54 protein-coding genes, 1 pseudogene and 2 riboswitches (1 of these 57 only partly in view) are annotated in these 56,343 nt (G+C 55.4%); of the genes and pseudogenes, 16 read left to right on the top strand and 39 right to left on the bottom strand.

Annotated elements, in window-relative coordinates; translation table 11 throughout:
• Positions 1–768 precede the first annotated feature (768 nt).
• From glmS to DW089_RS05490, 12 genes are all read right to left on the bottom strand, one after another.
• Positions 769–2,598, bottom strand: a complete 1,830-nt coding sequence (gene glmS, locus DW089_RS05435) for a glutamine--fructose-6-phosphate transaminase (isomerizing) (RefSeq protein ID WP_118286909.1) — start codon at positions 2,596–2,598, stop codon at positions 769–771.
• 794 nt (positions 2,599–3,392) lie between these two features.
• A complete protein-coding gene (gene glmM, locus DW089_RS05440; RefSeq protein ID WP_105327397.1) occupies positions 3,393–4,736 on the bottom strand; it encodes a phosphoglucosamine mutase in 1,344 nt (447 codons plus the stop codon).
• Positions 4,737–4,765: 29 nt separating this feature from the next.
• The gene (gene hisIE, locus DW089_RS05445; protein ID WP_105327396.1) at positions 4,766–5,398 is read right to left on the bottom strand and encodes a bifunctional phosphoribosyl-AMP cyclohydrolase/phosphoribosyl-ATP diphosphatase HisIE; all 633 of its coding nucleotides are present in this window, start codon (positions 5,396–5,398) and stop codon (positions 4,766–4,768) included.
• Positions 5,395–6,153 carry an imidazole glycerol phosphate synthase subunit HisF gene (hisF, locus tag DW089_RS05450; RefSeq protein ID WP_105327395.1) on the bottom strand — a complete coding sequence of 253 codons (759 nt, stop codon included), beginning with the start codon at positions 6,151–6,153 and terminating at the stop codon, positions 5,395–5,397. Before hisF ends, hisIE begins: the two co-directional genes overlap by 4 nt.
• Positions 6,154–6,155: 2 nt before the next feature.
• Entirely contained in the window at positions 6,156–6,884 is a 729-nt protein-coding gene (gene hisA, locus DW089_RS05455; protein ID WP_105327394.1) for a 1-(5-phosphoribosyl)-5-[(5-phosphoribosylamino)methylideneamino]imidazole-4-carboxamide isomerase, read from the bottom strand.
• Complete coding sequence (gene hisH / locus DW089_RS05460; RefSeq protein WP_233547563.1) at positions 6,881–7,492, bottom strand: imidazole glycerol phosphate synthase subunit HisH; 612 nt, start codon at positions 7,490–7,492, stop codon at positions 6,881–6,883. The genes hisA and hisH overlap by 4 nt, the downstream gene beginning before the upstream one ends.
• Complete coding sequence (hisB, locus tag DW089_RS05465; RefSeq protein ID WP_353937266.1) at positions 7,489–8,076, bottom strand: imidazoleglycerol-phosphate dehydratase HisB; 588 nt, start codon at positions 8,074–8,076, stop codon at positions 7,489–7,491. The genes hisH and hisB overlap by 4 nt, the downstream gene beginning before the upstream one ends.
• On the bottom strand, positions 8,077–9,240 hold the full coding sequence (locus DW089_RS05470) for a histidinol-phosphate transaminase (protein ID WP_118286911.1): 1,164 nt from the start codon (positions 9,238–9,240) through the stop codon (positions 8,077–8,079).
• A 42-nt stretch (positions 9,241–9,282) separates the two neighbouring features.
• Positions 9,283–10,632 (bottom strand): histidinol dehydrogenase, encoded by a 1,350-nt coding sequence (gene hisD / locus DW089_RS05475; RefSeq protein ID WP_105327390.1) that lies wholly within the window; start codon positions 10,630–10,632, stop codon positions 9,283–9,285.
• Positions 10,633–11,277, bottom strand: coding sequence for an ATP phosphoribosyltransferase (gene hisG / locus DW089_RS05480; RefSeq protein ID WP_105327389.1), 645 nt, complete (start codon positions 11,275–11,277; stop codon positions 10,633–10,635).
• A 12-nt stretch (positions 11,278–11,289) separates the two neighbouring features.
• On the bottom strand, positions 11,290–12,462 hold the full coding sequence (hisZ, locus tag DW089_RS05485) for an ATP phosphoribosyltransferase regulatory subunit (protein ID WP_118286912.1): 1,173 nt from the start codon (positions 12,460–12,462) through the stop codon (positions 11,290–11,292).
• On the bottom strand, positions 12,459–12,767 hold the full coding sequence (locus DW089_RS05490) for a YerC/YecD family TrpR-related protein (protein WP_255668088.1): 309 nt from the start codon (positions 12,765–12,767) through the stop codon (positions 12,459–12,461). The genes hisZ and DW089_RS05490 overlap by 4 nt, the downstream gene beginning before the upstream one ends.
• Positions 12,768–12,990: 223 nt before the next feature.
• Positions 12,991–13,091: riboswitch (SAM riboswitch) on the top strand.
• A gap of 73 nt (positions 13,092–13,164) precedes the next feature.
• Here DW089_RS05490 and DW089_RS05495 point away from each other — a divergent pair.
• The 5 genes from DW089_RS05495 to DW089_RS05515 all read left to right on the top strand — a co-directional run bounded on the left by DW089_RS05495 (position 13,165) and on the right by DW089_RS05515 (position 17,514).
• A complete protein-coding gene (locus tag DW089_RS05495) occupies positions 13,165–14,205 on the top strand; it encodes a methionine ABC transporter ATP-binding protein (RefSeq protein WP_118286913.1) in 1,041 nt (346 codons plus the stop codon).
• Positions 14,195–14,857 (top strand): methionine ABC transporter permease, encoded by a 663-nt coding sequence (locus tag DW089_RS05500; RefSeq protein WP_105327386.1) that lies wholly within the window; start codon positions 14,195–14,197, stop codon positions 14,855–14,857. Before DW089_RS05495 ends, DW089_RS05500 begins: the two co-directional genes overlap by 11 nt.
• Positions 14,858–15,014: 157 nt before the next feature.
• The gene (locus DW089_RS05505) at positions 15,015–15,467 is read left to right on the top strand and encodes a hypothetical protein (protein WP_105327385.1); all 453 of its coding nucleotides are present in this window, start codon (positions 15,015–15,017) and stop codon (positions 15,465–15,467) included.
• 92 nt (positions 15,468–15,559) lie between these two features.
• Positions 15,560–16,651 carry a hypothetical protein gene (locus tag DW089_RS05510; RefSeq protein ID WP_231086155.1) on the top strand — a complete coding sequence of 364 codons (1,092 nt, stop codon included), beginning with the start codon at positions 15,560–15,562 and terminating at the stop codon, positions 16,649–16,651.
• Between the two features lie 266 nt (positions 16,652–16,917).
• Positions 16,918–17,514: a hypothetical protein gene (locus tag DW089_RS05515; RefSeq protein WP_105327384.1), complete on the top strand. Its 597-nt coding sequence runs from the start codon at positions 16,918–16,920 to the stop codon at positions 17,512–17,514.
• Positions 17,515–17,809: 295 nt separating this feature from the next.
• Here DW089_RS05515 and mgtA read toward each other — a convergent pair whose 3' ends face one another.
• Positions 17,810–20,563 (bottom strand): magnesium-translocating P-type ATPase, encoded by a 2,754-nt coding sequence (gene mgtA / locus DW089_RS05520; protein ID WP_105327383.1) that lies wholly within the window; start codon positions 20,561–20,563, stop codon positions 17,810–17,812.
• 73 nt (positions 20,564–20,636) lie between these two features.
• Positions 20,637–20,798, bottom strand: a riboswitch (M-box (ykoK) riboswitch).
• Positions 20,799–20,845: 47 nt separating this feature from the next.
• The gene (locus tag DW089_RS05525; protein ID WP_105327382.1) at positions 20,846–22,189 is read right to left on the bottom strand and encodes an MATE family efflux transporter; all 1,344 of its coding nucleotides are present in this window, start codon (positions 22,187–22,189) and stop codon (positions 20,846–20,848) included.
• 430 nt (positions 22,190–22,619) lie between these two features.
• On the opposite strand from DW089_RS05525, the gene DW089_RS05530 reads away from it, so the two are divergent.
• From DW089_RS05530 to DW089_RS05545, 4 genes are all read left to right on the top strand, one after another.
• Positions 22,620–22,874, top strand: coding sequence for a TM1266 family iron-only hydrogenase system putative regulator (locus DW089_RS05530; RefSeq protein WP_105327381.1), 255 nt, complete (start codon positions 22,620–22,622; stop codon positions 22,872–22,874).
• Entirely contained in the window at positions 22,871–23,623 is a 753-nt protein-coding gene (locus DW089_RS05535) for an ABC transporter permease (protein WP_105327380.1), read from the top strand. Before DW089_RS05530 ends, DW089_RS05535 begins: the two co-directional genes overlap by 4 nt.
• Complete coding sequence (locus tag DW089_RS05540) at positions 23,620–24,312, top strand: ABC transporter ATP-binding protein (protein WP_118286914.1); 693 nt, start codon at positions 23,620–23,622, stop codon at positions 24,310–24,312. The genes DW089_RS05535 and DW089_RS05540 overlap by 4 nt, the downstream gene beginning before the upstream one ends.
• 86 nt (positions 24,313–24,398) lie before the next feature.
• The gene (locus DW089_RS05545) at positions 24,399–25,310 is read left to right on the top strand and encodes an ABC transporter substrate-binding protein (RefSeq protein WP_370450905.1); all 912 of its coding nucleotides are present in this window, start codon (positions 24,399–24,401) and stop codon (positions 25,308–25,310) included.
• Between the two features lie 76 nt (positions 25,311–25,386).
• On the opposite strand, the gene DW089_RS05550 is transcribed toward DW089_RS05545, so the two are convergent.
• The 15 genes from DW089_RS05550 to DW089_RS05620 all read right to left on the bottom strand — a co-directional run bounded on the left by DW089_RS05550 (position 25,387) and on the right by DW089_RS05620 (position 37,372).
• Complete coding sequence (locus tag DW089_RS05550; protein WP_071142732.1) at positions 25,387–25,647, bottom strand: stage V sporulation protein S; 261 nt, start codon at positions 25,645–25,647, stop codon at positions 25,387–25,389.
• 129 nt (positions 25,648–25,776) lie between these two features.
• Positions 25,777–26,334: an NUDIX domain-containing protein gene (locus DW089_RS05555; RefSeq protein WP_199614613.1), complete on the bottom strand. Its 558-nt coding sequence runs from the start codon at positions 26,332–26,334 to the stop codon at positions 25,777–25,779.
• The gene (gene recN, locus DW089_RS05560) at positions 26,331–28,043 is read right to left on the bottom strand and encodes a DNA repair protein RecN (protein WP_118286915.1); all 1,713 of its coding nucleotides are present in this window, start codon (positions 28,041–28,043) and stop codon (positions 26,331–26,333) included. Before recN ends, DW089_RS05555 begins: the two co-directional genes overlap by 4 nt.
• Before the next feature lie 4 nt (positions 28,044–28,047).
• Positions 28,048–28,500 (bottom strand): arginine repressor, encoded by a 453-nt coding sequence (gene argR, locus DW089_RS05565; protein WP_105327377.1) that lies wholly within the window; start codon positions 28,498–28,500, stop codon positions 28,048–28,050.
• 14 nt (positions 28,501–28,514) lie between these two features.
• Positions 28,515–29,390, bottom strand: a complete 876-nt coding sequence (locus DW089_RS05570) for an NAD(+)/NADH kinase (RefSeq protein WP_105327376.1) — start codon at positions 29,388–29,390, stop codon at positions 28,515–28,517.
• Positions 29,391–29,402: 12 nt separating this feature from the next.
• On the bottom strand, positions 29,403–30,206 hold the full coding sequence (locus tag DW089_RS05575) for a TlyA family RNA methyltransferase (RefSeq protein ID WP_105327375.1): 804 nt from the start codon (positions 30,204–30,206) through the stop codon (positions 29,403–29,405).
• Complete coding sequence (gene dxs, locus DW089_RS05580) at positions 30,203–32,104, bottom strand: 1-deoxy-D-xylulose-5-phosphate synthase (RefSeq protein ID WP_105327374.1); 1,902 nt, start codon at positions 32,102–32,104, stop codon at positions 30,203–30,205. The genes DW089_RS05575 and dxs overlap by 4 nt, the downstream gene beginning before the upstream one ends.
• Positions 32,105–32,124: 20 nt before the next feature.
• Positions 32,125–33,000 carry a polyprenyl synthetase family protein gene (locus DW089_RS05585; protein ID WP_105327373.1) on the bottom strand — a complete coding sequence of 292 codons (876 nt, stop codon included), beginning with the start codon at positions 32,998–33,000 and terminating at the stop codon, positions 32,125–32,127.
• Entirely contained in the window at positions 33,000–33,245 is a 246-nt protein-coding gene (xseB, locus tag DW089_RS05590; protein ID WP_105327372.1) for an exodeoxyribonuclease VII small subunit, read from the bottom strand. The genes DW089_RS05585 and xseB overlap by 1 nt, the downstream gene beginning before the upstream one ends.
• 3 nt (positions 33,246–33,248) lie before the next feature.
• Positions 33,249–34,607: an exodeoxyribonuclease VII large subunit gene (xseA, locus tag DW089_RS05595; protein ID WP_105327371.1), complete on the bottom strand. Its 1,359-nt coding sequence runs from the start codon at positions 34,605–34,607 to the stop codon at positions 33,249–33,251.
• Positions 34,604–35,542, bottom strand: a complete 939-nt coding sequence (locus tag DW089_RS05600) for an O-sialoglycoprotein endopeptidase (protein WP_233547565.1) — start codon at positions 35,540–35,542, stop codon at positions 34,604–34,606. Before DW089_RS05600 ends, xseA begins: the two co-directional genes overlap by 4 nt.
• Before the next feature lie 7 nt (positions 35,543–35,549).
• Entirely contained in the window at positions 35,550–35,978 is a 429-nt protein-coding gene (gene nusB, locus DW089_RS05605) for a transcription antitermination factor NusB (protein WP_105327369.1), read from the bottom strand.
• A gap of 26 nt (positions 35,979–36,004) precedes the next feature.
• A complete protein-coding gene (locus tag DW089_RS05610; protein WP_105327368.1) occupies positions 36,005–36,229 on the bottom strand; it encodes a DUF2273 domain-containing protein in 225 nt (74 codons plus the stop codon).
• A 10-nt stretch (positions 36,230–36,239) separates the two neighbouring features.
• The gene (gene amaP, locus DW089_RS05615; RefSeq protein ID WP_105327367.1) at positions 36,240–36,761 is read right to left on the bottom strand and encodes an alkaline shock response membrane anchor protein AmaP; all 522 of its coding nucleotides are present in this window, start codon (positions 36,759–36,761) and stop codon (positions 36,240–36,242) included.
• Positions 36,758–37,372, bottom strand: coding sequence for an Asp23/Gls24 family envelope stress response protein (locus DW089_RS05620; RefSeq protein ID WP_105327366.1), 615 nt, complete (start codon positions 37,370–37,372; stop codon positions 36,758–36,760). Before DW089_RS05620 ends, amaP begins: the two co-directional genes overlap by 4 nt.
• 543 nt (positions 37,373–37,915) lie before the next feature.
• Between DW089_RS05620 and DW089_RS05625 the strand changes: the two genes are divergently transcribed.
• Both DW089_RS05625 and DW089_RS05630 read left to right on the top strand, forming a co-directional pair.
• Positions 37,916–38,716 (top strand): MoxR family ATPase, encoded by an 801-nt coding sequence (locus tag DW089_RS05625; protein WP_105327365.1) that lies wholly within the window; start codon positions 37,916–37,918, stop codon positions 38,714–38,716.
• A gap of 1 nt (position 38,717) precedes the next feature.
• Positions 38,718–39,917 carry a VWA domain-containing protein gene (locus tag DW089_RS05630; protein ID WP_105327364.1) on the top strand — a complete coding sequence of 400 codons (1,200 nt, stop codon included), beginning with the start codon at positions 38,718–38,720 and terminating at the stop codon, positions 39,915–39,917.
• A gap of 95 nt (positions 39,918–40,012) precedes the next feature.
• On the opposite strand, the gene DW089_RS05635 is transcribed toward DW089_RS05630, so the two are convergent.
• The 9 genes from DW089_RS05635 to DW089_RS05675 all read right to left on the bottom strand — a co-directional run bounded on the left by DW089_RS05635 (position 40,013) and on the right by DW089_RS05675 (position 49,719).
• The gene (locus DW089_RS05635) at positions 40,013–40,729 is read right to left on the bottom strand and encodes a TetR/AcrR family transcriptional regulator (protein ID WP_118286916.1); all 717 of its coding nucleotides are present in this window, start codon (positions 40,727–40,729) and stop codon (positions 40,013–40,015) included.
• Between the two features lie 32 nt (positions 40,730–40,761).
• On the bottom strand, positions 40,762–41,706 hold the full coding sequence (locus DW089_RS05640) for an AEC family transporter (protein WP_105327362.1): 945 nt from the start codon (positions 41,704–41,706) through the stop codon (positions 40,762–40,764).
• 243 nt (positions 41,707–41,949) lie between these two features.
• Positions 41,950–42,894 (bottom strand): AEC family transporter, encoded by a 945-nt coding sequence (locus DW089_RS05645; RefSeq protein ID WP_118286917.1) that lies wholly within the window; start codon positions 42,892–42,894, stop codon positions 41,950–41,952.
• 201 nt (positions 42,895–43,095) lie between these two features.
• Positions 43,096–43,644 carry an NADH peroxidase gene (locus DW089_RS05650; RefSeq protein WP_105327360.1) on the bottom strand — a complete coding sequence of 183 codons (549 nt, stop codon included), beginning with the start codon at positions 43,642–43,644 and terminating at the stop codon, positions 43,096–43,098.
• A gap of 296 nt (positions 43,645–43,940) precedes the next feature.
• The gene (gene argC, locus DW089_RS05655; RefSeq protein WP_105327359.1) at positions 43,941–44,864 is read right to left on the bottom strand and encodes an N-acetyl-gamma-glutamyl-phosphate reductase; all 924 of its coding nucleotides are present in this window, start codon (positions 44,862–44,864) and stop codon (positions 43,941–43,943) included.
• A 248-nt stretch (positions 44,865–45,112) separates the two neighbouring features.
• On the bottom strand, positions 45,113–47,026 hold the full coding sequence (locus DW089_RS05660; protein WP_118286918.1) for a heavy metal translocating P-type ATPase: 1,914 nt from the start codon (positions 47,024–47,026) through the stop codon (positions 45,113–45,115).
• Positions 47,027–47,068: 42 nt separating this feature from the next.
• A complete protein-coding gene (locus tag DW089_RS05665) occupies positions 47,069–47,287 on the bottom strand; it encodes a cation transporter (protein WP_105327357.1) in 219 nt (72 codons plus the stop codon).
• A gap of 151 nt (positions 47,288–47,438) precedes the next feature.
• On the bottom strand, positions 47,439–49,490 hold the full coding sequence (gene feoB / locus DW089_RS05670; protein WP_118286919.1) for a ferrous iron transport protein B: 2,052 nt from the start codon (positions 49,488–49,490) through the stop codon (positions 47,439–47,441).
• The gene (locus DW089_RS05675) at positions 49,483–49,719 is read right to left on the bottom strand and encodes a FeoA family protein (protein WP_105327355.1); all 237 of its coding nucleotides are present in this window, start codon (positions 49,717–49,719) and stop codon (positions 49,483–49,485) included. Before DW089_RS05675 ends, feoB begins: the two co-directional genes overlap by 8 nt.
• Positions 49,720–49,941: 222 nt before the next feature.
• Between DW089_RS05675 and DW089_RS05680 the strand changes: the two genes are divergently transcribed.
• Positions 49,942–50,334: a metalloregulator ArsR/SmtB family transcription factor gene (locus DW089_RS05680; RefSeq protein ID WP_118286920.1), complete on the top strand. Its 393-nt coding sequence runs from the start codon at positions 49,942–49,944 to the stop codon at positions 50,332–50,334.
• Positions 50,335–50,404: 70 nt separating this feature from the next.
• Here DW089_RS05680 and DW089_RS05685 read toward each other — a convergent pair whose 3' ends face one another.
• Positions 50,405–51,871, bottom strand: a complete 1,467-nt coding sequence (locus DW089_RS05685) for a C69 family dipeptidase (protein WP_105327353.1) — start codon at positions 51,869–51,871, stop codon at positions 50,405–50,407.
• A 345-nt stretch (positions 51,872–52,216) separates the two neighbouring features.
• Here DW089_RS05685 and DW089_RS05690 point away from each other — a divergent pair, with 345 nt between their 5' ends.
• The 4 genes and pseudogenes from DW089_RS05690 to DW089_RS05705 form a co-directional block, all read left to right on the top strand.
• Positions 52,217–53,512: an ABC transporter substrate-binding protein gene (locus DW089_RS05690; protein WP_105327352.1), complete on the top strand. Its 1,296-nt coding sequence runs from the start codon at positions 52,217–52,219 to the stop codon at positions 53,510–53,512.
• An 81-nt stretch (positions 53,513–53,593) separates the two neighbouring features.
• Positions 53,594–54,499 carry a carbohydrate ABC transporter permease gene (locus tag DW089_RS05695; RefSeq protein WP_105327351.1) on the top strand — a complete coding sequence of 302 codons (906 nt, stop codon included), beginning with the start codon at positions 53,594–53,596 and terminating at the stop codon, positions 54,497–54,499.
• Positions 54,500–54,511: 12 nt separating this feature from the next.
• Positions 54,512–55,342, top strand: a pseudogene (locus tag DW089_RS05700) (carbohydrate ABC transporter permease).
• Positions 55,343–55,356: 14 nt separating this feature from the next.
• On the top strand, positions 55,357–56,343 hold the 5' portion of the coding sequence (locus tag DW089_RS05705) for an ABC transporter ATP-binding protein (protein WP_105327349.1). Its footprint extends 78 nt past the window's final position; 987 of the gene's 1,065 nt are visible here — the first part of the coding sequence; the start codon lies at positions 55,357–55,359; its stop codon lies beyond the right edge, outside the window.

Genomic DNA, 56,343 nt, shown 5'->3' on the forward strand with positions numbered 1-56,343 from the left:
AATGGTTCGTGCGATCCACGGGAATGGGAGGAGGCCGGGCCCGCAAAGCGGGCGGGAACCATATTGCCCCTATCGGCACCTACGGTGCCGCTTTCCCCAAGGGGAAAGGTCTGTCCCCTTTTGGGGCTAGTGCAAGAAGGACGGTAGCTCAACGTAGGTTGGTGCGGTCAGCGAACCTGAAGTGATGTGGTGCCGGGAATCCACTCTCCTGCATCACTACCTTATGCAAAGGTAGTGATGCTTTCCTCTCCCCTAGAGGCGAGAGGTTATAATGGTTCGTGCGATCCACGGGAATGGGAGGAGGCCGGGCCCGCAAAGCGGGCAGGACCATATTGCCCCCATCGGCACCTACGGTGCCGCTTCCCCCAAGGGGAAAGGCCTGTCTCCATTTGGGGCTAGTGCAGGAAGGACGGTAGCTCAACGACGGAAAAGTTGCCCAAGGGCAACTTTTAGCTGGAGAAAACTCGTATTAGTTGGTGCGGTCTACGGGGTGTAGTGTGGGGCGGCGTGGTTTGAGCGCCCTCCGTCGCCTTTCGGCGACACCCCCCACACGTTTGTTGGGGGCATTCCAACCGCTGCTGGTCATATGCTAAATAAAGGCTAGTACAAGGAGTTTGGTAGTTTTGCCATTTTCCCCTATTGCCGCCTTGCGGTATTTTCCCAATGGTGATTTTGTTGGTGCGGTCTGCGGGGTGTATAGTGCGGGCCGCCCTAATAAGGTTAAAGGAGGCTGCCAAGGCAGCCTCCTTACGGTACTTCTTTCCTATTTTATTCTACGGTTACGGATTTGGCCAGGTTGCGGGGTTTATCTACGTCGCAGCCGCGAACCAGGGCGGCGTAATAGGCCAGCAGCTGGAGGGGAATGACGGCCAAGATGGGTGCCAGGTCTTCATCGGCTTTGGGAATGATGATAACGGAGTTGGCGTGTTTGGCCAGCTCGGTATCGCCTTCCATGCCGATGCCGATAACGATGGCGCCGCGGGTCTTGACTTCCTGCAAGTTGCTGATGGTTTTGTCATAGATGGAGGACTGGGTGGCAAGTACGATGACGGATACGCCTTCCTCAATCAGGGCCAGGGTGCCGTGTTTCAGTTCGCCGGCAGCATAGGCTTCTGCGTGGATGTAGGAGATTTCCTTCAGTTTCAGGGCGCCTTCCAGGGCTACGGCGTAGTCCAGGGAGCGACCCAGGAAGAAGGCGTCTTCACAATCGCCGTAATTGGCGGCAAAGGCTTTAATCTGGTCCACATGGTCCAGGATATCATGCATTTGTTCCGGCACGGCCAGAACGCCTTGAATCAGCTGGTGGAGCCGTTCCTGGTCCAGGGTCCCCTTCAGGGAGGAGATGTACATGGCCAGCAGCAGCATAACAATCAGCTGGGTGGTGTAGGCTTTGGTGGAGGCTACGGCGATTTCGGGGCCAGCGTAGGTGTACACGGTCTGCTCGGCTTCCCGGGAAATGGAGGAGCCCACCACGTTGGTAACGGCCAGGGTTTTGGCGCCGCGGCGTTTGGCTTCTTTCAGGGCTTCCAGGGTATCGCTGGTTTCGCCGGACTGGCTGACCACGATGCACAGGCAGTGTTCATCGATGATGGGGTTCCGGTAGCGGAATTCGCTGGCAATATCGACTTCTACGGGAATCCGGGCCATTTTTTCAATATAGTACTTGCCCACAATGCCGGCGTGATAGGCGGTGCCGCAGGCTACGATAAAGATCTTGTTGATGTCCTTCAGGGTTTCTGGGGTCCATTGGAGTTCGTTAAAGGTAACGGTGTCGCTGTCCTTGCTGACCCGGCTGCGGAGGGTATCCCGGACGGCTTTGGGCTGTTCGTAGATTTCCTTCAGCATGAAGTGTTCAAAGCCGCCTTTTTCGGCTGCTTCGGCATCCCAGGTTACCCGGAAGACTTTCTTGTCGATGGGGTTGCCTTCCAGATCCTTGACTGCTACGGAATCCGGGGTGATGACGGCCATTTCGCCGTCACTTAAAATATAGGTATCCCGGGTCTTGCTGATGATGGCGGGGATATCGGAGGCGATGTAGTTTTCGCCTTTGCCCAGACCGATGACCAGGGGATTGTTCTTCTTGGCGCAGATGAGCTTGCTGGGGTCCTTGGTGGTCATGAATACCAGGGAATAGGAGCCTTGGATTACGTGCAGCACTTTGCGCACGGTTTCTTCAAAGTCCCCGGTGTACAGGTCGGCCATCAAATGTGCCACCACTTCGGTATCCGTATCGGAACGGAAGTGGTAGCCCTTTTTCAGCAGGCTTTGCTTTAAGGGCATGTAGTTTTCGATGATGCCGTTATGGACCACGGCAAATTCGTTCTTTTCATCCGTATGGGGATGGGCGTTTACGTCACTGGGTTTCCCATGGGTAGCCCAGCGGGTATGGCCAATGCCCAGGGTACCCACGGGTTCTTTGCCTACGATTTTTTGACGCAGGGCGTCCAAACGGCCCACGCATTTTTCTACGGTAATTTTTCCGTCATTGTATACTGCGATGCCGGCAGAGTCATAGCCTCTGTATTCCAGTTTGCTCAGGCCCTCCATCAAAAATGGGGTTGCCTGTTTTCTGCCGATATATCCTACGATTCCGCACATAGTTGTGCCCTCCTGAATTTGTACTTACCGTCTGCCGCAGGCCCTTCTGTGTTCCTTTGTTACCAAAGGGGTTTGTAGGTCTGCTTACGGTTTGCAGCTTACCGAGAGGCATCCGCTGACGTTTCGATAAACCTCTTCCTCGTCTGCCGGGAATCCCGGCACGTGCGCTGATCCACTACGCAAATCTCTTTGCAAAGGTCCCCCTCAAGCCCTTTGCTGACCGGCCAGACCGGTATACCCGGGCGGCATGTTTTTGTAGCGTGTCTATCATACTATTTTTTGGCAGGTTGGTCAACTACGAAGGGGGCTGGAGACGTTTTTGTCCCAGGGAGAGGGGGTGGTAGTTTGTTGGTGCGGTCCGCGAACATCCTGGATTTGAACCCCCATCCTTGTTCCGCTGAATGGAAACTCTTTCCGTCCTGCCTTACGGCAGGCCACCTTCCTCACGCTTGATGAAGGTAAATAAGGAAAAAGGGCGGAACATTCCTTCCCCTTACCAGTGCATGCCAAGCAGTGCACTGGTAAGAAGAAGGCATACGGTCTGTGGGCCGGGTTATACGATTCTCAACTAGGTATTCTGCGACCAACTGCCGCTTGCCTTCTCCTCCCCTCGTCATCTCCATTTTGCCGTAAACCCAACTGAAATGGGGAAAATGCGCCTATTCCAAATCTACTGGAGGCACAGAGGGGGCGCAGAAAGCGGGGAAGGCATAGGATATATGAAAAAAATGACTTGTGAGCGTTCTCGTTCACAAGTCATTTTTAGCTTACCTTGATTCCCCTACACCCTGCGCTTACGCCAGTTCTTTGCGTACCACTTCGGCAATGGCGTCGGTGATGGCGTCCAGTTCGGCCTGGTTGGGGCCCTGGGCCATGATGCGGATCAGGGGTTCGGTACCGGAGGCGCGGACCAGTACTTGGCCATCGTCACCCAGTTCCTCAGTATATTTCTTGACTACTTCGGCGATGGCCTGGTTTTCTTCCCAGCCGTTTTTGTCCTTGACGCGGACGTTCAGCAGGGTCTGGGGATACTTGACCATCAGGCTGCCCAGCTGGGACAGGGTCTGGTTATGGCGGACCAGGGAGCTCAGAAGCTTCACGGCGGTCATCATGCCGTCGCCGGTCCGGGCCAGGTCGCCAAAGATGATGTGGCCGGATTGTTCGCCGCCCAGTTTGTAGTCGTGTTTCAGCATTTCTTCCAGGACGTAGCGGTCGCCTACTCCGGTTTTCACGGTGCTGCCGCCATGTTCTTTCATGGCTTTTTGCAGGCCTACGTTGCTCATGACGGTGGTTACCAGGACGTTGTCCTTGAGTTTGCCGCGCTTGAGCAGGTCCAGGGCACAGATCAGCATAATCTGGTCGCCGTCCAGTACCTGGCCGTTTTCGTCCACTGCCAGGCAGCGATCTGCGTCACCGTCGTTGGCAATGCCCACGTCGGCGCCTTCTTCCAAGACTTTTTGCTGGAGGGCTTCCAGATGGGTGGAGCCGCAGCCGTTATTGATGTTGATGCCGTTGGGGTTATTGAAGATGGGAATAACCTGGGCGCCCAACAGGCGCAGGATCATAGGAGCGATTTCGCTGTTGGCGCCGTTGGCGCAGTCCATGACCACTTTCAGGCCGTTGAGCTTGCAGTCGGCGCTTTTTACCACGTGCTGCACGTACAGGTTACTCTTGTCTTCTTCGGTGTACACTCTGCCCAGGGAGGACCCGGTCAGGGTATTGTCGTAGTCGATGGGACGGTTGACAATGGCTTCGATTTCATCTTCTACTGCATCGGGCAGCTTGAAGCCGCTGTGGGCAAAGAATTTGATGCCGTTGTCCTCAAAGGGGTTGTGGGAGGCGGAGATGACTACGCCTGCGTTGGCCCCCAGGGGTTCCGTCAGGAAGGAAACAGCCGGGGTGGGAATCACGCCCAAAAGGTGGGCGTTGCCCCCTGCGGAGCAGATGCCTGCTGCCAGGGCAGCTTCCAGCATGGTGCCGGACAGGCGGGTATCTCGTCCGATGATAATTTTGGGGCTTTTTACTTCCCGCCCGAAATATTGTGCAGCTGCACGTCCTAATTTATATGCCAGTTCTGCGTTCAGGACCTTGCCATTGGCAACGCCGCGGACGCCGTCCGTACCAAACAATCTAGCCATTTAACAGCCTCCAGCCTAGAGATTTGCTGTTATTCCTTTTTCCCGCCCATTTCCGCCAGCATTTGTTCCGAGGTAATGTTGTGGAAGGCCAACAGCACTAAGCAATGATACCATAAATCGCCCATCTCGTAAACAACCTGGTCACGGCTGTCGTTTTTGGAGGCTAGGAGGGTCCGGGTGCATTCTTCACCCAGTTTCTTCAGAATCCAGTCCTGCTGGCCCTGGGCCGGTTTGTCCGGGGTCCGGGCCAGTTGTTTTTGCTGAATCAGGGCATACATCTGGTCCAGCACCTGGGGCAGGTTCTTTTCGGTGACCGGCAGGCTTTCGCCGGAGCCGCTGTTCCACAGGGGGTTAAAGAAGCAGGAGTAGCTGCCGGTATGGCAGGCGGCGCCCTTTTGCTCCACCTTCACCAGCAGGGTATCCCCGTCGCAGTCGTAGGTAATGCTGAGCACCCGCTGTGTATGACCGCTAGTGGCGCCCTTGTTCCACAGTTCCTGCCGGCTGCGGCTCCAGAACCAGGTATAGCCGGTTTCTACGGTCCGGGCCAGGGATTCTCCGTTCATATAGGCCAGCATCAGCACCTGGTTGGTCTTGTAGTCCTGAACAATGGCAGGAATCAGTCCCCGGTCGTCAAACTTCAAATGACTTACATCAATTTTCATAGTCTAACTTCCACTCCTTTGCTGCGCAAATATTCCTTCACCTGCCGCACCGTAAAGGTCCCGTAATGGAACACGGAGGCAGCCAGGGCAGCGTCAGCACCGCCGGCAGTGAGCACCTTGTAAAAGTCGTCCAGGGAGCCGGCCCCGCCGGAAGCAATTACCGGGACGGGAACGGCGTCGGCCACGGCCCGGGTCAGGGGGATATCAAAGCCGTCCTTGGTGCCGTCGGCGTCCATGCTGGTGAGAAGTATCTCCCCAGCGCCCAGGTCCACTGCCCGTTTCACCCATTCCAGCACGTCCAGGCCCGTAGGGGTATGGCCCCCATGGATGTAGACTTCCCAGGAGTTTTCGCCGCGTTTTTTGGCATCTACGGCCAGTACCACGCATTGGTTGCCGAAGGCTTCGGCCCCCTGCCGGATTAGGTCCGGATTTTTGACCGCAGCGCTGTTCAGGGAAGTTTTGTCCGCACCGGCCATGAGTACGGCCCGCATATCCTCAATAGAGGTAATGCCGCCGCCAACGGTCAGGGGCATGAACACTTCCCGGGCAGTGCGCTCGATGACGTCCACCATGGATTTGCGTTTTTCCAGGGAGGCGGTGATATCCAAAAATACCAGCTCGTCCGCCTGTTCCTTTTCGTACAGGGAAGCCAGTTCCACCGGGTCCCCTGCGTCTCTGAGACTAACAAAATTTGTGCCCTTTACCACCCTGCCGTCTTTTACGTCCAGGCAGGGAATGATCCGTTTCGTATGCATGCTCAGGCCTCCTTTGCGATTGCCACAGCCTGGCGAAGGTCAATGGCGCCAGTATATAACGCCTTACCTATAATACACCCTTCTATGCCTGCTGCTTCTCTTTTTTTTAGTTCCCGCAAATCTTCCAGGCTGCCCACCCCGCCGGAAGCGGTAACAGGCAGGCCGGATGCCTTAGCAATCTGCACGGTGGCTTCCACGTTGACGCCGGTAAGCATGCCGTCCCGGGCAATGTCCGTAAAGATGATGCGGCTGACGCCGGCGTCTGCCATGGCCTTGGCCAGGTCTTCGGCCCGCATATGGCCGCTGGCTTCCCAGCCTTCCACGGCTACGATGCCGGCCTTGGCGTCAATACCGGCCACAATCCGGCCGGGATACTTGGCGCAGGCTTCCTTTACAAGGGCCGGGTTCTTGACGGCCACGGAGCCCAGGATCACCTGGTGAACGCCCCGGGAGAGCAGTCGGTCAATATGTTCCAGGGTGCGGATGCCGCCGCCCACCTCAATGGGAATCTTCCCCTGGGCGATAATGGCGTCGATGGAGGCCAGGTTCTTGCTTTCTCCGGCCAGGGCGCCGTCCAGATCCACCACGTGGATGCAGGAGGCTCCCAGCTTGGCCCATTTGGCGGCCATTTCACCGGGGTTATTGCTGTAGATGGTTTCCTTGGAAAAATCGCCCTTTACCAGGCGGACGCAGTTGCCGCCCCTTAGGTCGATGGCAGGATAAATGTTCATAATTTCCACTCCTTAAAGGCTTTCAGCATGGCAAGACCCGCAAAAGAAGATTTTTCCGGGTGGAACTGGAAGGCCTGGACACTGCCCTTCCCTACAGAAGCCGTAATCTGGGCGCCGTAATCGCACACGGCGGTAATGATGCTGGGGTCCTCGGGCACTGCATGGTAGCTGTGGACGAAGTACACGTACTGGCCGTCTGCTTCCGTCAGGAGAGGAGAAGGATTCACTACCTGAATCTGGTTCCAGCCCATGTGGGGAATCTTAAAGGGGGTGACGATTTTCTTCACCTGGCCCTTGAAAAAGCCCAGGCCCTTGACGCCGGGGGCTTCCTCGCTGCCTTCAAACAGCAGCTGCTCGCCCAGGCAGATGCCCAAAAAGGGCTTGCCGCTGTGGAGGGCTTCCTGGATCACCGGCACCAGACCCCGGTTTTCCAGGGTGTGCATGCAGTCCCCAAAGGAGCCTACGCCCGGGAGGATTACCCGCTGGGCGTCCGCAATGATCTTGGGGTCCGAAGAAATCACGGGTTTTGCGCCGACCTTTACCAGGCCGTTATATACTGAGTGCAGGTTGCCCCTGCCGTAATCGATGATGACCACTTGCTCGCTCATAATGCCCCCTTGCTGCTCATGACCCCGTGGACCCGGGGATCCTTGGCCACGGCTTCTGCCACGGCCCGAGCAAATCCTTTAAAAATGGCTTCCAGCATATGGTGGGTGTTCTTGCCGTAGGGCACGTTCACGTGGAGGGTCAGGCCGCTTTCCACGGCTACGGCCCGGAAGAACTCCTCTCCCATTTCGGTATCGAAATTGCCCAGCTTGACCCGGGGAATCTCGGCGTTCCACACCAGGAACGGGCGGCCGCTGAAGTCCAGGGCTACCTGGGCCAGGGTTTCGTCCATGGGCAGCAGGCAGCTGCCGTAGCGGTGGATGCCCGCCTTGTCCCCCAGGGCCTGGCGCAGGGCCTTGCCCAGGGAGAGGCCTACGTCCTCCACGGTGTGGTGGGAATCTACTTCCAGGTCCCCGTGGGCCTCAATGCGCAGGTCCATAAAGGAATGGACCGCCAAAAGGGTCAGCATATGGTCAAAAAAGCCAATGCCTGTAGAAATATCTGCTTTCCCGGAGCCGTCCAGGTTCACCTGGACCTTCACCTGGGTTTCTTTGGTACTGCGTTCCACCAAACCTTCCCGCATGATTTATGCCTCCCCTTGGGCCAAAATGGCTTTGACGCCTGCAATAATTTCCGGATTTTCCTGGGCGGTGCCAATGGAAATCCGCAGGCCTCCCGGCAGCTGGTCCTTTTGGGAGAAGTCCCGGATGAGGATTTTCCGTTTCAATAACTGCTTGAACAGGTAGGAGCCAGCGGCCTTGGCTTTGGCAGCGGGTTCTGCACCGCTTTTGCCAGCCTGGGCAGCCAGGTTGTCCAGTACCTTGCCCTGGGGCAGCACCAGAATGAAGTTGGTGGCAGAGGGCAGGACCTTAAAGCCCAGGGCGGTAAACTGCTCCCGCAGGTATTCCCGGCCCTTGACCACGGCCCGCACCCGCTGGGCCAGCACTTCCGGCTTGGCATAGACCAGGCCGGCGGTCAGGATGGACACGCCGTTTACCGTATAGGGCAGCAGCACTTTCTTGAGTACCCGCATCACTGCCGGGCTCCCAATGCCGTAGCCAATCCGCAGGTTGGCCAGGCCGTAGGCTTTGGAGAAGGTGCGCAGCACCAGCAGGTTGTCCACTTTCTTGGTGAGCTCCAAGGTGGAGTTGGCCAGCACCTGGCCGTCTTCCTTGGAAAATTCCAGGTAGGCTTCGTCCATAATCACCAGGCAGTCCACATTGCGGATGATTTTTTCCATGTCGCTGCGGGGGTTAAAGTTCCCGGTGGGGTTATTGGGGTTGCAGATGATCAGCGCATTGGGCTTTTCCTTTTGGCAGAAGGCGATGACCGCGTCCGGGTCAATGAAGCCTTCCGGGGTCAGGGCAAAGGCGATGGGCTCTGCGTCCCCCAGTACGGCGTAGGTTTCGTACATGGAAAAGGACGGGGACGGATAGGCAATTTTCGTGCCGGCACCGCCAAAGGCAAAGCAGGCTTTTTCCAACAGTTCGCTGGAACCGTTGCCAATGACCACCGTGGCCGGGTCTACGCCCAGGGCCTTGGCAATCTGCTCAGACAATTCTTCCCCGTGCATGGTAGGGTACCGGTTAAAGGCGTTTTCGCTGATCCGGGTCTGGAGCTCTACCCGGAGCTCCGGGGTCAGGTCCCAGTTGGTTTCGTTGGCGTTTACGATAATATCTGCATCAGGTACCGTTTCTACCTGATAATCTTCAAATTTGGACAAGCATGCCCGTGCCTTGATTTCCGTCATAATACTTCCTCCCAATATTTCTAAACTTTTTGAGCCAGGTTCTTACAGTTGTTTTTCCTTTCTGATGCGGATGGCATTGGCGTGTGCCTGGAGCCCTTCGGCTTCGGCCATGGCAATAATGTCATCGGCGGCTTCAGAAAGCGCTTCCTTGGTATAGGAAATGATGCTGGTCTTTTTCATGAAGGTTTCCACATTCAGTACCGAATAGAATCTGGCAGTGCCGCCGGTGGGCAGAATGTGGTTGGGGCCGGCATAGTAGTCGCCCAGGGGTTCCGGAGAGTAGGCTCCCAGGAAGATGGCGCCGGCGTTGCGGATATAGGGTACCAGGGCAAAGGGTTCCTTGGTGTTGATTTCCATGTGTTCCGGGGCGGACAGGTTAGCCATTTCCACCACGGTTTCCATATCCTTGGCCAGGATGATCTTGCCTTGGGCGGCCAGGGACTGGGCGGCAATTTCCCGCCGGGGCAGCCGGGCCAGCTGGACTTCCACTTCTTCGGCTACCTGATTAGCCAGCTTTTCATCGTCGGTAATCAGGATGGCGCAGGCCAGGGGGTCGTGTTCGGCCTGGCTCAGCAGGTCCGCAGCCAGGTATTGGTAGTCGGCGGTTTTGTCGGCTACAATCAGGATTTCACTGGGGCCAGCCAGCATGTCGATATCCACGTGGCCGTAGACGGCTTTCTTGGCCAGGGTCACGAAGATGTTCCCAGGGCCGGTAATTTTTTCCACCTTGGGCACGGTTTCCGTCCCAAAGGCCAGGGCCGCTACTGCCTGGGCGCCGCCCATTTTGTAGATTTCGGTGATGCCGATGGCTTTGGCGGTGGCCAGTACGTAGGGGTTCATTTTCCCATCCCGGCCAGCCGGGGCTGCCATGACAATCCGGGGCACGCCGGCTACCTTGGCAGGAACGGCGTTCATAATCACGGAGGAAGGATAGGCTGCGGTGCCGCCGGGCACGTAGATGCCCACGGAGTCCACCGGGGTCATTTTCTGGCCCAGGAAGGAGCCATAGGCCCGGGGGGTCAGCCAGGTTTTGGGCAGCTGTTCTTCGTGGAACTTGCGCACGTTGGCAATGGCCCGGTTGATGGCACCCATGGTCTTGGGGTCCACGGCCTTTTCGGCTTCGGCAAATTCGGCTTCGCTGACCTTGATTGTCTCAGGATTCAAGTCCGCCCCATCCAGCATTTTGGTGTAGGCGAACAGCTTGGCGTCCCCTTCCTTGCGGATGTCGTTTACGATCATATCCACTTCTTCTGCCGCCGTAAGAGGCCGGCCAAAGAGTTTTTCTACGGCAGCCTTGACTTTCGGGGACAGTTCTACTTCATCAAAGGATTTCTTTTCCAGTAAACGGCTGATCTCGGCCGCAGTGCTTTTTCTTTCATCCAATACTTTCATTTATTCTTCCTCCTTGAGTACGGTTTCCAGGTCTTCCACCAGTTTCTTGATCCGGTCATACTGCATTTTGAAGCTGACCTTATTGGCAATGAGCCGGGCGGAGCTGGGGTACACGGTAGCAATTTCCTTCAGTTTGTTTTCCCGGAGGGTGCGGCCGGTTTCGACAATATCCACAATCAGTTCGCTAAGGCCCACAATGGGGGCCAGCTCGATGGAGCCGTTGAGCTTGACGATTTCCATCTGCATGCCCAGCTTTTCGAAAAACTCGGAGGCAGAATGGGGGTATTTGGTGGCCACCCGCATATGGGCGTAGTCGGTCAGGTTGGGCAGCTGCTTGGCTTCGGGCACGGCCATCATCAAATGGCAGGCGCCGTAGCCCATATCCAGCAGTTCGTAGATATCTTTTTGTTCTTCCCGCAGCACGTCCTTGCCGATGATGCCGATATCGGCGGCCCCGTATTCCACGTAGGTGGGCAAGTCCACGGTTTTCACGATGATGAATTTTACTTTGGTTTCTTCATTGGTAATCACCAGTTTCCGGGAATTTTCCACCACGTTTTCGGCGGCGTAGCCTACCTTGGCCAGCAAGTCCACGGATTTGGCAAACAGTTTGCCCTTGGGCAATGCAATCGTTAAATAGTCCATTTCACAGCTCTCCTATCGTACGTATGCTACAGCTTCGCAGCGGTTAGCTGCACAGGCCTTGTCCGCTTCTTCCGGGGTCAGGGCGTCGGTGGCAACCTTCACGTTCTTGCCGTCTGCGCGCAGGGACATGGCTTTGGCAATGGCCTGCTGCTGATGACCGGGGGCCCAGGCTACGTAAATATCCCATTTGGATTCCTGGTTGAACTTGCCTTCCCGCTGGAGGCTGAGGATGATCCGGTCGATGCCCATGGCAAAGCCCGTGGCCGGTGCCGGAGCCCCGAAGTTCTCCATCATCTTGTCGTAGCGGCCGCCGCCGCAGATATTGAAACCGATATGGGGCGCATAAGCCTCAAACACCATGCCGGTATAGTAATCAAAGTCACGAATCAGGGACAGGTCAAAGGACAGGTAGTCCCCTACGCCGTAGGCGGAAGCCAGTTGGTAGATGGCTTTCAGGTTCCGCAGGGCTTCCTTGCTCTTTTCATTGGAAACCTGGCGTTCCAGCTGGTCCAAAAGGTCCACGCCGCCCTGGAGGTAGAGCAGCTCCCGGAACAGTTCCTTCACGGGCTTGCGGATGTAGGAATCCGCAGCTTCCTTCAGGCCCACGGCGTTGTGGCTCAGCACCATGTGCTTGACAAATTCGGCCCGGGTGCCGGTAAGCTCCGCTTCTTCCATGAGCCCTGCCAAAAAGCCGCTGTGGCCGACGCTCAGGAGAAAATCCGTCAGGCCGGCGGCCCTCAGGCTGCTGACGGCCAGGGCCAGGACTTCGGCGTCCGCCGTGGGAGCCGCTGCCCCGATGAGCTCGATGCCTGCCTGGCTGAATTCGCATTGGCGGCCGGCCTGGGTCTGTTCGTGGCGGAACACGTTGGCAATGTAGAACAGCCGTTTGATGCCCTTGTCAGCCTTGAGCCGGGTGGCTACCATCCGGGCCAGCGGGGTGGTCATTTCCGTGCGCAGGATCATGGTGCGGCTTTCCCGGTCCATGAACTTCATGCTTTCTTCCGTAATGCCGGCGCCGCTTAGGGCAAAGGTGTCTGCGTATTCAAAGGTGGGGGTAATGGCTTCGTCATAGCCCCAGGACAGAAAATTGTCTGCAATCTGGTCCTCCATTTTCCGCTTCAGCCGGGCTTCTCCCGGCAGGATATCTTTGGTTCCATAGGGAATTCTCAAAATGTTGGTACTCATGCGTTTTCTTCTCCTTTGGTAATACGGGGAATGACGGTTTGGTAGCCGCCTGCCCCATAGTTTAAACAGCGATTAACCCGGGAAACGGTGGTGCTGCTGGCGCCCGTATCCTTGACAATCTTGGCATAATTTTCGCCGCGATGAAGACGCACCGCCACTTCCAGCCGCTGGCCCAGGGCCTTGAGCTCGTTGGGGGTGCAGATGTCTTCCAGGAAGGCCAGGCACATTTCCTTGTTCTCCAGGGTGAGGAACGCGTCAGCCAGCTGCAGAAGTTCTTTTTTGTTGTAACCTGCTTGAATAATCATGTTGGTACCCCTTTCTAGGTGTTTCCAGGTTTGGTTTATGAAATGGACCGAATGCCGATCTCGCTTTACCTCTTTACTGATTTAGTACTTTACTCCGATGAAGTAATAAAGTCAAGTATTTTTTCTAGTTTTTACCAAACTTTGACATTTTTCCACTTTGGAGGCTTTTTTTGCCAAAACACATTGACAAACTGTACATAACAGAGTATCATTTATCCACACGGATTCATCAAGAGTAACGGAGGGACTGGCCCGATGATGTTACGGCAACCATCACTTTGTGAACGGTGCTAAGTCCATCAGGTGCAGCCTGAAAGATGAAGATGATTAAGCCAAACGCATTCCTCTTCATATTGAGTGAAGAGGTTTTTTTATTGTATGGAGGTGGACATATTTTATGATAGAGCTGCAGCACATTGACAAGATCTATCACACGAGCTCCGGGGACCTGCACGCCCTGAAAGATATCAACTTGTCTATTAATGAAGGTGAAATTTTCGGCATCATCGGTTTGTCCGGGGCCGGCAAAAGCACCCTGGTCCGCTGCATCAACCGGCTGGAGAAACCCACCAGCGGCAAGGTGATTGTGGACGGCCAGGACATTACGGCCATGAGCCCGGTGGAACTGCGGAAAGCCCGGCAGAACATCGGCATGATTTTCCAGCATTTTAACCTGCTGAGCAGCCGGACCGTTTACGGCAACATTGCCTTCCCCCTGGAAATCCAAGGGCTGGACAAGGCTGCCATCAAAAAGAAGGTGGATCCCCTGCTGGAACTGGTGGGCCTCACCGACCGGGCGGACCATTATCCGTCCCAGCTGTCCGGCGGCCAGAAGCAGCGGGTAGGCATTGCCCGGGCCCTGTCTTCCGACCCTACGGTGCTGCTGTGCGATGAAGCCACCTCCGCCCTGGACCCCCAAACCACGGAATCCATTCTGGACCTGCTCCGGAACATCAACAAGCGGCTGCACATTACCATCGTGATGATTACCCACCAGATGAATGTGGTGAAGGAAATCTGCGACCGGGTTGCCGTTATTGAAAACGGGGAAATCATTGAAGAAGGCACCATGTTCGACCTGTTCACCAATCCCCAGAAGGCCACCACCAAGGAATTTGTGGCCAGCATCCAGCACAACGACCTGCCGGATTTCGTAAAACAGATGAACATCCAAAAGGTCTACCAGCCGGGAAACAAGGCGCTGGTCAGCTTGTCCTTTATTGGGGAAAGCGCCGGAGAACCGGTGATTTCCGTGCTGATCAAGCAGTTTGATATTGACGTGAACATCCTCACCGCCAACATTGAAAGCCTCCAGAACACCCCCTACGGGACGCTGCTGGTAGAGCTGGAAGGCGACGAGGTGCATATGAAGGAGGCCCTGGATTATCTCCAGGCCAAGCAGCAATTGAAGGTGGAGGTGATTGGCTATGTCTCCTAATATGATGAATCTGCTAATCAAGGCTCTGGGGGAAACCTGCTACATGGTGGTGGTTTCCGCCGCTCTGGCTACGTTGTTTGGGATTCCTTTGGGGGTTATCCTGACGGTGACCGGCAAGGGCCATATTATGGAAAACAAAGTGGTGAACCGGATTTTGGGCGCCATTGTCAACGCCACCCGTTCCACGCCTTTTATCATTTTGATGGTTGCCATTATTCCCCTGACCCGTATTATTGTCGGGTCTTCTATCGGGACCACCGCAGCCATTGTGCCCCTGACCATTTCCTGCACTCCGTTTATTTCCCGGATTATTGAGTCCTCCCTTTTGGAAGTGGACCACGGGGTTATTGAAGCAGCCCTGTCTGTAGGGGCCTCTCCCCTGCAAATCATCTGGAAGGTGCTGCTGCCGGAAGCCATGCACTCCATCGTGCTGGGGATTACCCTGGCCATCATCAGCCTGATCGGCAGCTCGGCTATGGCCGGCGCCCTGGGCGGCGGCGGTCTGGGGGACCTGGCCATCCGCTACGGGTATCAGCGGTTCCAGGCCGACACCATGCTGGCCACGGTTATCGTGCTGATTGCCCTGGTGCAGTTGGTGCAGTCCTGCGGCAACCGGTTCTCCAGCAAGCTGAACAAGAATAAAATTAAATAAGGATTGTAAGTAGGGATTTTTGGTGCACCAGCTGCGGCTGGTGCATTTTTTTGTGTTCCCCCTGCTCCCTTTTGGCAGCGATAAATCCCAGGAATTTTCTTGCAATTCTATGCTATAATAAAAATACACCTTATTCACATTTGAGGAGGCGAGACTTATGAAGAAATTCTTTTTGGTGCTGATGCTGCTGTGCTCGTTTGCAGTGCCGGGCTTTGCCAATTCCTTTGACCAGCAGCCCCAGCGCTTTGTCTGCGTGGATACGTCCCAAAAGGGCAGACGGTATGTGGACCTGGATTCGGTACAGGTGGTCCAGTACGCTCCCCCGGCCTACCAGCTTTCGGTGGTCACCTACACTTTGGACTATGTAAACCACAGCGGCTTCCAATACACCCAGCTGTACACCTACAATTACAAGGACCAGACCATGAAGCTGACCTTCAAGGCTGCCCTGCCCTGCGATGAGGAAGGCAAACTGTTAAACCAGGCCCCTGGCAAGGTGGACGGCACGGCCCTGGACATTCTGCCCTACAGTCAGGGCTACTACGTGGGAAACCTGATTTTCCACAAAGCCTACAATATGTATTTCAGCAAGAATTTCCCCGGAGCGTAAGGCCGGGACAAAGCGTTTTGCCAAATCTCTTGGTAAAACGCTTTTTTTCATGCTATACTAGGTTTTGACCATAATGAAAGGAGCGCAAACCCTTGGCGCTATTCCATAGAAAACGGCCTACCCGGCCCCAGCCCGTTGCTTTTGGGCAGGCCCGGCGGAAGCCTCCCAAGAAAAATCATTCCACCCTGTATTTTCTGCTGCTGACGGCCCTGGTGATTCTGGGGGTCATGGCCTACAACTACCGGGCGGACATCAAGATGCACATTATGCACTACAAGCCCCAGCCGGTGAAGACGGTAACCATTGCCAACACCAATCTGAACCTCCAGGAAATCAACACGCCGGAGCTGACCAGCTACGATGTGGACAAGATTCTCAGCTTCCACTACCGGGACGAGGTATTCTACCTGGCCCTGCGCAGCCAGGACGGGGAAAGCACCCATATTGACGCCTTTGACGTGAAAAACGGCAGCTTGTTCGCCCACCGTTCCTTCGGGGAAGACGGGGTGTTCACCATCCACGAAAAGATGATTCTCAGCGTCAACGTGGGCAGCAAAGGGGAAGTCTACTACGTGCGCAATGGCATCCATACCCTGAAGGACGGCAACGACATCATCAGCCTGAAGGGCAGCACCACTGCCACCCGGGTGGCCCTGCTCCCCGGAGACCAGCAGGCCTACCTGTACGGCAACGACAACTTTACCCTGGCGGATATCCATGACGGGTCCTTTGACAACAACCACCCGGCCTTCCTCCACAACCGGGCGAAGCCCTTTGCCGGGGGCCTGACCCTGGTGCGGATTGCCCCGGACGGCACGGTGTTTGGGGGCGGCCGGATCAAGACCAACGACTTTAATATCGTGGCCTCCTTCTCCCCCCAGGGCAAGCAGCTGCAAACCTACGGCAGCTACATCCAGACGGACAAGGATTCCATCTACAACCTGGTGGACCTGGCGGTACTGGACCATTACGTGGTGGTCATTGACGGCTTCACACTGAAGATTTGGAACCGTGACGGCCATTATTTGGGGGCGTTCAACAGTTCCAAGCTGCTGGATAACAACCTGAACTGCGCCAAGCTTACTGCCATGGACAGCAAAACCCTGGGTATCCTGGCCTACGTACGGAATCCCCAGACCAAGCTGATTGATATCAAGCTGTTTACTTTGCAGTTTCCCAATTGAAGAAGCGCTGAAAAGCGGTGTGAAAAAGCCTTGCGGACGCAAAAACGTCGGCAAGGCTTTTTGTGTGGGGACGGCTGGGTTGTGGGCTCTCGGGGTCTGCTTGGCTGTGAACCCCAGCCTTCACTCCCCACTCTCCTTTTTCCCAATAAAGGAATTTTCTCTCCTTTGTTGAATACCATAAGCATACGACTTTCGCTGGCTCCTCTGTTTTAGGCTGCTGGCGCTCTCTAGGCTACGCAAGTGCTCCCAAGTAAAGGAGGTTTTTCATGCGCAAATTTTTAGCGATTTTGTTCCTACTCTGTACCGTGAGTCTGGGGTTTGTTCCCCTGCCGGTTTGTTCTGCTGCCGGGGCTGCTGCGCCGGAATTGGTGCAGCTGACGGATATGTCTTTTCCTGAGTTTTTTCAGCTGCTAGAGGCTCACAGTGCGGCAAAGGGTACGGGGCTTACATTTGACAAACCGCCTGCTGAGCCCATTCCGGGGAAGCTGTACGACGCCTATGTTTTTGGGGCTGTGCGGAAGGGAGTTCCCGGCCAGCACGGGGTCTTCATCACAGCCTATGCCAACAAGGCCGGGTATGTTTCCAAGGTGGCCCTTGCGGTCCCTGTCAGCAATGGGGAAGCGCTTCAGGACGCCTACGCTGCGGAATATGCCCTATTGGGCGTAGTGGGTATCGAAGACACCAAGGCCAAGAGGCTCATGGGGTACCTGAAGGCCCGCCGGGTGCCCTTTGAGGTGGCGGTCTGGAACCATTGGGCGCAGCGCAACCTGGTCATTTCCCACGGTCCCGCGTCCATCTCGGACAAGGTATTTTATATTCGCCTGACGGCCTACGATAAAACTTTTCCGTCAGAAAACCGCTGACCACCAGTCTTCTTAACGCAAAAATGCCTTGTGAACGCAATTACCGCTCACAAGGCATTTTTTTCAGGCTGGCTATTTCCAGCCCACGCGGCCCCGCTCACCAGGAGGGGGGTCTTCTTGTTTTTTCAGGCACGATCGGTCAGTCATGACGCGGCGCTTTCGGAGTCAGGTTCCAGCAGACAATCTGCATAACGCAGACGACCACCGCAATGGCTCCCATGCCCAGCCAAAAAATCGGTTCAATATGCAGCATGGCGCTCCCCTCCCTTCTTCCAGGCTGTCTATAGGCTAAGCACTACAGCAGGGTGCCGTAATGCCGGATATACGCTTTCTTTACGCTGGTGGCCAGCAGCATATAGGCAATGACCACCAGGGCCAGGAAGTAGAAGTACTTTCCCGGCAGGGGCACGAAACCCAGGTCCCGGGCGATTCCCGTAAAGGGCAGAGCCGTCAGCACGGCAATGTCGGCGCAGGTGAGCGTGGTCAGGGTAGCCGACGCATGACTTTGCAGGAAGGGAATCTTGGGGGTGCGGATCATGTGGATAACCAGGGTCTGGGTCCACATGGATTCCACAAACCAGCCGGCCTGGAACATGGCTTCGTAGGCGTCCCGGACGGTGAGGCCGGCCATGGGGCCGGAGGTAAGCATCGCCGTAGTGGGAATCTGGTTGTAGGTCAGGCCGCCGGACACAAACTGGGGACAAATCACAAAGTACAGCACCAGATAGGTAATCCAGTCGAACACCGAACTGGTGGGCCCCATCCAGATCATGAAGCTGCCAATGGTGGAAGCGTCCCAGTTCCGGGGCACCTTGAGGAATTCCTCGTCCACGTTGTCCCAGGGAATGGCGATGCAGGAGATTTCGTACACCAGGTTCAAGATGATTAATTGCAGACTCATCATGGGCAGGAAGGGCAAAAGGGCACTGGCTGCCAGGACGGAGAACATGTTCCCGAAGTTGGAGGAGGCGGTCATCTTGATGTACTTGATCATGTTGGCGTAGGTCTTCCGGCCTTCCACAATCCCCTGCTCCAGCACCATAAGGCTCTTTTCCAGCAGGATGATGTCGGCGGATTCCTTGGCAATATCCACGGCGCTGTCCACGGAAATGCCAATATCGGCAATCTTCAGAGCCGGGGCGTCGTTGATGCCGTCCCCCATAAAGCCCACGGTATGACCGGCGGCCTGGAGGGCTTCCACTACCCGGGCTTTCTGGTCCGGGGACAGTTTGGCAAAGACGGTGGTGGTTTCGGCTTCCTTCTGGAGGGTGGCGTCGTCCATGTGTTCCAGGTCACTGCCCAGGAGGATGTGGTCCACCGGCAGGCCCACCTGGCGGCAGATGCACCGGGTGGTCTTTTCGTTATCCCCGGTGAGCACCTTGGTGGAAACCCCGTGGTCCTTCAGGGCCTTGATGGCGGCCATGGCGGTATCCTTAGGCGGATCCAGGAAGGCCAGGTAGCCCATGAAGATCATGTCCGTTTCGTCCTTGGCCCCAAAGGCGCCTACCGGAGAGGGGTCGTTCTTCCGGGCCAGGCCGATAACCCGCATGCCTTCGTCGTTGAGCCGGTCAGCCACGGCCAGGATGGTTTTGCGCAATTCGTCGGTCATGGGCACGTCTTCCGCGCCCTGCTCGGTATATTTGCAGATGGAAAGCATTTCTTCCACGGCCCCTTTGGTAATCATCCGGGTGCTGTGGTCGTGGCCCATTACCAGCACCGACAGGCGCCGGCGGGAGAAGTCAAAGGGAATCTCGTCCACCTTGGTGTAGGTTTCGGACAGGTCCTGGAGCTTGGGGTCTTCGGTTTCTTCCCGCTCCGTCCGGGCGATGATGGCCCGGTCCATAAAGTTCTTGTAGCCGGTCTGGAAGTAGCTGTTCAGGTACGCATAACGCAGCACCCGCTGGCTGGGCTTGCCAAAGGCATCCAGGTGGTATTCCAGGGCTACCCGGTCCTGGGTCAGGGTCCCTGTCTTATCCGTACACAGCACGTCCATGGCTCCAAAGCTCTGGATGGAGTTCAGGCTTTTCACCACGGTCTTTTTCTCGCTCATGGAAACGGCGCCCTTGGCCAGGCAGGTGGTAACAATCATGGGCAGCATTTCCGGGGTCAGGCCCACGGCTACGGAAATCCCAAACAGGAAGGCGTTGAGCCAGTCCCCTTTGGTCAGGCCGTTGACTACAAAGACGATGGGCACCATGGCCATCATAAAGCGGATCAGAATCCAGGATACGGCGTTGACGCCCTTGGTAAAGTTGGTTTCCGGAGCTTCCTGGGCCATGGAGCTGGCCAGACTGCCAAACAGGGTGTGGTCCCCGCTGCGGAGCACCAGGCCGGTGGCAGAACCGCTGATGACGTTGGTGCCCATAAAGGCTAGGTTGCTGAGCTCGGTCACGGCTTTGTCAGAAGTGGCAGCCACTGCCGGCACCTTTTCCTGGGGCGCGCTTTCCCCGGTAAGGGAGGCCTGGCTGACGAACAGGTCCTTGGCTTCCAAAATTCTCAGGTCCGCAGGAACCATGTCCCCGGCGGACAGGAATACCAGGTCCCCTACCACCACGTCTTCCAGGGGGATTTCCGTCTGGCCCTCCGGCTGGCGGATGACCGTGCAGGTGGTGGTAATCAGTTCCAGGAGCTTGGCGGCGGCGTCCCCGCTGCGGGTTTCCTGGATAAAGCGCAGGGACCCGGACAGGAGCACCAGCACGGTAATGATGATAACGGTGGCCGGGTTGTAGTCGTCCAGCCGGTTCTGCATGAGAGGCAGTATAATATCGGTGACCGCCGATACCCCGGCCAGCACAAACAGGATTACCGTAAAGGGGTTGATAAAGGCTTCGGCCAGGCGCACCCCCACGGACTTTTTCTTTTCCTGGGTAACCTTGTTTTCTCCATAGGTTTCCCGGTTCTTTTCCACCTGGTCGGCGGTGAGGCCCTGGGCTGAGCTTCCCAACTGCTGGAGCAGGGCTTCTGCGGTCAGGGCTGCTTCCTTTTGCAGGGCAGCCTGGGTAGCAGCAGCGGCTGCCTGATTTTTCTTTTCCATAGTGTTCTTGTTCATGGTGCACCTCCTTGTCAATACAATAAAAAAGCCGTCCGGGAAAACCCGAACGGCGAAAACACAGAAAAACGATTTAACTCTGCCGCCGTACGAGCTTTAACTCTGCAGGGCGGTGTAACTGCATTATGCTGCACCTTCGATTTGATGCAGCCTGTTCAGACCTACGCGGGATGTCTCCATCCTGTTGCGGCAGCAGCCCATATCCCTGTAGTAGCCTTACCTACCGGAGCTATTCAATTGCATACTTAGTATAGTCATTTTGGCGTGGACTGTCAAATGGTTTTATTTTATGGTGGAATCGGTGTTTAATACCAGGTTTTGCTTGGGAATTTCCCGGAAAAACGCCCGAATCCAGGCTACAGCAAGAATAAAGGACAGCACGTCCGATATAGCCTGACACCATACCAGTCCACCCAGGCCGAACAGCCGGGGCAGCACCAAAAGGGGTGGAATCAGGAAGACCCCGCTGCGGCCGGCCGCCACCATCATGGCGCCCAGGGTATGCCTGGTGGTCTGGAGGGTCATATTGGTCATGACCACCAGGGCCGACAGGGGGAAGGTCAGGCACTGGGCCCGCAGGGCCCAAATACCGGTGGTGATTACCGCTGGGTCATCCCGGAACAGCACCATGATTTCCCGGGCAAAGATGGCCCCTACAATGGAAACCACAATGCCAAAACAGGTGGTGAACTCCAGGGCAAAGGTAAAGCCCTTCCGCAGCCGGGCAAATTTCCGAGCCCCATAGCTGAAGCCGCACACGGGCTGGAAGCCCTGGCCAAAGCCGATGATCACGGCGGCAGCAAAGAAGTTCAGCCGGGTCACAATGGACATGGCGGCAATGGCGGCGTCCCCAAAGGCGCCGGCGGCCACGTTCAGGAAAATGGTGGCAGCGCTGGTGGTACCCTGCCGCACCAGGGAAGGTGCGCCCCCGGCGGCGATTTCCTGGAAAAGCCGCCGAGAAGGATGGATATCCTTCAGCCGGATGGGAATGTTGCCCCCGGTCCGGGTCATCTTAAACAGGATGCAGAAGCTGACAAACTGGCTGAGGATGGTGGCGTAGGCCGCCCCGGCCACCCCCAGGTGGAATTTGAAGATAAAGATTGGGTCCAGGAACACGTTCAGAAAGCCCCCGGCGGTAATGCCTACCATGGCAAAGGCAGCGCTGCCCTGGAACCGCAGGTGGTTGTTCATCACCAGGGAGCACATCATTATGGGCGCCCCCCACAGGATAACGCTGAGGTACGCAATGGCGTAGGGCAAAATGGTGGGTGTGGAGCCGATGGCCGTGGCAATCTGGGACACAAACAGATTCCCCACAAGGGCCACCAGGCAGCCGCAGATAAAGGCATAAAAAAAGCTGGTAGAAGCCATCACATGGGCCTTTTCCCGCTCCTTGGCCCCCAGCAGCCGGGAAATGGAGTTGCCGGAACCGATGCCGAAGAAGAAGGCAATGGCCTGGATAATGGCCATGCTGGCAAAGGTAACCCCTACCGCTGCGGTGGAACTGGTATCAATCTTACTGACAAAGTACGTATCAGCCGTATTGTAAAAGCTGGTACAAAGCATACTGACGATGGAAGGAAGGGCCAGGGAAGCAATGAGCTTGCGTACCGGCGTTTCCAGCATCTTGTGGAGTTTCGCATTCTCTTTTTCTTTACGCGTTGAACTGTCCGTAGAAATCCCGCCTCACATATATATTGTATAAAAAATCACATTTTTGCTTTCTTATTATAGCATGGATACATAGCAGTTTACTATAAATATAGAGGCAGTTAATATTATTTTTTCTCTACGGAAAACTGTTGTCAGATTCTTCCGAGTCCTCTTGGAAAAGTGTCAAAGTCTTTACAAAGCATCGGTCCGGGCGTATACTCATTAAAGGCTGCGGATTGTCCTGCCGCAGGAAGTGCTTCCTGCAAAAGGTATCCCCTGGCCGCCCAAGCCCTGCTCTCACATCAAAAGTTTCTTGCGATGGAAGATGCCACGTTTTTCGCATAGTCTTTTTGCGCCGCATCTGTCCCAGGTGCGGCTTTTTTTATGATACAAGGAGGTTCCCATGGAAACCCGTGTGGCCATTATCGGCATTATTGTAGAAAATCCGGATTCCATCCAGGCGCTGAACCAACTGCTCCATCAGTTCAGCCCCTATATTATCGGCCGGATGGGCATTCCCTACCACGCCCGGAACATGAACATCATCAGCGTAGTGGTGGACGCGCCCCAGGACGCAATCAGCACCCTGTCCGGCCGGATTGGCAAACTAGACGGAGTATCCGCTAAAACCGCCTATGCCAAGGCGGAAAAGAAATGAAGAAGGCAATTTCCTACCTGCTGCCTTTTTTGGTGGTACTGGCCCTGTGGCAGCTGGTGACCCAGCTGGGTCTGTGGAGCAGCTACATTCTCCCCTCTCCGGAGCGGGTATGCGCCACGGCCCAGAAACTGCTCCAATCCGGGGAGCTGGCAAAGCATACGGCCATCAGCCTGCGCCGAATTCTTTTGGGCTTTGTCTGCGCCTTTGGGCTGTCCTGCCTGTTTAGTGCGGTAGGGCTGCTTTTCCCCCGGCTCCGGGCGGCCTACAGCGGGCTTTTGGAAGTGTTTCGCCATGTACCCCCTCTATCCCTGATTCCGCTCCTGATTCTCTGGTTTGGCATCGGGGAGGTGCCCAAGGCCATCGTCATTATCCTGGCGTCTTTTTTCCCCATCTATCTGAATATGGATGACGGGTTCCGGCGCTGCGACCCCAAGCTGTTAGAGGTAGGCCGGATTTTGGGCATGAACCGCTGGACCCAGCTGCGGAAAATCCGTCTGCCGGCTGCTCTGCCGGGGATTCTCACAGGCATGAAAGTGGGCATGGGTTACAGTCTCCGGGCCATTATCGGGGCGGAAATGATTGCCGCCGACAGCGGGCTGGGGTATCTGATTCTGGACGCCCAAGCCATGAGCCGCAGCGACAAGGTCATTATCGGCATTCTCACCATTGGAGCCCTGGGGCTGGTGCTGGACGGGGCCTTTACCCTGCTGACCTGGCTCTGCCTGCCCTGGGAAAGGAGGCGCCTATGAAACCGCTGGTCATTAAAAATTTGACCAAAGCCTTTGGGTCCAAGACGGTCCTAAGGGACCTGACGCTGACCCTTGACCCCAGCGCCTGTACGGTGCTTTTGGGGAAAAGCGGCTGCGGGAAGACCACCTTTCTGCGGCTCCTGGCAGGGTTGGAGCGCCCCACCTCCGGCCAAATTACCCTGCCGGAAGGGCTGAAGCTGGGCATGATGTTCCAGGAGGCCCGGCTGATGCCCTGGCTCACCTGCCGGGAAAACATCGCCCTGGGGCTCCCAAAAGGGGAAAAGCCCGGCCAGGTGGACCAGCTGCTGAAGCTGACGGGGCTCACGGAAGCCGCTAAGCTCTACCCCAGCGAATTATCCGGGGGCATGCAGCAGCGCACGGCCCTGGCCCGGACCCTGGCCCTACAGGCCGACCTGATTCTCATGGACGAGCCCTTTGCCGCCCTGGACTATTTCACCCGGGGCCAGCTCCAGCTGGAGCTCCTGCGGATGCAGCGGCAGCTGGGGATCGGCTACGTGCTGGTCACCCACAACGTGGACGAGGCCCTGCTCTTGGGGGACCGGATCCTGGTGCTCCAGGACGGGTGCCTGGCCCACGAAGAAACCTTCCCCCGGCAGGAAGCCCCCCGGGACCTGCTCTCGCCTGCTTTTATTGAGGCCAAACGCAGCATTTTGGCTGCTTTCGCATAAATTTCTACTTTAGAAAGGATTTGATTCACTTGAAGAAACTCCATTCCCTGTTTCTCGCCGTTTGCTGTCTGGCTGCGGCAGCACTTCTGGGCGGCTGCGGCAGCAGCACCACCAGCCAAAAGCCCTCAGCCCCCTCTGTGGACAAAGTCAGCATTACCTATGTACAGGCTCCCCTGAACGTGCCTTCCATTGTGGAAAAGGCCCAGCAGAGCTTTGAAAAGAAATTCAAGGAAAAAGGCATCACCGCCTCCTACTCCACCATTACTTCCGGGGCTGACCAAACTGCTGCCCTGGCTTCCGGGGACATTCAGTTCCTGAACTGTGTAGGCGGCTCCTCCGTCCTGCTGTCCGCTGCCAACGGCAACGACATCAAGATTATCAGCCTATACTCCCAGGCTCCCAAAGCCTTCAAGCTGTTCAGCAAGGACGGCTCCATCAAGACCGCTGCTGACCTGAAAGGCAAAACCATTGCCGGACCTAAGGGCACCATCCTTCACGAACTGCTGGCAGCCTACCTGCAAAAGGCCGGGCTCACCATGAATGATGTGAAATTCGTTTCCATGGGCCTGCCCGCTGCCCACTCCGCCCTGGAAAACGGCAGCGCTGACTGCGCCCTGCTGGCTGGCCCTCTGGCCTACAACGCCGAAAAAGAAGGCCTGAACGTGGTTACCACCGGCGACGGTCTGGTTTCCGGCCTGACCGTTACTGCCGTCAGCGGCAAGTTCTACAAGGACCACAAGGACCTGGTAGACACCTTCCTGGCCGTCCAGAAAGAAACCCTGGACTTCATGAAGAAGAACCCTGACGAAGCCCTGTCCCTGACAGCCAAAGCCACGGACCTGAGCCCCGAAGCCGTCAAGGAAATGTTCCCTCTGTATGACTTCAGCATGACCATCACTCCTGAAGCCAAGGAATCCCTGAAAAAGACCCAGGACTTCCTGGTACAATCCGGCATGATGGAGAAGAAAGTCGATGTGGACGCGCTGTTCGTGCAGTAAGCGTTTAAAATAAAAATAAGGAATGGAAAACAATTGTTTTCCATTCCTTATTTTTTTGCATTTTTAGCGATTTTACTCAGCGCGGTTCAACCAGCAATTTGATTGCCGTTCTTTCTTCCCCATCAATATTAATGTCGATGAAAGCGGGAACACACACCAGGTCCATGCCGTGGGGAGCCACAAAGCCACGGGCAATGGCCACTGCTTTAACAGCTTGGTTCAGGGCACCAGCACCGATGGCTTGGATTTCTGCTTTGCCATTTTCCCGCAGAACTCCGGCCAATGCGCCAGCTACAGAATTCGGATTTGATTTTGTAGAAACTTTTAGTACATCCATGTTGTGTATCCCCCTCGTTTTTTCAATAATGAACAATAAATTTAAAAATAAATTTATTGTTATTATAACACATTTTCCCAAAAAGCATTACATTATCTTTTATTTTGGCTATAGAAATTTCGTATTCCTTTAACAATGTTCCCCTTTTATCAGATATAACAGCAGGGCGGACAGGGATTTTGCGTCAAAAAGCTCTTCTTTCAGGACCATTTCCCGAACTTGGTCCGGGGTAAAGGTTTCCACATCCAGAAATTCGTCAGGATCCGGGTGCTGAGCCCCTTCATGCAGTCCTTTTGCTACGTACAAATGTATTACCTCATCGGTAAAGCCAGGTGTAGTGACAATAGAAGTCAGGTAAGTCCACTCGTCTGCGGTCAAACCTGTTTCTTCAGACAGTTCCCGCTTGGCACAGTCGATGATATTCTCGCAGTTTTCCAATTTTCCTGCGGGAATTTCGTACAAAACGGAGTGCACAGGGTATCTATACTGTTTCACTAAGGTAATCCGTCCGTCGGTATGCACGGGAAGTATACCTACTGCTCCAGGGTGCTTGATGGTCTCCCGGGTGGTAATCCGTCCGCTGGGCAGTTTGACCCGGTCAATATCCACGTGCAGCAGGCGTCCGTCAAACCCGCGCTCACTGGACAGCTTTTCTTCGTCCAGGCGCTGATCATGCATGATTTTCATTTTTTCTTCGGCTCCTTATTCTGTTTTTTCACGGCAGCCGCCATAGCAAGCAGCTCCCGGGCGTTTTCCCGGGCCGACTGGGATTGGTTGGTGCCGCCGGTCATTCTCATGATTTCCTGAATCCGGCCTTCCTGGTCCAGGGCTTCCACCTGGCTGGTGGTGCTGCTGCCGGCGGTGGATTTGTGAATATACAGGTGGTGGTCCGCAAAGCAGGCAATCTGGGCCAGGTGGGTAATGCACAGCACCTGGCGCTCGCCGGCAATCAGGGCCATCTTTTCGGCCATTTTCTGGGCGGTCACCCCGCCCACCCCGGTATCAATTTCGTCAAAGATCATGGTGGGAACCCCAAAATTCCGCAGCATGACGGTCTTCAGCGCCAAAGCAAACCGGGACAATTCGCCGCCGGAAGCAATCCGGGCCAGGGGCTTTACAGGCATCCCAGCATTGGCCGAGAACAGGAAAACGGCTTCGTCCTGGCCTTTCAGGCCGCAGTGGGACAGTTTGGTAAAGCCGATTTCCACCCGCCCCTGGGGCATGGCCAAATCGTGGATATGGGGCAGCAGGGCCTTGCACAGGGACTCCCCTGCCTTTTTCCGTTCCACCGTCAGGGCCTCCGCCTTCCGCTCCAGTTCCTGGCGCAGGGCATCGGCCTTTTTCCGGCAGTTCCGGATGGTGGATTCCAGGGAAAGGAGGCCCTGGTATTCGGTCTGGGCGGCTTCCTGGTAGGCCAGTACCTTTTCCAGGGAGCCCCCATATTTTTGTTTCAGGCGGTACAGCAGGTCCAGCCGTTCCTGGGCCTGGGCCAGCTGCTCCCGGTCCTCCGGGTCGCTGCTGAGCAGGTCCCCCAGGGACTGGCGCACGTCCTCCAGCACCTGCCAGGAGGAATCCATGGCCTCCCGGTAACGGCTGAGCTCCGGGGCGTATTCCAGCACCCGATCCAGGGAGCCCAGGGCAGCGTTCAGGCTGTCCAGGACGCTGCTGCTTTCTTCTTCCGAGCCGTTCAGGTAGTGATAGGCTTCCCCCACTGCTTCCAGGATTTTTTCCTGGTTCAGCAGCTTCTTCACCTGGGTCCGGAGGGTTTCGTCCTCGCCCAGCTGGATATGGGCGTCCTCAATTTCCTTGATTTCCCCCTCCAGCCGTTCCAGGTCCTCGGTCTGCCGGGAATCCTTCTTCAGCCAGCGCTGGAGCTCCTGGTCAGCCTGCTGCCACTGGCGGTAGCTGTCCTGGTAGTCCTTCAGCAGGGGCCCAATGCCCGGGTCGTAGCTGTCCAAGATGTTTAGGGCAGCGCCCGCAGCCAAAAGGGTCTGGTTTTCGTGCTGGCCATGGATATCCGCCAGCTGGGAAGCCAGCCGGGACAGTACGTGGACGGGCACCTGGCGTTCGTTGACAAAGGCCTGGCTCTTGCCCTGGGCCGTGACTTTCCGGCGCAGGAACAGCATGCCGTCCTCGGCGTCCATGTCCAGTTCTTTCAAAATAGCCTGCACCCCGGGCTGATCTTCAATATCGAAAACGGCCTGGATCCAGTAGGCATCGGCCCCCTGGCGCAAATAATCCACGGAAGCCCGGCTGCCCAGCACAATGCTGAAGGCATCAATGAGAATGGATTTGCCGGCACCGGTTTCCCCGGTAAACACATTGAAGCCCGGGGTGAAATCCACCCGCAGGTGGTCAATCAGGGCAAAATTATGTACTTCCAGTGAGGTCAGCATGGTATCAGACCTTTTTCAGCATCAGCCGTCTTTTCACGGCTTCCACATTTTCTTTGCCGTCCACAATCAAAAGGACGGTATCGTCCCCGCCTACGGTACCCAGCAGGTCCCCCCAGTTCAGGTGGTCCAGGGAATAGGCTACGGCCTGGGCCGTACCGGGCTGGGTGTGGATCACAATCAGGTTTTCCGAGGAGTTGATGGTGAGGATGTAGCGCCGGAGGGTATCCTCCAGCCGTTCCCGGGTCAGAATCTCGCCGTTGTCCGTGGGGAACCCGTACTTGTAGCGGCCATTGTCATCTGGGACCTTGATGAGCATCATGTCCTTGATGTCCCGGGACACGGTGGCCTGGGTCACGTTAAAGCCGGCGTCCCGCAGAGCCTCGGCCAGGTCCGTTTGGGTTTCAATATGCTGGGTAGCGATAATGTTTTTAATGGCTTCTTGTCTTGATAGTTTCATGGTCTGGAAACCTCCTACTTGATGGTTTGTCCCTCGTTCTTCAGCATCCGTTCCTGCCAGGTTTCGTAGTAGGACAAGGGGCTGGTCCGGATAAAACGGGCATCAAAGGGACATTTTTCAATGACAGCCTTCTGGTTGGGCTCCAGGTGGCTGACCGTCATGCCGTCTGCGGAAATCAAGATGGTTTCGTAGGGCGGCCGGGGTTCAATTTCAATGGGATCCTTGATGGGAATCACCAGGGGTCTGGCATGGAGGGCGTGAGGGCAGATGGGTGTCAAAATGGCTACCTTCAGGCTGGGATGGACCACCGGGCCCCCTGCGGACAGGGAATAGGCCGTGGAGCCAGTAGCGGTGGCCACGATTAGGCCGTCGGAAGGCGCATTGGCGGTAGGTTCTCCGCCGATTTTTACCCCCAGCCGGGTGAGCCGGGAACGGTCGGCGCTTTCCAGCACCATATCGTTCAGGCAGTGGGCCTTGGTCACCAGGTGCTTGCCTTCCCACACGGTGACCTGGAGCATGGAGCGCTTTTCAATGGTATAGCGCCGGTCCCGCACCTTCAAAAGGCAAGGGTACAGGTCCGCCAGCTCCCCTTCGGTCAAAAAGCCCAGTTTTCCCAGATTAATGCCCAAAAGGGGAATATTGAGCGGCGTCACGTGCCGGGCGGCCCGAAGAATGGTTCCATCGCCGCCCAGGGTCAGGGCCACGTCCAGCTTGCTTAGGCTGGCCGGGTCGTCCTGGTCATAGCCGGGCACCCCGAAGGAGTCCGCAATTTCCTGGGGAAAAATCACCTGAATCTGGTTTTTCCGGCAGAACTCCACCAATTTGGGCAATATATCCCGTACTTTTTCTTTGGGTAAATTGGGAAAAACACCAATCTGCATCTCGTCCATAGTTTTACCCCCTCATTTTTCCAGGGTGTCATGGGACGCTGCAACCACGGCCTGAATCCGGTCTTCCGTAACAGCATCTTCCCCCTGTTTTCCTGCATATAATAGATATTCTATATTGCCTTCCGGTCCCCGGATGGGTGAAAAATCCAGGCCCAAAGGCACAAACCCGATTTCCCGGGCGGTGGCCAGCACCTTTTCGATGACCTCCAAGTGGACGGCCCGGTCCCGGACCACCCCTTTCTTGCCCACCTTCTCCCGGCCAGCTTCAAACTGGGGTTTGATCAGGGCAATGAGAAAGCCATCGTCTTTTAAAATTTTATAGGCACTGGGCAGTACCTTGTCCAGGGAGATAAAGGCCACATCTATGGTAATGCCGTCCACCTTTTCTCCCAGGGAATCTTCTTCCAAAAAGCGGACATTGGTCCGTTCCAGATTGACCACCCGGGGGTCCTGGCGCAGTTTCCAGGCCAATTGGCCGTAGCCCACGTCAATGGCAAATACCTTCCGGGCGCCGTTTTGCAGGGCGCAGTCTGTAAACCCCCCAGTGGAAGCTCCCAGGTCTGCGATAACCTTGTCCGTCAAATCGATGGGAAATACTTCCAGGGACTTGGCCAGCTTGTAGCCGCCCCGGCTTACATAGGGCATTTTCTTGCCCAAAAGGGTAATCTTCACATCTGGCTTTACCATGGTTCCCGGCTTGTCCACCTTTTGGTCGTCGACCAGGACCTCGCCGGCCATGATTACGGCCTGGGCCTTGCTGCGGGTTTCAAAATACCCTTCCCGGGTCAAAAATACATCCAGTCGTTCTTTACTCATTGCTTCTCTTTCTCTTTTCTCAGATTTGCCCAGGCTTCTGTCAGGGTTTGGGTAACGCCTTGAACATCCAGGCCCAAATCCCGGAGCAGCAGGTCCCGTTTGCCATGGGTGACAAAAACGTCGGGAATCCCCAGGTTCAGCACCTGGCAGCGCTTCAGCAGCTGCTGCCGGTTCAGCAGGTCCAGGACTCCGGCGCCAAAGCCGCCCCGGAGGGCATTTTCTTCCAGGGTAACCAGAAGGGGTACCCGCTGGGCTGCTTTCACCAGTGCTTCCTGGTCCAGGGGCTTCACAAACCGGGCGTTCACCACCCCGGCGGAAATGCCCTGCTTGGCCAGTTCTGCTGCGGCCTCCCGGGCAGTTTCCACCATGGTGCCCACGGCCCAGATATCCAGATCCGTACCTTCTGCCAGCCGCTCACTTTTGCCAAGGGGCAGGGTGTGCAGGGGTTCCGAAATATCCACCCCCAGCCCGGCGCCCCTGGGATACCGGAGCATCACCGGGGTTTTCATGGCCGCGGCGGTTTTCACCATATGCCGCAGTTCGTTTTCGTCCTTGGGTACCATCACCGTAAAGTTGGGCAGCAGGGACACAAAGGAAAGGTCGTAGTTGCCGTGGTGGGTGGCGCCGTCGTCCCCTACCAGTCCCGCCCGGTCCAGGCATAGGATAAAGGGCAGGTTCTGCATGGCCACATCGTGGAGCAGCTGGTCAAAGGCCCGCTGGGCAAAGGTGGAGTACAGAGCGGTTACCGGGTGGTAGCCATTGGCCGCCAGCCCTGCTGCCATGGTGACGGCGTGCTGCTCGGCAATGCCCACGTCAAAGAACCGGTCCGGGTAGTACTTGCCAAACACGTCCAGGCCCGTGCCTTCCGGCATGGCCGCCGTAATGGCCACCAGCTTCTTGTCCTTTTCCCCCAGCTCCACCAGGGTGTTGCTGAAGGCTTTGGTATAGGTAATGGGGGTGCCCGCCTTGGCGATTTTCTTGCCGGTGGCAATGTCAAAGGGGCCGGTGCCGTGGAACCGGTTGGGTTCCTGCTCCGCCGGTTTGTACCCTTTTCCTTTGGTGGTAATTACATGGATGAGCACCGGTTCATCCAGATTTTTGGCTTTTTCAAGGGTTTCTGTCAGGGCTGCCAGGTCGTGGCCGTCCACCGGACCCAGGTACTTGAAGCCCAGGTCCTCAAACAGCATACCGGGCACAAAAAAGTATTTGAAACTGTCCTTCAGCCGGGCTGCCAGCCGGGCCACCGAATCCCCGATGGAGGGTATGCTTTTCAGCACCCCTTCGATGTCTTCTTTCACTCGGGAATATTTGGGGTCCGTGCGCAGCTCGATAAGATAGGTGGACAGCGCCCCTACGTTTTTGGAAATGGACATTTCGTTGTCATTTAAGATGACAATCAGCTTTTTGTGCATATCCCCTACATTGTTCAGCCCTTCCATGGCTTCGCCGCCGGTAAGGGCGCCGTCGCCAATGACGGCAATCACGTTGTAGTCGTCCCCTGCCAGATCCCTGGCACAGGCAATCCCCAGAGCCGCCGAAATGGAGGTGCTGGAGTGGCCGGTGCCAAAGCAGTCATATTCGCTCTCCGTGCGCTTGGGAAAGCCGCAGAGGCCCCCGTACTGGCGCAGGGTGGAAAACGCGTCCTGACGCCCGGTGAGAATCTTGTGGACGTAGGATTGGTGGCCTACGTCCCAGACAAGCTTGTCCCGGGGCATGGAAAACACCCGGTGCAGGGCTACGGTAAGCTCCACCACCCCCAGGTTGGGGGCCAGATGGCCGCCGTTTTTGGAGGTCACCTGGATCAGCAGGTCACGGATTTCCTGGCACAGCTGGGGTAGTTTGTTCACAGGTACTTTTTTTAGGTCTGACGGTGTGTGAATGGTTTCTAGTAAGCTCATTAACACCTGTCCTCTCTCACTTACTTCTTGCGATTGTATAGATACCGGGTGATTTCTAACAGTACTTCGGCCTTTTCCCCGTAGGGAGCCAGTACTGCTTCGGCTTCGCGCAGGGTTTCTGCAGCCATTTCCCGGGCTTTTTCTAAGGAATACAAGGATACGTAGGTGGATTTATGCAGCTTCTCATCGGAGCCCTTGGGCTTGCCCATAACGGCTGCGTCCCCTACCACATCCAGGATATCGTCGGTAATCTGGAAGGCCAGGCCAAAGAGTTTGGCAAAATGGGTCAGGTCTTCCAGGGTCTTGGCATCAGCTCCGGCCAGCAGGGCCCCGCCCCGGACCGCTGCCACAAACAGGGCACCGGTTTTGGCTTCATGGAGCTGTTTCATTTCGGCGGCGGACAGGTGCTTGTCTTCGGAGGTAATATCCAAAGCTTGCCCCCCTACCATGCCTACAGGGCCAGCGCAGTGGGCCACCAGCCGGACAACTTTCAAAAGGACCGCAGGGTCTACGCCTGGCTGTTCCAGCATGACTTCAAAGGCCTGGGTCAAAAGGCCGTCCCCGGCCAGCAGCGCCATGGCGTCCCCGTACACCTTGTGGTTGGTGAGCCGGCCCCGGCGGTAGTCGTCGTTGTCCATGGAGGGCAGGTCATCGTGGATCAGGGAATAGGTATGAATCATTTCCAGGGCGGAGGCCACCGGCAAAAACTTGGTGCCGTCGGCGCCTGCTGCATCGGCCGCTGCCATCATCAAAATAGGCCGCAGCCGCTTGCCGCCTGCTTCCACGGAATATTCCATGGCTTCATCTACCGGGGAGATGCTCCCCTGGCCCAGACGCTGGTGCAGGTAGTCCCCTACCAGTTTGCCCCGCTCTGCCAAATAACTTTTCAGTTCCATTATTCTTTCTCCTCCGGGAAAAGGGCTAAGGAAAAGTCGTCCTTGCCGTCTTCCACGATTTTCTTCACATCCTGCTGGGCCTGCTGCAGCTGGCCTGCACACTGCTTGCTGAGCCCCATGCCTTCCTTGAACAGGGCCAGGGTTTCTTCCAGGGGCAGTTCGCCGCTTTCCAGTTGTTCTACAATGGTTTCCAGCCGTTTCAGTCCCTCTTCAAAGGACGGGGTTTCTGCTTTTTTTCTCACCATGGTTTATTGTCCTTCCTTTTTCTCCTGTATCTCCTGAGCCGTGGATACCACGGTACCATCTGCCACATGGGTAACCAGCCGGCTGCCCGGCTCTACCTGGGAGATGGACCGGATAACCTGGCCCTTGTCAGTTTCAGTTAACGAGTAGCCCCGCTGGAGCACCGCATAAGGGCTCAGGGCTTCCAGCTTGGAACTTACCACTTCCCACCGGTGCTGCCGGATTTCCAGGGCTTGTTTGGCCGAAGCCTGGAGCCGCTGGAGCAGCATATCAAGCTGCTGGCTCTGGTCTTCCCACAGCCGCTCCGGTTCCCGCAAGGTCCAGGAGCTTTGCAGCCGTTCCAGCTGCCGGCTTTTGTTTTCCCACAGCCGTTCCGGCCGGGTAAACACCCAGGAAGCAGCGGCCCGTTCCAGCCGCTCCTGCTGGTCTTTCAGCAGTCCCTCCGGATGGCGCAGCACCCGGGACTGGGCAGCCCGCAGAAATCTGTTTTCCCACTGGTCCAGGGCACTGGTGACCTGGCGTTCCAGACGTCTGGTCAGGTTCTGGAGCTTTTCCCGGTCCCCGGTGCGTTCCGGCACCGCCAGCTCTGCTGCTGCAGACGGGGTGGGCGCCCTAAGGTCCGCGGCAAAGTCACTGAGGGTAAAGTCAATTTCGTGGCCCACTGCGGAAACCACAGGAATCTGGGAGGCCGCAATGGCCCGGACCACCCGCTCGTCGTTAAAGGCCCACAGGTCTTCCATGGACCCGCCGCCCCGGCCCACAATCAATACGTCGGCCAGTTTGTGCCGGTTCATGAAGCGGATGCCCCGGACAATTTCTTCGGGGGCTTCCGTACCCTGGACCTTTACCGGGTAAAGCCGGATTTTGACCCCCGGGTCCCGGCGGCCGGCTACGTTGATAATATCCCGGACCGCTGCTCCAGCAGAGGAGGTAATGACCCCCACCACTTCCGGATGGGCCGGCAGGGGGCGCTTTTTCTCCGGGTCAAACAGACCTTCGGCGGAAAGCTTCTGCTTTAATTCCTCAAAGGCTGCCATCAGATTGCCAGCCCCCAGGGGCATCAGCATATCTACGTAAAATTGGTAGACCCCGTCCCGTTCGTATAGGTCAATGCGGCCAACGCCCATGACCTGATCCCCGTTTTTGGGCAGGGCCTTCAGACGCCGGGCAGCCCCGGCAAACATCACGGCCTTTAAAAGGCCCCGGTCGTCTTTTAAATTGAAATAACAGTGGCCGGAAGGATACTGGCGGAAGTTGGACACTTCCCCCTGAATCTGGAGATTGGCAAATTCCGGTTCCTCATGGATCAGACCTTTGACAATCTTGTTGACTTCCGTAACTGTATAGATTTTGCCAAAAATCATGGCTTCCGTCCCTCCTTTTGGGCCGTATACCAAGCGGTGCCCACGGCACCGTCCACACTATAGCGGGGCTCCGGCGCCCACAGCTGGCAGCCTTGTTTGGTCAAGGCGCTGCCCACCTGCCGGCGGATTTCCCCGTTGGCGCTGACCCCGCCGGCCAGAAGTACCTTGGTTACGTTGTACTTCCCGCACAAATAGCCCAGCACCTTGCCAAGGCCCTGGCCAATGGCCGTTTCCACTCCCAGGGCCAGCTCCGCCGGGTCTGCCCCCTGCTGGGCAGCCCTAAGGGCCTTGGTGCAGGGACCGGACAGGCTCAGCTGGGACTCCTTGGTCCAAACGGGCAGCGGATAGGCCTTAGCCGCCGTTTCGGCCAGCTTTTCCAGGGCAGCACCGGCGGGAAAGGCAAGGCCCAGGGCCACCCCCACCCGGTCAATGAACTGACCGGCGTGCAGGTCAATGCTGGTGCCCTCCGGGGTCAGCCGCACTTCCCCTTCCGGGGTCTTTTCGGCCAGGAGCATATCCGTGGTTCCCCCGGAAATATGCACCAGCAGGAACCGTTCCGGAGCCTCCTGCCCCACGGACCACAGGCCGGCATACATATGGTTATGCTGGTGGGTAGTGGTATAAAGGGGCAGTCCCAGCAGATGGGCCAGGCTTCTGGCGGTTCCCAAGCCTGCCAGAAAGGCCGGCATATAGGATTCTTCCAGCGGCCGGGGTCTTTCCGAGACTCCGATCGCTTTAAGAGATATGCCGGCCAGATTGATTTTTTCAATTAATTCAGGAAGGTTGCGGGTATGCTGAAAGACCATTTCCGATTGGGCGAGCCCCCGTCTGCCGGGTTTTACCTTCAGCAGCCGGCGCTCATCGGCAAGCAGCTTTCCTTCCAGGCTGAGAACAGCCACAGAAGTGGTATAACAGCTGGTATCTATACCCAGCACGGCTTCCTCAGGCACCATGTTTTTTCACCAGGTGTCCCAACAGGCCGTTGATAAAGGACGGGGAATCATCTCCGCCGTAGGCTTTGGCCAGTTCCACAGCCTCGTTGATGGCCACTGCGGCCGGTACGGGCTCCGGAGCATAGAGGATTTCATAAGCGGCAATCCGCAGCAGGTTCCGGTCAATGGCGCTCATGCGCTCCACTTTCCAGTTCCCGGACAGGGATTCCAGCTCTGCATCAATGGCAGCCTGATTTTTTTCCGTGCCTTCCACCAGGGCCAGGGCATAGGCTCTGTCCTTCTTGCCTACCTTGGCAAATTCTTCTTCAGTGGCCAAGGAAGCCACGGTTTCGGCTGCGGTTTGTTCTGTCTTCTCCTGGTCAAAATCCAGGGCAAATAAACTCTTTAAGGCAATGGTACGTGCGTCTCTTCTGCTCATTTCTTTCTCTCCGGTTCTTTTCTATTCTATTTGCGATAGGGCGGCAGCAGGTTATCCAGCAAATCCACCAGATCCTCGCCTTCGTCCATTTTGTTTCCAATATAAAATCCCAGGCCGATACAAAACAATAAAAATACCGCCCGGAAAAATCCCAACAGGATGAATAATACGCCTACCACCAGTCCGGTGAAAGCGCAAATAATCCGCCAGCGGGAGGTTTCAAACAATTTTTTCAGGATTTCCTGCCACATAGTGAACCCCCTATTCCTTCGCCTTGATATGCTTAAAATAGAGTGCTACATCGGCCACATCCACGCCGATTACATTCTTGATGTTCTTTTTGACGGTGCGCTTCACTTCGTCGGTGGTATCGGGAATGTTGATGCCCGGCTCAATGGAAGCGTTGATCCGCACATTCAGCTGGTTATCCTTGGCCATCTTGACCCGGACCTTGGCGCCGAACACCCCGTACACATCATTGGTAAAGCCGGCAATGTAGTCTTCCATGGCTCCTTGGCTCACATGGATGACCCCTTCCCGGTCGTTTTCAAAGGTCAGGTCGTTGCTGCCGCCGGGGCTCCAGCTGGCCACAATCAGGCGGATGCTCACCAAAAACAGCACCAGGCCGCCCACCGTATACTCAATGCGGCCCGGCACCTGGGCGGCAAAATCCATCAGGTCCGCCACGGGAATCCCGTTGACGCTGACCACCACCACCAAAACGGCCACTACGGCCATAATGCAGGTATAAAGGGTTAAGATAATCCGATCCAGTATGCTCATGGTTCTACCTCCGGAGTCCCGCCTTCAGCAGTTTTGGCCTTTTCTGTTTCGGGAGTGGCAGCTGCCTGGGGCGCTGGGGCTTCCTGCTGGGGAGCCGGTGCCTCAGTACTATTTTCTTTGGCTGCCCCTTCTGCGGACTCCGGCAGGGCTGCCGGCTCAGCAGGAGGTTCTTCCCACTTCTTTACCAGTTCATCTGTATAATCCTTGTCGGAGAACGGCTTTTCTTCTTTCTTGCGGACCCCTTCCACATGGACGTCCACGCCGGTGACTTCATAGCCGGTCATGTTTTCCACGGCCTCTTTGACCTTTTCCTGAAGCTTAATGGCCACATCGGGAATGTTGTAGCCATAGGTAATGATCACATGGACTTCCACCCGGACGGTATGCCCTTCCGTATAGACCTTGATGCCCTTGGAAAAGTTCTGCTTGCCCAGCATATCCGTAAGCCCTTCCCGGATACCGCCGCTCATGCCGTAGACTCCGGTGACCTCGGAAGCCGCCAGTCCTGCCACAATGCTCAGAACCTCGTCGGCTACCTTGATGGCACCCATATCCTCCTGGTCCGGATCCCCATCAATGGGGGGCGTTAGATTTTCATTTTCTTCGTTCATAGGACCTTCTCCTCAAACGCAAGTTTATACATTTCTAATCCCTTTATTATAACAAATCATTCCAATATATGATAGTCAATATAGGTAATTTTGCCTTGGTTGACCTATGCCGTGCCTGGCAGCGTGGGATTCCGGGGTCAGCAGGAAAATGCGGTTTCCCGGCTGTTGGAAGAAGGGCGTAGGTTCCCCAGCCTGAAAAAGGATACATTGTGTAGCTGGAAGCGTTCTGCACCACCACGCCCATTGCCTATAGTATAACAAACGAACATATGTTCTTTCAATATGCAAATTTCGTAAAAACTAGTTCCTGTTAAATGCAATTGAGGCAAATTTTCTTTGGGTCAGGAGCATAAATTTTCAAGGACTTGAGGATATTTCTGCCAGAAGGTGTAAATGCTAAAACTTTCAGAGGCGGCTGTATTTTACCTGGTTAAACTGCCCATGCAAGCCTCGCCCGCAAAGGTTCTCCGTTGCCCATCTGTAAATCACCGGCGCTCCATGCTATAATGGAGATAATTCTGTATATTTCAAAGGAGTTTAGTTATGAAGGAATTTAAAGGAACCTCTACCTATATTGCGTCGGAAGATTTGCTGCGCAGTGTGAATATTGCAGCTGCCCTGGGGAAACCGCTGCTGGTCAAGGGGGAACCCGGCACCGGAAAAACTGTTCTGGCCGAAGAAGTGGCCAAGGCCCTGGAGCTGCCCCTGTACATTTGGAGCATCAAATCCACCACCAAGGCCCAGGACGGCCTGTACCTGTACGATGCGGTACAGCGGCTGTACGACAGCCAATTTGGCACAGCCGGCGTGGACGATATCAGCCGCTACATTCATTTGGGCAAACTGGGGGAAGCTTTCCAATCCCAGAAACAGGCGGTGCTGCTCATTGACGAAATTGACAAGGCGGACCTGGAGTTCCCCAACGACCTGCTCTGGGAACTGGATAAAATGGAATTTTACATTCCGGAAACCAAGGAAACGGTGAAAGCCATTCATAAGCCCATTGTCATCATTACCTCCAATGCGGAAAAAGAGCTGCCCGACGCATTCCTGCGCCGCTGCATTTTCCATTACATTGCCTTCCCGGAGCCGGACACCATGCGGGAAATTGTCCTAGCCAAGTTCCCCACCCTGGCAGAAGATCTGCTGGAGAGCGCCACCGCTGCCTTCTACAAGCTGCGCAAACTGCCGGACATCAACAAAAAGCCCAGCACGGCGGAGCTGCTGGACTGGATCCAGGCCCTGCTCATCGGCGGCGTGCCGGCAGACAAACTGAATGAGAAGCTGCCCTACATTGGCGTACTGCTGAAGAAAACCGAGGACCTTCAAAGGGCGGGGTACTGATATGTTTACGGACTTCTTTTACCAGCTGCGGTCTTATGGTGTCAAAGTAAGTCTGATTGAATGGGATACGTTTTTGGAGGCTTTGCGCCTGGGACTGCACCAGAACAGCTTTACCGAGTTCTATTATCTGGCCCGCACCACCTTAATCAAAAAGGAAACAGATTACGACCGCTTTGACCAGGCTTTTACGGCGTATTTCCAAAATCTGGTGGATTTGGGCATTATCCCGGAGGCTTTTGAAAAGTGGCTGGAAAAAGCTGCCCCCGCCACGCCCTACAACAAGGAAGAAGTGGACCGGATCTGGAACCAATTTACCAAAGAGGAAATCAATGACCTATTGGAGGAGCGGTTCAAGCTGCAAAAGGAGCAGCACAATGGCGGCACCACCTGGGTGGGTACCGGGGGCCAGACGGCCTTTGGCCATTCAGGCTACGCTCCCAAGGGCATCCGGATTATGGGCAAGGGCACCTGGCACAGCGCCTTTTCCATTGCCCAGGAGCGGCATTTCCGGGATTTCCGGGATGATACGGTGCTGGACATCCGGCAGTTCCAGGTAGCCCTGCGCAAGCTGCGCCGGCTTTCCAGCCAAAATGAACAGCCCAAGGACGAGCTGGATATTGACGAAACCATTAAGGCCACCTCCAACCGGGGCGGGCTGCTGGACGTAATCTACAAACGGCCCCGAAAAAACCAGACCCGGCTGCTGCTGCTCATGGACAGCGGCGGTTCCATGTGGGGGTTTGCGGATTTGTGCCGGCGGCTGTTTCAGGCCGTAACCAAGAACAACCAGTTCAAGGACCTGAAGATTTTCTACTTCCACAACATCTTCTACGACTACCTGTTCACCAAGCCCGACTGCGCCTGGGAAAACCGGATTGACACCGAATGGGTTTTCCACCAGTACAAAAATGGCTACCAGGTAATCATCGTAGGCGACGCCCGGATGGGGGAAGAAGAACTCATGGATGTGAACGGCAATATCGACTACATCCAGGGCAACAACCGCCCGGGGATTTCCTGGCTGGAGGAACTGCTGCAGCTGTACCCCGCCTCCATTTGGCTAAATCCCATGCGAGAAGTGAACTGGCGGTACTACTACACCCTGGCCCAAATCCGCAAGCGGGTGGATATGTTCCCCATGACCATCAAGGGTCTGGAAGCGTCCATGGATGCCCTGCGGAAAAAAGGTACCCAGGTCTAAACAAAAAGTTTTCCTATACGCAAAAAAGCAGTCTAGCTACAGATTTTCCTGTAGCTGGACTGCTTTTCTTTTGGGATTGCTTACATTTTACCAGTCTATTTGCTGGTCTTTCCTGTCCCCGTTTCTTCAGGGGCAGTGCTGCCAAGCCAATGGCCGTAGAGGAAACGATTGAGCATCTCGTCCACGGATTTTTCCATATTTTCGGGGTTCACAGTATGCTGGAACACCAGCATCACCAGAGAGAAGAAGAAGTTTTCCGTCATCATGGGCAGATTGGCAATGGGTTTGATAAAGCCTGCCGCAATGGCATCATGAAGGATTTGGCGCAGGGGCATGATTTCTGCTCGCAGCAGCTCGGCGTAGCGCTTTTTCACGGCTACTTCCTGCTCTGAAGGGCCCTTGCCCCAACGGATTTCCACTTTGTAATCCTGGAGAGTATCATCCCACAACAGGCGCCAGCCCCCCTGCTCGTTGAGCACTTCAAACAGCAGCACGGACCACAGCACTTCCTGCTTGGTAAAGAATTTGATGCAGGTATAAGCGTACTGGGTCATCTGGTCTTTAAAGGAAGCATTGTCCTTGTAGGCTTTTTCCAAAGAAGCGGAAAATCGTCTGCTTTTTTCACTAATCAGGGTATAGAACAGGTTTTCCTTGTTTTGGTAATACTTGTATACAGTTCCCTTGCCCGTGTCGGCTATTTTGATGACTTCATCCAGGGTGGCCTGGGAATAGCCGCCTTTTTTGGAAAAGACCGTTTCCGCCGCCTTCAAGATGCGTTTTTCCTTGGAAAGGGATTGATTGATTTTGACCATACCGTTCACTCCATCATACAAAATATTCCTGCTTACAGGAGTCCCATGCTCTGGACCGCCAAAATCCAGAAGAACATGGTAACAAATGAAATTGCTGTAGAAAAGATTACGCAGTTTCCTGCCAGCTGCCCATCACTGTCCATCTGCTGGGCCATGGCAAAGGACGCCACCGCACAGGGGGTAGCCGCCATGCCGATCAGGGTTGCCAGTTCCACGCCTCTAAGGCCCAGGGCAATGGCTACGCCCACCACCAAAAGGGGCGCCAGTACCAGTCTGCTAAAAATGGTAATGACCAAATAGCGGAGTTCTCCCAACACCGCCTGGACCGTAAAGGAAATTCCCAGAATCACCAGGGCCAGGGGCGTGGTAGTAGCTGCCATCTGTTTGACGCATTTCACCACCATGGCCGGCAGGGGAAAGGGCAAAAGTCGGCAGAAAAGGCCCAGGAGAGCGCCTACAATCATGGGATTGGTCAGGACCCCCTTGACCAGCTTTTTGAAGGTCAGGGTGCTTTTGCCGCCCCGGAAGGTCTCCAGGATAATGACTGCCAGTACATTGTACAGGGGCACCACAAAGGCCGCCAGCAGCATGGGTACGGCTACGGCTTCTGGCCCATAGATATTTTCTACCAGAGGAACCCCCAAAAGGATAAAATTGCTCCGGTAGATGGCCTGGATCATGGCTCCCCGTTTCTTGTCATCCTTGACGAAATGGGTTACTACCAGATAGGCCAGAAAAGCCACCGCCAACACGGAGCAGAACCCATAAGCGATAAAGGCCGGGGCCGCCATGGTTTCCGCCTTGGTAAAATACACCGAGGAAAACATGGTGGAGGGCAGGAACAGTCCAAATAAAAGCTTGTTAAACGTGGATACGGATTTGTCCGTAAAATGAAAAGCGTGCCGGGCAAAGAGTCCCACCAGCATGAAAAGCAGCAAGGGGGCTACGGCATTTAAGGCAACCACAAAATTTCCCATACGTTAAGCCTCCTTGGCAATTGGTATACACTTCAATTTTTAAGATTATCACAAATTCCGAAAAAGGTAAATAATCCCCGGCTTTCCATAGGGATTTTGGGACAATATTTGACAGTTTTCTGACTTTTCCTTCTCATTTTGTTCAACAAAGGAACTATAGAGTCAGTTTTCTGACTGATGAGTCCGGATTTTGCCAAAACCTGCCAGGGAGAAAAGCCAGCCTATTGCCCCCCTCCAGGAGTCCTAGAGTGCGCCCAGGGCCTGAAGGCCATAAATCCACAAAAACAGGGTAATAAAGGAAAAGGCGCAGGAAAAGATCACCGTATCCCCAGCCAGTTCCCCATCGCTGCCCATCTGCTGGGCCATGGCAAAGGAAGCCACAGCAACGGGCGTCCCGGACATGGCCAGAAGGCTGGCCAGTTCAATGCCCCGAAAGCCCAGGGCAAGCCCCGCGCCTACCACCAAAAGCGGCGCCAGCACCAGCCGGGCCACCACACTGATGGTCACTTCCTTCAGCTCGCTGTAGGCTCCCTGGAGGGTAAAGGAAGCCCCCAGCACCACCAGGGCGAAAGGCGTGGTCACGGACGCCAGCTGGTGAATGCATTTTTCCACCAGGGCCGGCAGGTCAAAAGGCAGCAGCTTGCAGCAAAGGCCCAGAATGGCCCCGATAACCATGGGATTGTGCAGGACTCCGGCCAAGATGTGTCCCGGCCGGATGTCCGGGGTATCGCTGCGAAAACGCTCCAGGGTAAAGATGGCCAGCACGTTGTAGATGGGCACCACAAAGGCTGCCAGCATCATGGGTACGGGCACGGCGTCGGCCCCGTAGATATTCTCAATCAGGGGCACCCCCAAAAGGATAAAATTGCTCCGGTAGATGGCCTGGATCATGGCACCCCGTTTCCGGTTGCTTTTTACAAAACGGACCACCAGAAAGTAGCCCAGACAGTAGACGGCCAAAAGGGACAGGACCCCGTACAGGATAAAGCTGGGGGTAATCAGCTGGGAAGCCTGGGTAAAGTACACGGACGCAAACATATTGGCCGGCAGGAACACCCCAAACAGCAGCCGGTTCAGTTCCGACACGGCCCGGTCCCCCAAGTGCAGCTGGTGCCGGGCAAACAGTCCCGCCAGCATAAAAAGCAAAAGAGGCGCTACTGCGTTAAATGCGATGCCAAAGTTTCCCATACCCTTCCCTTCTTCCCGCTGTGACCTGTAACGCATAAAAGCCTTCTTCTATTCTTTTACGGCACACAGGTCCAAATCCCTGCATGGGGGCGGAAATCGCTTGAAGGAAAAGGGAGGAAACTTCCTCAGGTCCCAATAAGGCAAAAAAAATCCCTGTCCCCACTCAGGAGGACAGAGACTTTTTTGCAAAGCCGGGAAGGCTTATTTGCTGAAGTAACGAGCCAGCAGGCCATCGAATACACGACCATGGCGAGCTTCGTCTTTGCACATTTCATGAACCGTATCATGGATGGCATCGTAGCCCAGTTGTTTAGCCAAGGTAGCGATTTCTTTCTTGCCAGCGCAAGCGCCTTGTTCTGCAGCAGCTCTCATTTCCAGGTTCTTCTTGGTGCTGTCGGTAACGACTTCGCCCAACAGTTCAGCGAACTTGGAAGCGTGTTCTGCTTCTTCAAAAGCGATGCGTTTATAAGCTTCTGCAACTTCCGGATAGCCTTCACGATCGGCTACACGGGACATAGCCAGGTACATACCAACTTCGGAGCATTCACCAGTGAAGTTTTGACGCAGGCCTTCCAGAACTCTTTCATCAACGCCTTTGGCTACGCCAACTTTATGTTCGTCAGCGTATTCCTTAACGCCGTCTTTCATTTCATCGAATTTGTCTTTAGGAGCGCCGCATTGAGGGCACTTTTCCGGAGCTTCTTCACCTTCATAAATGTAACCGCACACTCTACAAATGAATTTTTTCATAATATAAGCCTCCCCTAATTTTTTGGTTCCCTTCAGCTCTATACATAGACCTTCAACACTATACATAGATTTGAAAGGAATCGTTTTTGATATTTATTATCCTTTACGACCTTTATTATAGCAGTTTTTCTGCCGAATGCAAGAGGTTTTTTTAGAATTTTTTTCTATTTTTCCTCTTACCATTTTAACAATACATATAATTATTATAAAATTCAGCAATTATGTTGCAACTGGAACAAAAACAGGACCATTTCCCTGCTGCTGCAAAGGAAACGGTCCTGCTCACGGCTTGGCGCTTATAAATCCAGGCCTTCTTCCGGGGCAAGCCCCAGAGCAATATTCATGTTTTCAATGGCGGCGCCGCTGGCCCCCTTCCCCAGGTTGTCAAACTGGGCGGACACAGTGAACCGCTCTTCATTGCCGGCAATGTAGATTTTCAGGGAATCCTTACCGGCCAGGTTGTTGGAACCCAGCATCTTGGGCAGTTCTTCACTGGTCTGCACCTGAATGAAAGGCTGCTTGCCGTAAAAGTCAGCAAACAGCTTCCGCAGGGCGGCCAGGGGCAGGCCCTGGGTGTTGGCAAAGCCGGCGGTAACCAGCATGCCGCTGTAGTAGGGTGCCACAATGGGCAGGAAAATGGGTGCCGTGGTGAGTTTGGCGTATTTGGCAATTTCCGGCAGGTGCTTGTGCTTCTGGTTCAGCCCGTACAGCCGGGGAGCGTCCAGTTCCGGATCGTGGAGATTTTCGTACTCGGCAATCATCTTTTTGCCCCCGCCGGAATACCCGGTAAGGGAAGTCAGGGTATACAGCCCGTCAGCGGGAATCAGCCCAGCAGCCACCAGGGGCGCCAAAACGGCAATGGAGCCAGTGGCGTGGCAGCCCGGATTGGCAATGCGGGAACTATTGGCAACGGCACTGGCGTAGGCATGGCCCAATTCCGGGAAACCATAGGCCCAGCCGTCGCTGCAGCGGAAGGCCGTAGAGGTATCAATGATTTTGGTGGGGCAGTCCTTGGCAGCCTCCACAATTTCCTTGGAAGCCGCATCGGGCAGGCACAGGAAGGCCACGTCCGCCTGGCTGATTTTTTCCAGCCGTGCCTGGGTATTCTTCCGCAGGGCGCTGTCAATGGACAGCAGTTTGATATCGCTGCGGCGGGCCAGGCGCTCAGCCAGGCGCAGGCCTGTAGTTCCTTCTTGTCCGTCGATAAATACTTTAAACATGGTACACACCCCTTGCCTCTGTAATTTCTTTATTGAAATGAAAGTAGCCCTATTATAGCACAAATTTCCTAAAATGGTATATTTTTGCAAAATTATTTTTCCGTTTTCTCTCAAAAAGCTCTCTCAATTCCGAAAAAAAATTTCTTAACAAAGGGAAATTATCCCCGTTTATTCACACTTTTTCACCGTTTTTTACCATTTAGGGCAAAAAAATACAGTGGACAGGCATTAACCCATCCACTGTATTTTTATGCTTCTTTTACGAATAAACACCGCATGGCGTTCAGCACGGCCAAAATCAAAACGCCGGTATCGGCGAAAATGGCCACCCACATATTGATAACCCCCAAGGCGCCCAAAATCAGGGCCACAACCTTGATGCCGATGGCAAGTACGATGTTCTGGTACACAATGCTCACGCACTTCCGGGCAATCCGAATGGCTTTGCTGATTTTCAAGGGATCGTCGTCCATCAGCACCACATCTGCAGCCTCAATGGCTGCATCGGAGCCCAGGGCCCCCATGGCAATGCCAATATCCGCCAGGGAAAGCACCGGAGCGTCGTTGATGCCGTCCCCCACAAAGGCTACCTTGTCCTTGGGGTTCTTCTTTTGAATCAGTTCTTCCACCTTTTCCACCTTGCCGGCAGGAAGCAGCTCGCTGTACACCTTTTGGATGCCCAGTTGCTGAGCCACAGCGTCGGCAATCTTGCGGGAATCCCCGGTGAGCATGATGACCGCCTTCACCCCAGCTTCCTTCAGCTTGTCGATGGCCAGCGCCGCGTGGGGTTTAATCTTGTCTGCAATGAGGATATGACCGGCGTACTTGCCGTCCACAGCCAGATGCACCAGGGTGCCCACCATATGGCAATCCATATAGGAAACTCCCAATTGTTCCATGAGCTTGCCGTTGCCGGCTGCAATCTGGTGTCCGTCCACTTCTGCCAGGACCCCTTTGCCGCTGAGCTCCTGGATGTTTTTCACCCGGCTCCGGTCCAGTTCCCGTCCGTAGGCCTTCTGAAGGCTTTTGCTGATGGGATGGGAGGAGGCGCTTTCGGCCAGGGCGGCCAGTTCCACCACCTGTTTCTTTTCCAGGGGTGTATGGTGGATGCCGCAGACTTCAAAGACCCCTTCCGTCAGGGTCCCGGTCTTATCCATAACCACATAGGCCGTATTGGCCAGGGTTTCCATGTAGTTGGCACCCTTAATTAGAATGCCCTGCCGGCTGGCGCCCCCAATTCCGGCAAAGAAGCTTAGCGGAATGCTCAGTACCAGGGCGCAGGGGCAGCTGATAACCAAGAACAGCAGGGACCGGTACAGCCAAGTTTCCCAGGAAGGAGGCAGGTCCAAAAACGCCACCCGTACCAGAGGCGGCAAAAGGAACAGTGCCAGGGCACTGCCGCAGACCACCGGGGTGTAGACCCGGGCGAATTTGGAAATAAAGACCTCCGACTTGGCCTTCCGGGAACCGGCGTCTTCCACCAATTCCAAAATCTTGCTGACGGTGGATTCGCCAAAGTCCTTGCTGGTGGTTACCGTCAGCACCCCATTCAGGTTGATGCAGCCGCTGACCACTTCGTCCCCGGGGGCCACCTGACGGGGCAGGCTTTCACCGGTAAGGGCTGCGGTGTCCAGGGAGGAAGTACCGGCCTCTACCACGCCGTCAATGGGCACCTTTTCCCCGGGCTGAACAACAATCCGGGTACCCGGGGCCACGTCCTCGGGGTCCACCTGAACCAGCTTGCCGTCCTTTTCAATATTGGCGTAATCCGGCCGGATATCCATCAGCTCGCTGATATTGCGCCGGCTTTTGTCCACGGCATAATCTTCAAAGGTTTCTCCAATTTGATAAAACAGCATAACGGCCACGGCTTCCGCGTAGTCCCCGTTTTCATAAATGGCCAGGCCCAAGGCCCCCAAACTGGCTATAGCCATCAAAAAGTTTTCGTCAAAGACCTGCCCCTTGCGGATGTTTCGCCAGGCCTTGCGCAAAATATCATAGGAAATGATGATGTAACCCAGCACATAGGGCAGCGCGTGCAGCACCCGAGAACCTGTGTCCAGACCGGGTCCGGACAAATCCCCCAGGAAGAAACTGCCCACCGCAGTAAGCAGAGCGGCTGCCCCAATCCGGGCCACCATCACCTGGTGCTCCTTCTCCATAATTCTCACCTACCATTAATGTTTTATTTAATCGTAACGCTGTTAACAATCAATATCCAGCTCGTCATCAATCTTCCGAACATTGGTTCGAGCTTGGGCCATTACTGCTTTTGGATCTGCCCCTTCGGCAAAAGTAACCTTCAGTTTCAGCAGCATATAATTCACCACAGCATCGGTCACACCAGCAGTTTGCTTAACGGTTTCTTCCATTTTGGCTGCACAGTTGGCGCAGTCCGCTTTGATTGCATAAGTCTTTTTCATAATGGGTTCCTCCTCCGAAATAACGATTAAAAATTTCTTTAATTGTTTCTACCTACTTTATACGCCATTTTCAGAGAATAGTCAAGAGGGACTTGGAACAAGTTGTCCCAAATCCCTCTTTTAGAATAAACTGTTTAGTTTTTAACAAAAGCTAGAATAACAGCAGCAAATGGTAGCACAGGAAGGTGAACCCCCAGGCCACAGCCAGCTGGAACAGGGCTTCTTCTGCGGTCCATTTCCAGCTGCCGGTTTCTTTCTGGATGGTAGCCAGGGCCGCCGCACAGGGCACGTACAAAAGGCAGAACACCATCAGGCACAGGGCGTTGATGGAGGTAAAGCCGATGCCCCCCAGGGCCTGAGCAAAGGCTCCCAGCCCTTCCCCGGAGCCCGTATTGGTAATGCCAAAAAGCACGGCACAGCTGGAAACCACCACTTCCTTGGCGGAAATCCCGGCCAGCAGTGCTAGGGTAATCTGCCAGAAGCCCAGGCCGATGGGCCGGAACACCGGTACCAGCCAGTGGCCTAGGACGGCGCCGTAGCTTTGGGCCGCGTCGGTGGTATAGCCGCTGGGGCCAAAGTTCAGCACAAACCAGATAAGCAGCGTAGCCAGGAAGATGGTGGTGCCGGCCTTTTCCAGGTAGCTTTTCACCTTATCTTCCACGTAGATGCACACGGTACGCAGGTCCGGCATCTTGTACTCCGGCAGCTCGATGAGCAGGTAGTCGTCCTTGTCCTTGTGCCGGGCCTTATCCGTCCAGTGGATAACCAGGGATACCAGAATGGCCACCAAAAGGCCAATCATATACATGGAATAGGCCACCAGCATGGCCCGGTTCCCGAAGAACATTTCGGAAAACAGGATATAGATGGTGAGCCGGGCGTTGCAGCTCATAAAAGGCGTTACCAGGATAACCTTCAACCGGTCCCGCTTGTGTTCCAGACTCCGGGAGGCCATGACCGCCGGCACGGTGCAGCCAAAGCCCAGCAGCATGGGGATAAAGGCCTTGCCGGACAGCCCCACCTTGCTCATGATGCCTTCCATCACGTAGGCTACCCGGGCCATGTAGCCGCTGTCTTCCAAAAAGCCCAGGGTCAGGAACAAAATCAGGATGTTGGGCAGGAAGGTAACGATGATGCCCACGCCTCCCAGGGCCCCGTCGATAATCAGGCTGGTCAGGGCTGCGTTGACCTGCCAGGCAGCCAGTTGGGCGGCCAGGCCGTCGCTGAACCAGCCAATGGCGGCTTCCAGATACCCCTTCAGCCAGTCGCCCACCGTAAAGGTCAGGAAGAACACCAGCCCCATAATCAGCAGGAACACGGGAATGCCCCAGATATTGTCCGTGAGCACCTTGTCCAGCCGGTCGGTGAGCTTGTCCCGCTCCTCCTTATGGAGCAGCACTTCCCGAATGATTTCTTCAATGAAATCGTATTTTTCCTTGATAATCTGGGTTTCGTAGTTCTTGTCCAGCACCTCCGGCAGGTCCACCGGACAGCGCTTCCAGATTTCCTTGTCCCGCTCCAGAAGCTTAATAGCGTGCCACCGCTTGTTCACCAGTTCGGGATAGCGGGCCTCCAGGGCCGCTTCCACCTGGTCAATCCGATCCTCGATGGAATCCGAATACACCATGGCGTATTCCTTGTGGTTCAGCACATGGCTGCCCATGGCCTTGTGGTTGTGGATCAAGGGGTCCGTGGACTTGGCGTCCTTATGGTGGGCCGCTGCGTGCAGCAGTACGTCCAGGCCCCGACGCTTCCGGGCCGAAACGGGAATTACCGGAATGCCCAGCATTTCCGGCAACCGGTGCAGGTCGATTTCCATGCCCCGCTTTTCTACAATATCCATCATATTCAGGGCCATCACCACGGGCTTGCCCAGTTCCAGCAGCTGAAGGGTCAGGTACAGGCTCCGCTCCAGGGCAGAGGCATCCACCACATTGATGACCACGTCCACTTCATCGCTGAGGATAAAGTCCCGGGAAACGATTTCTTCCATGGTATAGGAGGTCAGGCTGTAGGTCCCAGGCAGGTCCACCAGCCGGATGTTCATGTTGTGGTGGCGGATGGCGCCCTCCACCTTCTCTACGGTTACCCCGGGCCAGTTGGCCACCTTTAGATTGGCGCCGGTATAGGCGTTGAACAGGGTGGTTTTGCCGCAGTTGGGGTTGCCGATGAACCCAATGGTCAGGTTTTCGTGTTTAGACATGGGGTGCAGCCCCCTTTTCCACGGTAATGTTCCGGGTCATATTGTAGCCCAGGGCAAACCGGGTGCCCCGCAGCAGGATAATCATAATGCCCTTGCCCTTCCGGTTGATGACGCTGATCTGGGTGCCCGGGGTCATGCCCAAGGCTTGCAGCCGCCGTTCCACCTGAAAGGGAAGATTTATTTTTCGTACGATTCCAGATTCTCCAATCTGTAAATCTTTTAACAGCATGTACAGTCCCCCTGTGTAAATAAAGAATCTCCGCATTGTTTCCATTATAGGACGAACCTGGGGACCTGTCCACAGTTAGGATGAAAAAACCCAAGATAATGTTTGTTAGCACTTCCCTTCCGGCGAAAAAAATTCTTTTTAGCTATTTTCAGAAAACATACGATATTATGGTATAATGAATACTGACAAATCCATTATCAAAGCGAAGGGATGAAGATATGCATGGAAGCTCTGCCTCATGATCACGGTGAAAATCTCAATTACGTTTTGAAGGACCTGCCGGACCAAGCCAATTTTTCTGCTGTCTCCACACTGTTTGGCTGTTTATCCGACAACAATCGCATCAAGTTATTCTGGTTCCTGTGCCATTTTGAGGAATGCGTCATCAATCTGTCGGCCCTGATGCACATGAGCAGTCCTGCCCTGTCCCACCATTTGCGGCTGCTCCGGGAAAAAGGCCTGATTGTCAGCCGCCGTTCGGGCAAGGAAACCTACTACAAGGCAGCCAATACCGAAGAAGTCCGGCTGCTCCACCATATGATTGAACTACTGATTGACATTACCTGTCCCAAGGTAGAAAAACAGAAAGAAAATAAGGACGACGACCTGGATTAATGAAAAAGCCTTCAGGCTCCAGCACCGGGCTGGAACTTGAAGGCTTTTTTGCGTCTATTTTGCTGTTTGCTTAGGCGTCGGAACGGGCAAAGCTGTTTTTCATGCCGTTACTGGCTTCGTACAGGACCTTGCCCAGGGCTTTCTGGGTTTCTTCCTGGGCCATGGAGGCAATTTTGTCGTTCCACTGGGCCAGGGCTTCGCTGACGCCGTCCGCCGGCAGGTCCGCCTTATCCCCTTCCTGGAGCAGGGCACGGCCCTTGGCCGCTACGGCGTTCTGGTAGCGTTCAATGGCGCTGGCGGTGGCCGCATGGTGGCTATCTGCCAGGGCGCCGATCAGCCGGTTGGCCCAATAAAACTCGTGGGTATCGGGCAGCTCGCCGGTTTGGGACAGGTATTCCGGGGTCCGGTCCACATTGGCGTAGAAGGGCACGAAGGCATTGTACACGTTGCAGCCTTCGGCAATCCATTCCACGGCCATTTTTTCCGGCGGCATATAGGGCCGCAGCTGGGTCAGGGCCACAAAGTTGGTGCGGTTGATGCCGATAGGCCGGTATTTGCCCTTCTGGGCTTCGCTGCCCCGGCCATAGGGGTCGTAAGGGGTGCCCTGGTAATGGCTGCTGAGCAGGTATTTTACGTCTTCCACGGTCACTTTCCGGTCGGGGACCAGGGACCAGGGCAGGTCGTCATCTTCCGGGCGGAAAATGGCGTCGGGCCCTTCCCATTTGTAGCTGAAGGGGGCCAGATACCGGAGCATGAACCAGGCTCTGGGGGTATTGTAGGTATGGTCCGCATCATCGTGGCTGCCAAAGGCCAGCCGGCAATCAAACACCGTATCCTTGGCCAGTGGCACGTCCCGTTCCTCGTTCAGGGTCAGGTCCAGGTGGTTTTCCGTAATAAAGCTCAGCAGATCCTGGGAACACAGGTGTTCCTTCTGCTCCCCAAAGGCGTCGCACAGGTCAAAATAGTCGATGCCCTGCTGGTTTGGCATGACTACCACCTCATCATCGGGTACCCGTTTGGCAATCCAATGATGGCCGCCGATGCTTTCCAGCCACCAGATTTCGTTCACGTCCTGGAAGCCAATGCCGTTCATTTCATAGGTGCCGTAGGTTTCCAGCAGCTTCCCCAGCCGCAACACCCCTTCCCGGGCCGTGCGGATATAGGGCAGGACAAGTGTCAGCAGGTCTTCTTCCCCGATGCCGTCCTTGACCAGGGGGTCCGCTCCCAGCACCCGGGGATTGGAAGTAATGGTTTCCGTTTCGCTCATGGCCACGTTGCAGGCGTTGATGCCGGCTTCGCCCCAAATCCCTTCGTTATTCTGGGCATTGGGCATGGCCGTATAGCGCAGGGGGTTATCCGGCAGGGGAATCACCACTTTGGACAGTACGGCATGGTATTCCTTGGGCTGCTCCTCGGGCAGCACCGTAATGAATTTTTTGGGGGTAAATTGCCCGCTGGGGGAATCCTCGTTCCGGGCCATCAGGGTGGACCCGTCATAGCTTACATTCTTTCCTACCAGTAAGGTTGTACAAGGCATGGTTAAGACTCCTTTCAGAAACAAAAGGACTGCGCTGGGTGCTAGCCTGCGTCAGTCCTTTGCTGCATTATTTTCTTTTCATTCCCGTTACCATGGTCATCACAAAGGCAAAACAGGTGGCCCAAGCCCAAAATTTATGTTGTTTCATATGACTAACCTCCCAACAGTTTCCGTTATATGCCGCTAAAAATTATCTCATATTTTTATTTATTATAGCAGGACGCTTTGGAATTTTCAATCTAGTGAAATTTTACGGGAATTTTACCCCCTGTGCACAGGTTTCATACATGAACTTTTTATACTGGCTTTGTGACAAAACAAAAACCATTTCACAGGAGGAACACTATGAAATTATCCAAAACGTTGGCCTTGGCCCTGGCAGGGGTACTGTCCCTGGGCATTATGGGCTGCGGCTCCCAAGCAGGCACCGGCGGCTCGGCTGACAAGAAAGTCAAAATTGAATACTGGCATGTGGCTGCCGAAAACTTCGGCGGACAAACCGTGAAACAGCTGGTGGAAGAATTCAACAAATCCCACCCGGATATTGAAGTCACCGAAAAATACAATCCGGATATGTACAAGGGCCTGACCCAGAATCTCCAGGCAGCCCTGGCTTCCGGCAAAAACCCGGACGTGGTCCAAATGGGCTACAGCTATTTGAACTACGCCAACGATAACCTGAAGTACACGGATATCAACGAACTGGCCAACAAGTACGACAAGGGCTACCTCCAGGAAAACTTCCTGCCCAACGTGCTGGCCCTGGCCCAAACGGAAAGCGGCAAACAGATTGGTCTGCCCTACTCCGTATCCGTGCCCGTGCTCTACATCAACCCGGATCTGTTCCAAAAAGCCGGCCTTGACCCCAACAACCCGCCCAAGACCTGGTCGGAAGTGGCCAAAGACGCCGCCATCATTAAAGAAAAGACCGGCGACCCTGGCTTCTTCATGCAGGAATACGCCGACAACTGGGCCCAGCAGGCGCTCATCGAATCCAACGGCGGCCAAATGCTGAAGAAGGAAAACGGCAAAGTCCGCGCTGCCTTTGACAGCCCCGAAGCTGCCCAAGCCTACCAGCTGCTGGCAGATATGGTGAAAAACGGCAGCGGCCTCCACGCCACCAACGAAGAAGGCTTCCAGGCCTTTATCAGTGGCAAGGTGGGCATGGTCTGCACCACCATCGGCAAACGGGCCAACTTTGAAAAGAGCGCCAACTTCAAGGTCATTGCCGAACCCTTCCCCGTATTTGACGGCAAAGCCCGCAAGGTACCTGCCGGCGGCAACTTCCTGATGTGCTTCTCCAAGGATCCTGCCAAGCAAAAAGCAGCCTGGGAATTCATCAAATTCCTGGAATCCAAGGAAGCCCTGACCAAATGGAGCACCGGTACCGGCTACCTGCCGCCCCGCAAAGGCATGGATGCTGAAGGTTCCGCCTTCAAGAAAGTCATTGACGGCAACAAGAACATCCAAAACGCCCTGTCCACTATGCCTGACCTGGTTAAATGGGCCAGCTTCCCTGGTGCCAACGGTCTGAAAGCGGAACAGCTGCTGATCGACGTGCGAGATGTAATCTTGAGCGGTAAGGAATCCGCTGCAGATGCTTTGAAAGAAACCGCTGAAAAAGTGAACGCCCTGCTGTAGCAGGACTCTTGAGGACCGGGAGCTAGGGATGCTGGCTTCCCGGTCCTTTCCCTTATCTCTAAGCAAAGAAAGAAGGTTCCTATGAACACTCCGGTAAAATCCTCCAAAAGCCAGCTGGGCCGGGCGCTGCTGTTTATGCTGCCAGCCCTGGTGATTTTCGGGCTGTTCTACTACAAGCCCCTGGTGCAGAATGCGTACCTGAGCTTCTTCCAGTGGAATATGATCAGTCCCGATATGAAATATGTAGGTGGGCAAAACTACCAGGAGATTTTTGCCAGCACGGAATTTGCCAAGATTTTGGGCAATACCTTTACCCTGGCCGGCTTCCTCCTGATTTTCAACTTCCTGCTGCCCTATGTTTTTTCCTTCGTCCTGGCCTACCTGGTGCAGAACGAAAAGTTAAAGACCTTCTACCGCTCCGCCCTGTTCCTGCCCAGCACCATTTCCCTGGCTGTAGCCAGCATTATCTTCCTGTGGATGTACAATCCCCTGGCCGGCCCGGTGTCCCTGATTCTCCACTACTTTGGCGTAGAATCCCCCCGCTGGTTCAAGGAAGACGGCCTGGTAATTTTTGCCATTGCCACCATCATCGGCTGGAAGGCCTTTGGCTACAACCTGATTGTCCTTTTGGCCGCCATGGTGGCCGTACCCCGGGAGCTGATTGAAGCCGCCCGGCTGGAAGATGCTTCCAACTGGACCATCTTCCGGAAGATTATCGTTCCCATGACCTCCCCCACCGCCCTCTACGTGTTCACCATTACCATTATCTTTGGGCTCCAGTATATGCTGGTGCCGGTGAATATGCTGACCCAGGGCGGTCCGGACCAGGGAAGTTCCAATATTGTCTATATCGTTTACCAATACGCCCTGGTGTTTTTCCAGACAGGCAAATCCGCAGCCTTTGCCATGCTGTGTATGGCAGTGTATTTGATTTTCCTGGCGCTGAAGACCCGGTTCCTGGACAAACGTGTCCACTACGAAAACTAAAAGGAGGCTGCCATGAAAAAACCATCTGCGGGTACAAGCCCCCTTTGGAACCTGCTGCTGCTTTTTGCCGTACTGCTGACCCTGTACCCCCTGCTGTTCATGTTTACCACGTCCTTTAAAAGCATGAACCAGATTTTTGCAGCATCCCTGAACCCCTTTGCCTGGCCCCCCACCTGGGACAACTACGAGGTGGTGCTGGACCGTTTTCCCTTCTTCATTTTCCTGGGAAACACCTTCTTCATTGCCTGCATCGTCACCGTGGGCAAGTTGGTAACCAGTACCCTGGCGTCCTTTGTCTTTGTGTACTACGACTTTAAGGGCCGGGAAACCCTGTTTAATGCCATGCTGCTGACCTTTTTCATTCCCACCACCGTGCTGATTATGCCCAACTACCTGCTCATGAGCCAGCTGGGGCTGTTAAATACCCCCTGGGGCGTCATTCTGCCCAGCCTGGCAGACGGCATGGGGATTTTCCTCCTGCGCCAGACCATGCGGGGCATTCCCAAGGCACTGTTGGAAGCGGCGGTGCTGGAAAACGCCGGGGCCCTGACCATTTTGCGGAAGATTGTCTTCCCCCTGGTAAAGCCCTCCGCCCTGGCCATTGGGATTTTCTTCTTCATCAACTCCTGGAACGAATACTTCTGGCCCCTCTAGATTCTCCAGGACCGGGACAACTACACCCTGCCCCTGGCCCTCCAGATGTTCATCAGCGCCGAAGGGGGCAGTGAATGGGGCATCGCCATGGCCGTAGCCATGCTGACCAGCGTGCCGCCCCTGATCCTGTATCTGTTCTGCCAAAAATTTATTCTCAATACCTTCATGCAGTCCGGCATGAAGGGCTGAAAGGAAGGTACTCCATGTCTGAGCCCCAATACAGTTTGACCTTTAAGCACGTATCCAAAGTCTACGGGAAAGTCCAGGTGGTCCGGGACCTGAACCTGTCCATCCGCCAGGGGGAGCGGCTGATTCTTTTGGGCCCCTCCGGCTGCGGCAAAACCACTACCCTGCGCATGATTGCCGGTCTGGAATCCATTACCAGCGGTGACCTTTATATGGGCGACCAGCGGGTCAACGACGTGGCCCCCGGCAAGCGGAATATTGCCATGGTGTTCCAGAGCTACGCCCTGTTCCCCCACATGACCGTGTGGGACAACATCACCTTTGGCCTGCACCTGCAAAAGCTGCCGGAAGAAGAAATCCGAAACCGCACCCAGCAGGTTATCGAGCTGCTGGACCTGGAGGGCCTGACCCAGCGTTACCCCAAGGAGCTGTCCGGGGGCCAGAAGCAGCGGGTGGCCCTGTGCCGGGCCCTGGTAAAGCAGTCCCCCTACTTTCTCTTGGATGAACCCCTGTCCAACCTGGACGCCAAGCTCCGGCAGCAGGCCCGGACCCAGCTGGTAAAGCTCCACGAAATCTACCACCCCACCATGATCTACGTAACCCATGACCAGGTGGAAGCCATGACCGTGGCCCAGCGGATTGCCATTATCAACCAGGGCATCTTGCAGCAGATTGGCACTCCAGAGGACGTGTACCACCGGCCGGCCAACACCTTTGTGGCCCAGTTCATCGGCACCCCGGCCATGAACCTGATTCGGGCCAAGGTCAGCACCGATGTGCTGATCTGGGGCAAGCACCGGCTCCAGGTACCGGCCCCCTATGCGGAGAAGCTCCACGCCCGGGACGAAATTATCCTGGGCATCCGACCGGAAAAATGCCATTTTGCCCCGGACGCCATGCTCCCCGCCGTCCGCAGCTACGCCGAAAACCTGGGCAGCCACTGGATTACGTATCTGACCCTGCCGGACGGTACGGACCTGCGGCTAAGCACCGCCGCCCCCATG

This window comes from Acidaminococcus sp. AM05-11 (assembly GCF_003472805.1).
Lineage (GTDB): Bacteria > Bacillota > Negativicutes > Acidaminococcales > Acidaminococcaceae > Acidaminococcus > Acidaminococcus hominis.

Excerpts from the sequence above, each read along its gene's own strand:
- DW089_RS05505 (WP_105327385.1), top strand. The coding sequence starts at position 15,015 with ATGAAGAAATTCTTTTTGGTGCTGATGCTGCTGTGCTCGTTTGCAGTG.
- hisF (WP_105327395.1), bottom strand. The coding sequence starts at position 6,153 with ATGCATACGAAACGGATCATTCCCTGCCTGGACGTAAAAGACGGCAGG.
- DW089_RS05585 (WP_105327373.1), bottom strand. The coding sequence starts at position 33,000 with ATGGAACTGAAAAGTTATTTGGCAGAGCGGGGCAAACTGGTAGGGGAC.
- DW089_RS05680 (WP_118286920.1), top strand. The coding sequence starts at position 49,942 with ATGGAAGCTCTGCCTCATGATCACGGTGAAAATCTCAATTACGTTTTG.
- hisA (WP_105327394.1), bottom strand. The coding sequence starts at position 6,884 with ATGAACATTTATCCTGCCATCGACCTAAGGGGCGGCAACTGCGTCCGC.
- DW089_RS05635 (WP_118286916.1), bottom strand. The coding sequence starts at position 40,729 with ATGGTCAAAATCAATCAATCCCTTTCCAAGGAAAAACGCATCTTGAAG.
- nusB (WP_105327369.1), bottom strand. The coding sequence starts at position 35,978 with ATGAGCAGAAGAGACGCACGTACCATTGCCTTAAAGAGTTTATTTGCC.
- DW089_RS05665 (WP_105327357.1), bottom strand. The coding sequence starts at position 47,287 with ATGAAAAAGACTTATGCAATCAAAGCGGACTGCGCCAACTGTGCAGCC.
- DW089_RS05685 (WP_105327353.1), bottom strand. The coding sequence starts at position 51,871 with ATGCCTTGTACAACCTTACTGGTAGGAAAGAATGTAAGCTATGACGGG.
- DW089_RS05515 (WP_105327384.1), top strand. The coding sequence starts at position 16,918 with ATGCGCAAATTTTTAGCGATTTTGTTCCTACTCTGTACCGTGAGTCTG.
- recN (WP_118286915.1), bottom strand. The coding sequence starts at position 28,043 with ATGCTGACCTCACTGGAAGTACATAATTTTGCCCTGATTGACCACCTG.
- DW089_RS05650 (WP_105327360.1), bottom strand. The coding sequence starts at position 43,644 with ATGAAAAAATTCATTTGTAGAGTGTGCGGTTACATTTATGAAGGTGAA.
- hisG (WP_105327389.1), bottom strand. The coding sequence starts at position 11,277 with ATGGACTATTTAACGATTGCATTGCCCAAGGGCAAACTGTTTGCCAAA.
- dxs (WP_105327374.1), bottom strand. The coding sequence starts at position 32,104 with ATGAGCTTACTAGAAACCATTCACACACCGTCAGACCTAAAAAAAGTA.
- DW089_RS05535 (WP_105327380.1), top strand. The coding sequence starts at position 22,871 with ATGAAGAAGGCAATTTCCTACCTGCTGCCTTTTTTGGTGGTACTGGCC.
- glmM (WP_105327397.1), bottom strand. The coding sequence starts at position 4,736 with ATGGCTAGATTGTTTGGTACGGACGGCGTCCGCGGCGTTGCCAATGGC.
- DW089_RS05675 (WP_105327355.1), bottom strand. The coding sequence starts at position 49,719 with ATGCTGTTAAAAGATTTACAGATTGGAGAATCTGGAATCGTACGAAAA.
- DW089_RS05550 (WP_071142732.1), bottom strand. The coding sequence starts at position 25,647 with ATGGATGTACTAAAAGTTTCTACAAAATCAAATCCGAATTCTGTAGCT.
- argR (WP_105327377.1), bottom strand. The coding sequence starts at position 28,500 with ATGAAACTATCAAGACAAGAAGCCATTAAAAACATTATCGCTACCCAG.
- hisZ (WP_118286912.1), bottom strand. The coding sequence starts at position 12,462 with ATGAGTACCAACATTTTGAGAATTCCCTATGGAACCAAAGATATCCTG.
- hisIE (WP_105327396.1), bottom strand. The coding sequence starts at position 5,398 with ATGAAAATTGATGTAAGTCATTTGAAGTTTGACGACCGGGGACTGATT.
- xseA (WP_105327371.1), bottom strand. The coding sequence starts at position 34,607 with ATGATTTTTGGCAAAATCTATACAGTTACGGAAGTCAACAAGATTGTC.
- mgtA (WP_105327383.1), bottom strand. The coding sequence starts at position 20,563 with ATGAACAAGAACACTATGGAAAAGAAAAATCAGGCAGCCGCTGCTGCT.
- DW089_RS05625 (WP_105327365.1), top strand. The coding sequence starts at position 37,916 with ATGAAGGAATTTAAAGGAACCTCTACCTATATTGCGTCGGAAGATTTG.
- DW089_RS05540 (WP_118286914.1), top strand. The coding sequence starts at position 23,620 with ATGAAACCGCTGGTCATTAAAAATTTGACCAAAGCCTTTGGGTCCAAG.
- DW089_RS05525 (WP_105327382.1), bottom strand. The coding sequence starts at position 22,189 with ATGCTGGAAACGCCGGTACGCAAGCTCATTGCTTCCCTGGCCCTTCCT.
- argC (WP_105327359.1), bottom strand. The coding sequence starts at position 44,864 with ATGTTTAAAGTATTTATCGACGGACAAGAAGGAACTACAGGCCTGCGC.
- DW089_RS05620 (WP_105327366.1), bottom strand. The coding sequence starts at position 37,372 with ATGAACGAAGAAAATGAAAATCTAACGCCCCCCATTGATGGGGATCCG.
- DW089_RS05570 (WP_105327376.1), bottom strand. The coding sequence starts at position 29,390 with ATGGACGAGATGCAGATTGGTGTTTTTCCCAATTTACCCAAAGAAAAA.
- feoB (WP_118286919.1), bottom strand. The coding sequence starts at position 49,490 with ATGTCTAAACACGAAAACCTGACCATTGGGTTCATCGGCAACCCCAAC.
- DW089_RS05630 (WP_105327364.1), top strand. The coding sequence starts at position 38,718 with ATGTTTACGGACTTCTTTTACCAGCTGCGGTCTTATGGTGTCAAAGTA.
- DW089_RS05695 (WP_105327351.1), top strand. The coding sequence starts at position 53,594 with ATGAACACTCCGGTAAAATCCTCCAAAAGCCAGCTGGGCCGGGCGCTG.
- DW089_RS05640 (WP_105327362.1), bottom strand. The coding sequence starts at position 41,706 with ATGGGAAATTTTGTGGTTGCCTTAAATGCCGTAGCCCCCTTGCTGCTT.
- hisH (WP_233547563.1), bottom strand. The coding sequence starts at position 7,492 with ATGAGCGAGCAAGTGGTCATCATCGATTACGGCAGGGGCAACCTGCAC.
- DW089_RS05660 (WP_118286918.1), bottom strand. The coding sequence starts at position 47,026 with ATGGAGAAGGAGCACCAGGTGATGGTGGCCCGGATTGGGGCAGCCGCT.
- DW089_RS05555 (WP_199614613.1), bottom strand. The coding sequence starts at position 26,334 with ATGAAAATCATGCATGATCAGCGCCTGGACGAAGAAAAGCTGTCCAGT.
- DW089_RS05610 (WP_105327368.1), bottom strand. The coding sequence starts at position 36,229 with ATGTGGCAGGAAATCCTGAAAAAATTGTTTGAAACCTCCCGCTGGCGG.
- glmS (WP_118286909.1), bottom strand. The coding sequence starts at position 2,598 with ATGTGCGGAATCGTAGGATATATCGGCAGAAAACAGGCAACCCCATTT.
- DW089_RS05495 (WP_118286913.1), top strand. The coding sequence starts at position 13,165 with ATGATAGAGCTGCAGCACATTGACAAGATCTATCACACGAGCTCCGGG.
- amaP (WP_105327367.1), bottom strand. The coding sequence starts at position 36,761 with ATGAGCATACTGGATCGGATTATCTTAACCCTTTATACCTGCATTATG.
- DW089_RS05690 (WP_105327352.1), top strand. The coding sequence starts at position 52,217 with ATGAAATTATCCAAAACGTTGGCCTTGGCCCTGGCAGGGGTACTGTCC.
- DW089_RS05530 (WP_105327381.1), top strand. The coding sequence starts at position 22,620 with ATGGAAACCCGTGTGGCCATTATCGGCATTATTGTAGAAAATCCGGAT.
- hisD (WP_105327390.1), bottom strand. The coding sequence starts at position 10,632 with ATGAAAGTATTGGATGAAAGAAAAAGCACTGCGGCCGAGATCAGCCGT.
- DW089_RS05500 (WP_105327386.1), top strand. The coding sequence starts at position 14,195 with ATGTCTCCTAATATGATGAATCTGCTAATCAAGGCTCTGGGGGAAACC.
- DW089_RS05470 (WP_118286911.1), bottom strand. The coding sequence starts at position 9,240 with ATGACGGAAATCAAGGCACGGGCATGCTTGTCCAAATTTGAAGATTAT.
- DW089_RS05645 (WP_118286917.1), bottom strand. The coding sequence starts at position 42,894 with ATGGGAAACTTTGGCATCGCATTTAACGCAGTAGCGCCTCTTTTGCTT.
- DW089_RS05490 (WP_255668088.1), bottom strand. The coding sequence starts at position 12,767 with ATGATTATTCAAGCAGGTTACAACAAAAAAGAACTTCTGCAGCTGGCT.
- DW089_RS05575 (WP_105327375.1), bottom strand. The coding sequence starts at position 30,206 with ATGAGTAAAGAACGACTGGATGTATTTTTGACCCGGGAAGGGTATTTT.
- xseB (WP_105327372.1), bottom strand. The coding sequence starts at position 33,245 with ATGGTGAGAAAAAAAGCAGAAACCCCGTCCTTTGAAGAGGGACTGAAA.